This is a genomic window from Streptacidiphilus sp. BW17 (genome assembly GCF_041262485.1).
GTDB lineage: Bacteria > Actinomycetota > Actinomycetes > Streptomycetales > Streptomycetaceae > Streptacidiphilus.
In genome coordinates, this window is sequence record NZ_JBGCCR010000025.1 from 57307 (window position 1) to 113480 (window position 56174).

At 72.1% G+C, this 56174-nt stretch carries 54 protein-coding genes (2 of these 54 only partly in view); 26 read left to right on the forward strand and 28 right to left on the reverse strand.

Translation table 11 applies throughout. From position 1 onward, the window contains the following. The 5 genes from trpS to ABH940_RS26290 all read left to right on the forward strand — a co-directional run. Positions 1-226: the 3' portion of a tryptophan--tRNA ligase gene (gene trpS / locus ABH940_RS26270; protein ID WP_370065580.1), read on the forward strand. Its footprint begins 779 nt before the window's first position; only the last 226 of its 1005 coding nucleotides appear in the window; the start codon falls outside the window, past its left edge; it ends in the stop codon at positions 224-226. A 190-nt stretch (positions 227-416) separates the two neighbouring features. After that, positions 417-1061, forward strand: coding sequence for a hypothetical protein (locus ABH940_RS26275; RefSeq protein WP_370065582.1), 645 nt, complete (start codon positions 417-419; stop codon positions 1059-1061). Positions 1062-1126: 65 nt separating this feature from the next. Beyond that, positions 1127-1513: an MmcQ/YjbR family DNA-binding protein gene (locus tag ABH940_RS26280; protein ID WP_370065584.1), complete on the forward strand. Its 387-nt coding sequence runs from the start codon at positions 1127-1129 to the stop codon at positions 1511-1513. Between the two features lie 120 nt (positions 1514-1633). Further along, complete coding sequence (locus tag ABH940_RS26285; protein ID WP_370065586.1) at positions 1634-2386, forward strand: SDR family NAD(P)-dependent oxidoreductase; 753 nt, start codon at positions 1634-1636, stop codon at positions 2384-2386. A gap of 71 nt (positions 2387-2457) precedes the next feature. Continuing rightward, positions 2458-2934 (forward strand): hypothetical protein, encoded by a 477-nt coding sequence (locus ABH940_RS26290; RefSeq protein ID WP_370106313.1) that lies wholly within the window; start codon positions 2458-2460, stop codon positions 2932-2934. A gap of 30 nt (positions 2935-2964) precedes the next feature. Here ABH940_RS26290 and ABH940_RS26295 read toward each other — a convergent pair whose 3' ends face one another. Then, positions 2965-3933: a D-2-hydroxyacid dehydrogenase family protein gene (locus tag ABH940_RS26295; RefSeq protein ID WP_370065589.1), complete on the reverse strand. Its 969-nt coding sequence runs from the start codon at positions 3931-3933 to the stop codon at positions 2965-2967. A gap of 46 nt (positions 3934-3979) precedes the next feature. Next, on the reverse strand, positions 3980-4372 hold the full coding sequence (locus tag ABH940_RS26300; RefSeq protein WP_370106314.1) for a hypothetical protein: 393 nt from the start codon (positions 4370-4372) through the stop codon (positions 3980-3982). 37 nt (positions 4373-4409) lie between these two features. Here ABH940_RS26300 and ABH940_RS26305 point away from each other — a divergent pair, with 37 nt between their 5' ends. After that, positions 4410-4556, forward strand: a complete 147-nt coding sequence (locus ABH940_RS26305) for a hypothetical protein (protein WP_370065593.1) — start codon at positions 4410-4412, stop codon at positions 4554-4556. 240 nt (positions 4557-4796) lie between these two features. Here ABH940_RS26305 and ABH940_RS26310 read toward each other — a convergent pair whose 3' ends face one another. Next, positions 4797-5645 (reverse strand): TrmB family transcriptional regulator, encoded by an 849-nt coding sequence (locus ABH940_RS26310; RefSeq protein ID WP_370065595.1) that lies wholly within the window; start codon positions 5643-5645, stop codon positions 4797-4799. 177 nt (positions 5646-5822) lie between these two features. Next, a complete protein-coding gene (gene fusA, locus ABH940_RS26315; RefSeq protein ID WP_370106315.1) occupies positions 5823-7922 on the reverse strand; it encodes an elongation factor G in 2100 nt (699 codons plus the stop codon). Between the two features lie 385 nt (positions 7923-8307). Here fusA and ABH940_RS26320 point away from each other — a divergent pair, with 385 nt between their 5' ends. Next, positions 8308-9387 (forward strand): hypothetical protein, encoded by a 1080-nt coding sequence (locus ABH940_RS26320; RefSeq protein WP_370065599.1) that lies wholly within the window; start codon positions 8308-8310, stop codon positions 9385-9387. A gap of 163 nt (positions 9388-9550) precedes the next feature. After that, positions 9551-9820: a hypothetical protein gene (locus ABH940_RS26325; protein ID WP_370065601.1), complete on the forward strand. Its 270-nt coding sequence runs from the start codon at positions 9551-9553 to the stop codon at positions 9818-9820. A gap of 24 nt (positions 9821-9844) precedes the next feature. On the opposite strand, the gene ABH940_RS26330 is transcribed toward ABH940_RS26325, so the two are convergent. The 4 genes from ABH940_RS26330 to ABH940_RS26345 form a co-directional block, all read right to left on the reverse strand. Next, positions 9845-10177 carry a hypothetical protein gene (locus ABH940_RS26330; RefSeq protein WP_370106316.1) on the reverse strand — a complete coding sequence of 111 codons (333 nt, stop codon included), beginning with the start codon at positions 10175-10177 and terminating at the stop codon, positions 9845-9847. Positions 10178-10402: 225 nt separating this feature from the next. Then, positions 10403-10669: a DUF6295 family protein gene (locus ABH940_RS26335; RefSeq protein ID WP_370065605.1), complete on the reverse strand. Its 267-nt coding sequence runs from the start codon at positions 10667-10669 to the stop codon at positions 10403-10405. 31 nt (positions 10670-10700) lie between these two features. Continuing rightward, entirely contained in the window at positions 10701-11444 is a 744-nt protein-coding gene (locus ABH940_RS26340) for a dienelactone hydrolase family protein (RefSeq protein WP_370065607.1), read from the reverse strand. A gap of 59 nt (positions 11445-11503) precedes the next feature. Continuing rightward, positions 11504-11833, reverse strand: a complete 330-nt coding sequence (locus ABH940_RS26345; RefSeq protein WP_370065609.1) for a DUF1330 domain-containing protein — start codon at positions 11831-11833, stop codon at positions 11504-11506. Between the two features lie 159 nt (positions 11834-11992). On the opposite strand from ABH940_RS26345, the gene ABH940_RS26350 reads away from it, so the two are divergent. Beyond that, positions 11993-13018 carry a deoxyribonuclease IV gene (locus ABH940_RS26350; protein WP_370065611.1) on the forward strand — a complete coding sequence of 342 codons (1026 nt, stop codon included), beginning with the start codon at positions 11993-11995 and terminating at the stop codon, positions 13016-13018. Here ABH940_RS26350 and ABH940_RS26355 read toward each other — a convergent pair. Continuing rightward, complete coding sequence (locus ABH940_RS26355; protein ID WP_370106317.1) at positions 13007-13957, reverse strand: sigma-70 family RNA polymerase sigma factor; 951 nt, start codon at positions 13955-13957, stop codon at positions 13007-13009. The two genes, ABH940_RS26350 and ABH940_RS26355, sit on opposite strands and share 12 nt — an antisense overlap. A gap of 252 nt (positions 13958-14209) precedes the next feature. Between ABH940_RS26355 and ABH940_RS26360 the strand changes: the two genes are divergently transcribed. Further along, positions 14210-16567 carry a molybdopterin cofactor-binding domain-containing protein gene (locus tag ABH940_RS26360; protein WP_370106318.1) on the forward strand — a complete coding sequence of 786 codons (2358 nt, stop codon included), beginning with the start codon at positions 14210-14212 and terminating at the stop codon, positions 16565-16567. A 49-nt stretch (positions 16568-16616) separates the two neighbouring features. Continuing rightward, positions 16617-17093, forward strand: a complete 477-nt coding sequence (locus tag ABH940_RS26365; RefSeq protein WP_370065617.1) for a (2Fe-2S)-binding protein — start codon at positions 16617-16619, stop codon at positions 17091-17093. A gap of 28 nt (positions 17094-17121) precedes the next feature. Here ABH940_RS26365 and ABH940_RS26370 read toward each other — a convergent pair whose 3' ends face one another. Then, a complete protein-coding gene (locus ABH940_RS26370) occupies positions 17122-19620 on the reverse strand; it encodes a polysaccharide lyase 8 family protein (RefSeq protein ID WP_370106319.1) in 2499 nt (832 codons plus the stop codon). 137 nt (positions 19621-19757) lie between these two features. Here ABH940_RS26370 and ABH940_RS26375 point away from each other — a divergent pair, with 137 nt between their 5' ends. Together ABH940_RS26375 and ABH940_RS26380 are read left to right on the forward strand one after the other, a co-directional pair. Beyond that, complete coding sequence (locus ABH940_RS26375) at positions 19758-20549, forward strand: IclR family transcriptional regulator (protein ID WP_370106320.1); 792 nt, start codon at positions 19758-19760, stop codon at positions 20547-20549. A 142-nt stretch (positions 20550-20691) separates the two neighbouring features. Beyond that, positions 20692-21978 (forward strand): glucarate dehydratase family protein, encoded by a 1287-nt coding sequence (locus tag ABH940_RS26380; RefSeq protein ID WP_370106321.1) that lies wholly within the window; start codon positions 20692-20694, stop codon positions 21976-21978. Positions 21979-22013: 35 nt separating this feature from the next. Here ABH940_RS26380 and ABH940_RS26385 read toward each other — a convergent pair whose 3' ends face one another. Both ABH940_RS26385 and ABH940_RS26390 read right to left on the reverse strand, forming a co-directional pair. Continuing rightward, positions 22014-23216, reverse strand: a complete 1203-nt coding sequence (locus ABH940_RS26385; RefSeq protein ID WP_370106322.1) for a hypothetical protein — start codon at positions 23214-23216, stop codon at positions 22014-22016. Further along, entirely contained in the window at positions 23213-24163 is a 951-nt protein-coding gene (locus ABH940_RS26390; RefSeq protein WP_370065627.1) for a 5-dehydro-4-deoxyglucarate dehydratase, read from the reverse strand. Before ABH940_RS26390 ends, ABH940_RS26385 begins: the two co-directional genes overlap by 4 nt. Before the next feature lie 232 nt (positions 24164-24395). Between ABH940_RS26390 and ABH940_RS26395 the strand changes: the two genes are divergently transcribed. Beyond that, positions 24396-25238, forward strand: a complete 843-nt coding sequence (locus tag ABH940_RS26395) for an NAD-dependent epimerase/dehydratase family protein (protein ID WP_370065629.1) — start codon at positions 24396-24398, stop codon at positions 25236-25238. Positions 25239-25316: 78 nt separating this feature from the next. Beyond that, positions 25317-26801, forward strand: coding sequence for an aldehyde dehydrogenase (NADP(+)) (locus ABH940_RS26400; protein ID WP_370106323.1), 1485 nt, complete (start codon positions 25317-25319; stop codon positions 26799-26801). An 85-nt stretch (positions 26802-26886) separates the two neighbouring features. On the opposite strand, the gene ABH940_RS26405 is transcribed toward ABH940_RS26400, so the two are convergent. After that, positions 26887-28284 carry a sugar porter family MFS transporter gene (locus ABH940_RS26405; protein WP_370106324.1) on the reverse strand — a complete coding sequence of 466 codons (1398 nt, stop codon included), beginning with the start codon at positions 28282-28284 and terminating at the stop codon, positions 26887-26889. Positions 28285-28720: 436 nt separating this feature from the next. Here ABH940_RS26405 and ABH940_RS26410 point away from each other — a divergent pair, with 436 nt between their 5' ends. From ABH940_RS26410 to ABH940_RS26420, 3 genes are all read left to right on the forward strand, one after another. Next, positions 28721-30127 carry a polysaccharide lyase gene (locus ABH940_RS26410; protein ID WP_370106325.1) on the forward strand — a complete coding sequence of 469 codons (1407 nt, stop codon included), beginning with the start codon at positions 28721-28723 and terminating at the stop codon, positions 30125-30127. A 100-nt stretch (positions 30128-30227) separates the two neighbouring features. Next, positions 30228-30989, forward strand: a complete 762-nt coding sequence (locus ABH940_RS26415) for a uracil-DNA glycosylase (RefSeq protein ID WP_370106326.1) — start codon at positions 30228-30230, stop codon at positions 30987-30989. A 2-nt stretch (positions 30990-30991) separates the two neighbouring features. Beyond that, positions 30992-31693 carry a glycerophosphodiester phosphodiesterase gene (locus ABH940_RS26420; RefSeq protein WP_370106327.1) on the forward strand — a complete coding sequence of 234 codons (702 nt, stop codon included), beginning with the start codon at positions 30992-30994 and terminating at the stop codon, positions 31691-31693. Here the strand turns inward: ABH940_RS26420 and ABH940_RS26425 are convergent. After that, the gene (locus tag ABH940_RS26425) at positions 31683-34721 is read right to left on the reverse strand and encodes a polysaccharide lyase family 8 super-sandwich domain-containing protein (RefSeq protein ID WP_370106328.1); all 3039 of its coding nucleotides are present in this window, start codon (positions 34719-34721) and stop codon (positions 31683-31685) included. The two genes, ABH940_RS26420 and ABH940_RS26425, sit on opposite strands and share 11 nt — an antisense overlap. A gap of 123 nt (positions 34722-34844) precedes the next feature. Beyond that, on the reverse strand, positions 34845-35618 hold the full coding sequence (locus ABH940_RS26430; RefSeq protein ID WP_370065641.1) for a hypothetical protein: 774 nt from the start codon (positions 35616-35618) through the stop codon (positions 34845-34847). A 90-nt stretch (positions 35619-35708) separates the two neighbouring features. Between ABH940_RS26430 and ABH940_RS26435 the strand changes: the two genes are divergently transcribed. The 6 genes from ABH940_RS26435 (at position 35709) to ABH940_RS26460 (ending at position 40410) form a co-directional block, all read left to right on the forward strand. After that, entirely contained in the window at positions 35709-36311 is a 603-nt protein-coding gene (locus tag ABH940_RS26435; protein ID WP_370106329.1) for a hypothetical protein, read from the forward strand. A 98-nt stretch (positions 36312-36409) separates the two neighbouring features. Continuing rightward, the gene (locus ABH940_RS26440) at positions 36410-36598 is read left to right on the forward strand and encodes a hypothetical protein (RefSeq protein WP_370065645.1); all 189 of its coding nucleotides are present in this window, start codon (positions 36410-36412) and stop codon (positions 36596-36598) included. A 202-nt stretch (positions 36599-36800) separates the two neighbouring features. After that, complete coding sequence (locus ABH940_RS26445) at positions 36801-37814, forward strand: ATP-binding cassette domain-containing protein (RefSeq protein WP_370065647.1); 1014 nt, start codon at positions 36801-36803, stop codon at positions 37812-37814. Continuing rightward, positions 37814-38713, forward strand: a complete 900-nt coding sequence (locus tag ABH940_RS26450; protein ID WP_370065649.1) for an ABC transporter permease — start codon at positions 37814-37816, stop codon at positions 38711-38713. Before ABH940_RS26445 ends, ABH940_RS26450 begins: the two co-directional genes overlap by 1 nt. Positions 38714-38773: 60 nt before the next feature. After that, on the forward strand, positions 38774-39853 hold the full coding sequence (locus ABH940_RS26455) for a DUF3048 domain-containing protein (protein WP_370065651.1): 1080 nt from the start codon (positions 38774-38776) through the stop codon (positions 39851-39853). Between the two features lie 83 nt (positions 39854-39936). Further along, positions 39937-40410, forward strand: coding sequence for a helix-turn-helix domain-containing protein (locus tag ABH940_RS26460; RefSeq protein WP_370065653.1), 474 nt, complete (start codon positions 39937-39939; stop codon positions 40408-40410). A 248-nt stretch (positions 40411-40658) separates the two neighbouring features. Here the strand turns inward: ABH940_RS26460 and ABH940_RS26465 are convergent, their stop codons facing one another. The 7 genes from ABH940_RS26465 to ABH940_RS26495 all read right to left on the reverse strand — a co-directional run bounded on the left by ABH940_RS26465 (position 40659) and on the right by ABH940_RS26495 (position 46805). Beyond that, positions 40659-41261, reverse strand: a complete 603-nt coding sequence (locus ABH940_RS26465; protein ID WP_370065655.1) for a ClpP family protease — start codon at positions 41259-41261, stop codon at positions 40659-40661. A 1-nt stretch (position 41262) separates the two neighbouring features. Then, the gene (locus ABH940_RS26470) at positions 41263-41901 is read right to left on the reverse strand and encodes an ATP-dependent Clp protease proteolytic subunit (RefSeq protein ID WP_370065657.1); all 639 of its coding nucleotides are present in this window, start codon (positions 41899-41901) and stop codon (positions 41263-41265) included. A gap of 112 nt (positions 41902-42013) precedes the next feature. Next, complete coding sequence (locus ABH940_RS26475) at positions 42014-43582, reverse strand: serine hydrolase domain-containing protein (RefSeq protein ID WP_370065659.1); 1569 nt, start codon at positions 43580-43582, stop codon at positions 42014-42016. 201 nt (positions 43583-43783) lie between these two features. Next, on the reverse strand, positions 43784-44563 hold the full coding sequence (locus ABH940_RS26480; protein ID WP_370065661.1) for an ABC transporter permease subunit: 780 nt from the start codon (positions 44561-44563) through the stop codon (positions 43784-43786). Next, positions 44560-45546, reverse strand: coding sequence for an ABC transporter ATP-binding protein (locus ABH940_RS26485; RefSeq protein ID WP_370106330.1), 987 nt, complete (start codon positions 45544-45546; stop codon positions 44560-44562). Before ABH940_RS26485 ends, ABH940_RS26480 begins: the two co-directional genes overlap by 4 nt. Positions 45547-45596: 50 nt before the next feature. Continuing rightward, positions 45597-45857, reverse strand: a complete 261-nt coding sequence (locus ABH940_RS26490) for a hypothetical protein (protein WP_370106331.1) — start codon at positions 45855-45857, stop codon at positions 45597-45599. Positions 45858-45866: 9 nt separating this feature from the next. Next, positions 45867-46805 carry an SPFH domain-containing protein gene (locus ABH940_RS26495; RefSeq protein ID WP_370106332.1) on the reverse strand — a complete coding sequence of 313 codons (939 nt, stop codon included), beginning with the start codon at positions 46803-46805 and terminating at the stop codon, positions 45867-45869. A 177-nt stretch (positions 46806-46982) separates the two neighbouring features. Here ABH940_RS26495 and ABH940_RS26500 point away from each other — a divergent pair, with 177 nt between their 5' ends. Together ABH940_RS26500 and ABH940_RS26505 are read left to right on the forward strand one after the other, a co-directional pair. Next, positions 46983-48359: an acyclic terpene utilization AtuA family protein gene (locus ABH940_RS26500; RefSeq protein ID WP_370106333.1), complete on the forward strand. Its 1377-nt coding sequence runs from the start codon at positions 46983-46985 to the stop codon at positions 48357-48359. Then, positions 48356-48715, forward strand: coding sequence for a DUF4387 domain-containing protein (locus ABH940_RS26505; RefSeq protein WP_370106334.1), 360 nt, complete (start codon positions 48356-48358; stop codon positions 48713-48715). The genes ABH940_RS26500 and ABH940_RS26505 overlap by 4 nt, the downstream gene beginning before the upstream one ends. Here ABH940_RS26505 and ABH940_RS26510 read toward each other — a convergent pair. The 6 genes from ABH940_RS26510 to ABH940_RS26535 all read right to left on the reverse strand — a co-directional run. Continuing rightward, complete coding sequence (locus ABH940_RS26510; protein WP_370065673.1) at positions 48703-49299, reverse strand: hypothetical protein; 597 nt, start codon at positions 49297-49299, stop codon at positions 48703-48705. The genes ABH940_RS26505 and ABH940_RS26510 overlap by 13 nt on opposite strands. A gap of 224 nt (positions 49300-49523) precedes the next feature. Next, complete coding sequence (locus ABH940_RS26515; protein ID WP_370106335.1) at positions 49524-51797, reverse strand: GNAT family N-acetyltransferase; 2274 nt, start codon at positions 51795-51797, stop codon at positions 49524-49526. Beyond that, a complete protein-coding gene (locus ABH940_RS26520) occupies positions 51794-53077 on the reverse strand; it encodes a lysine N(6)-hydroxylase/L-ornithine N(5)-oxygenase family protein (RefSeq protein WP_370065677.1) in 1284 nt (427 codons plus the stop codon). Before ABH940_RS26520 ends, ABH940_RS26515 begins: the two co-directional genes overlap by 4 nt. Positions 53078-53090: 13 nt before the next feature. Further along, entirely contained in the window at positions 53091-54575 is a 1485-nt protein-coding gene (locus ABH940_RS26525; protein ID WP_370106336.1) for an aspartate aminotransferase family protein, read from the reverse strand. Between the two features lie 51 nt (positions 54576-54626). Continuing rightward, positions 54627-55451 (reverse strand): siderophore-interacting protein, encoded by an 825-nt coding sequence (locus ABH940_RS26530; protein ID WP_370106337.1) that lies wholly within the window; start codon positions 55449-55451, stop codon positions 54627-54629. Continuing rightward, a protein-coding gene (locus ABH940_RS26535) for an ABC transporter substrate-binding protein (protein WP_370106338.1) crosses the window boundary here: on the reverse strand, positions 55451-56174 show its 3' portion. Its footprint extends 290 nt past the window's final position; only the last 724 of its 1014 coding nucleotides appear in the window; the start codon falls outside the window, past its right edge; its stop codon occupies positions 55451-55453. Before ABH940_RS26535 ends, ABH940_RS26530 begins: the two co-directional genes overlap by 1 nt.

A 56174-nucleotide genomic window follows, 5' to 3' on the forward strand; every position in this document is an offset into this window, starting at 1 on the left:
GCACCAGGTCGCCGAGGAGATCGGCGACGGCGGCGCGGCGGCGCTGAAGCGGCGGGTCACCGACGCCGTCAACGGCCACCTCGCCCCGATCCGGGCGCGCCGTGCCGAGCTCGCCCGGGACCGTGACGCCGTGCGGGAGGTGCTGCGGCGCGGCAACGCGCGCGCCAACGCCGTGGCCGACGCCACGCTGGACGAAGTCCGCTCGGCGATGAACGCCCGGTACTGACGCCGCCTCGGCCGGCCGGCCGACGCGCCGAGACGGTTCCCCCACATGGCCGTCCGGGGTGGTTCGCCCGGCTGGGTGGCGGAGACTCTGGTGGGAGCGTTCGTCTGCGGAACCCCGGAAACCCTCCGAGCTCGGGACGGGCGTTTCCGCAGGGACGCTGCGGAATCACTGCACACACTGGAGTAGTACCGTGGCACGCGCTCTCTCGCTCACCCCGTCGTCCAACGCCCAGACCACCACCGGCCAGACCTCCAGCGGCCAGACCTCCGCCGACGTCGTCACCGCCCCTCCCGGGCACGACTGGGCCGCCTCGCTGGTCCACACCGCTGTTGCGAACCGGCCGGTGGAGGAGGTGGCACAGCTCTTCGCGATCCTCGACTCCGCGGGTGAGATGGGCTCACCGAGCCCGGCCTGCGCGATCGCCGCAGGCCGCCCGTTGGAGGACGTGTCGCGACTACTTGCGTCACTCGACGGCGCTCAACAGGCGAGAGGACACGAGATCCTGTGTGCGGCGGTGGTCCACCGGCCGATAGCGGATGTCGCGTTCCTGGTCGGCTCACTGGCGGACGGGCCCGCCGTCGCCGCCGTGGAGAGCGCGCTGCGCATCGCCGCCGTGCACCGGCCGCTGGACGACGTGGTCGCCCTGGCCCGCGCGCTCACTGTTGACAAGGCCATGATCGACAAGCCCCAGGCTGACCAGTCCCCGGTCGACAGGTCCGCGATCGAGAAGGGCAAGGGCGAGGGGAAGGCCAAGGCCGACAACGGTGCGGTGAAGCCCGTGACTGCGCCGGAGGACAGCGGCCGACGCGGTTTCCTCGGCGGCAAGCGCGGCTGACGCGCACTCCGGAGTCCGGAGCTGCGGCCCGGGCGCGGCCGGTCGGACGGACCTAGACTCGCTCCATGGCGACCTGGGACGACGTCCGCCGGATCGCGCTCGGGCTGCCCGGCACCAGCGAGCGCCCCTCGCGCGACCATGCGCACTGGTGGGTCGGGGACAAGGGGTTCGTCTGGGAGCGCCCGCTGCGCTCCACCGACCTGGCCGCGCTCGGCGCGGCGGCGCCGGAAGGGCCGGTCCTGGGCGTCCGGGTGCCCGATCTCGGCGTCAAGACGGCGCTGGTCGAGCAGGGCGGCGACGTCTACTTCACCACCCCGCACTTCGACGGCTACCCGGCGGTCCTGGTCCAGCTCGACCACATCGACGTCCAGGAGCTGACGGAACTGATCACCGAGGCCTGGCTGGACCGCGCGCCGAAGAAGCTGGTCAAGGAGTACCTGGCCGCGGACTGAGCCGCCGCGGACTGAGCCGGGGGTCGATCAGCAGTCAGATCCCGGCAGCCGGAGCATCTGTGGAACTCATCTGTGGAACTCTGGGGCCGAGAAAGATCGACTCGGCCGCGGAGGTACGCGATGCAGGACGCGACGCAGGACGCGAAGCAGCAGGTCACAGTGGTCACCGGCGGAAGCCGTGGCATCGGCGCGGCGATCTGCGAACGGCTCGCCGTCGACGGTCACGACATCGTCGTCGGTTACCGCTCCGACCGGGCCGCCGCCGAGAAGGTCGCCGACGCCGTCCGCGGCGCGGGACGCCGCGCGCTGACCGTCGCGGTCGACACCGGGGACGAGGCCGCCGTCGACGCGCTCTTCGACGCCGCCGCCCGGGAACTCGGCCCGGTGACGGGGCTGGTCAACAACGCGGGCGAAAGCGGGCCGAACGGCCGTCTGGCCGACGCCGACGTGGACGGCCTGCGCCGCGCGCTGGACACCAACGTCCTCGGCTACCTGCTCTGCGCCCGCCGGGCGATCCGGGACATGACCGCGAACGGCGGCGGCGCGATCGTCAACATCTCCTCGGCCGCGGCTACCCTCGGCAGCCCCGGCCAGTACGTCCACTACGCGGCGTCGAAGGCGGCCGTGGACGCGATGACGATCGGGCTGGCCAAGGAGGTCGCGCAGGACGGCATCCGCGTCAACTGCGTTGCTCCGGGCGTTATTTGGACCGAGTTCCACGCCGATCCGGAGCGTCCCGCCAAGCTGGCGTCCACCATCCCGATGGGGCGCTCGGGCGATCCGGCCGAGATCGCGGGCGCGGTCTCCTGGTTGATGTCGGCCGACGCCTCCTTCACCACGGGCGCGGTGCTGCGCGTCGCCGGAGGGATGTAGCTGCGGGATGTAGTGCGGGCGGGAGCGGCTTACGGTGGGGAACGGGGCCAGTCGACCGAGGCGGTGCCGGGATGGAGCAGGAGCGGGCGGAGCGGTTGGTGGCCGCGTTGCGGGCACGCGGAGTGATGGCCCACCTCGCCGACCTCGGCGTGTACGAGTACGCGGTGCGCGTGCTGCTCCCCGACGACGAAGGCGAGGCGATCTGGGACAGCAGCGACGCGCTGGGCCTGGAGGCCGAGGTGCTGCAGGACGGCGTGCTCATGGGCTTGGTCCCGCACGTCCCCGGCTCGGAGGACATGAGCGAGGACCAGCTGATCGAGGTGATCGCCACCACCGAGTACGAGCGCGAGGGCCTGTACCCGCCGAAGGACGCCGCAGGCCGGCCGGTCGCGCCGCCGAGGTCGGCGGCGTCGAACGCGGAGGCGTCGAATGGAGCCCCGTCGAACGCGGACGCGCCCAGTGCGGAGGGGTTGACCGACGGGCCGGTCTCGCACCGGGGGCCGAAGCGGCACTGGTGGTCGCGCGGGTCGGGCGGGTCGGGTTCCTGAGCGCTCGGCGCCCGTTCCGTGTCCGGGCGGTCAGCCCTTGCCGAGCGTGCGCACGGGTGCGCCGTCGAGGAAGGCGGCGATGTCCTCGACTCCCTCGGTGAAGAAGCGCGTGTAGTTCCGCTCGGTCACGTAGCCGATGTGCGGCGTCGCCAGCAGGTTGGGCAGCGTGCGGAAGGGGTGGTCCGCCGGGAGCGGCTCGATGTCGAACACGTCGACGGCCGCGCCCGCGATCCAGCCCTCGCGGAGCGCCCGGGCCAGCGCGTCCTGGTGGACGACGGCCGCGCGCGAGGTGTTGACCAGGTAGGCGGTGGGGCGCATCCGCCGCAGCTCGGGCGCGCCGACAAGGCCGCGGGTCCGCTCGCTCAGCACCAGATGGACGGAGAGGAAGTCGCTGGTCTCCAGCAGCTCCTCCTTGCTCGCGGCAAGCGCGACGCCCTCCGCGCCGGCCCGTTCCGCGGTGAGGTTCTGGCTCCAGGCGGAGACCTCCATACCGAACGCCTGCCCCACCTTGGCCACCCGCGAGCCGATCCTGCCGAGCCCGAGCAGGCCGAGCCGTCGGCCGTACAGGTCCGTGCCGACCGTCTGCTGCCACGGACCGCCCGACCGCAGGGCGTCGTTCTCCGTCGTGACCTGCCGGGCCAGGCCCAGCAGCAGCGCCCAGGTGAGCTCGGCCGGGGGTTCTGCGGAGCCGGCCGTCCCGCAGACGGTGACGCCGTGCCGCGCCGCCGCGTCGAGGTCGACCGAGGCGTTGTGCATCCCGGAGGTGACCAGCAACCGCAGCCGGGGCAGGCGCGCGAACAGCTCCGCGTCGAACGGCGTGCGCTCGCGCATGATGAAGACGATCTCGCAGTCGTCTACGGCCTTGACCAGCTCCTCGCGGTCGCTGATGTGCCGACGCACCGTCCGCACCTCGACCCGGTCCGTGACGGGGGACCAGTCGGCAGCGGTCAGTGCGACGTTCTGGTAGTCGTCGAGGACGGCACAGCGCAGCTTCTCCATGATCCTGAGCCTAGCCGCGCGGCTGCCCCGTCCCCTGGAGGGTGGCTCACTTCGTGTAGGTGACCGTGAAGTCGGCGTTGCTGCTGTTGGCGATCGGGGTGACCGTCACCGTGCCGTGGGCGCCCGCCAGCCTGCCGGTGCCGCTGGTGATCGGGAAGGTCATCGGGGCGTTGGAGTTCTGGCTGGTCGCCAGGTTCTGCGTGGAGTTGTCGGAGATCAGCATCGACCCGTCCGCCATGGCGATCTGGGCCGAGCAGGTGGCGGTGGCCGGAGCCTTGGTGATCAGGCAGTAGAGGTGGTCGGTGCCGACCGCGGTGGAGCCGTGCGAGGTGTGGTTGCCGAGGTAGTCGGTGTCCGTGGACACCACGTAGCTGCCGAGCGTGGGCGCGGTGCTCGGGTTGGTCACCACCGTCCCGTCGGGCGCGTACAGGTTGGACATCTCCGCGACGCTGTAGAGGCGCAGGGTGGTGGTGGTCGTGCCGGACCCGCTCCCGCTGGACGAGGGCGCGGGCATCGGGCTGGACGACGTGGAACCGGACGACGTCGAGCTGGACGGCATGGAACTGGACGGCATGGAACTGGACGACATCGAGGTGGACGACATCGAACTGGACGACGGGTAGGCAGAGGCGGAGCTGGAGGCGTTGGGCGTCGAGGACGCGCTTCCGGCCGCGAGTACGAAGGCGCCTGCGGCGAGCGCGGCTGCTGTTGCCGCGTAGCGGGGGTAACGCGAGTGGCTTCTCATCGGGTCCTCCCAGATGGACGGGCAGACCCCTCGCACCATTCTCCCGCGCCCGCCCCCGGCCCGCCCGCCGCGCGTCGGACGGCGCACGTCAGTCCGGGCCGGGCTGGGCAGGCGGGCGCTACGCCGCGAACGGTGTCGCGTGGTCCCAGAGGCGGGCGAACGACTCCGCCAACTCCTCGACGGCGGGCGGGAGATCGATCAACAGCACCGGGCCGCCGGCCGTCGCCGGGTCCGCGGCGGGGAGCGTCAGCAGGGCGCGGGCGCTGTCGGTGAGGATCATCCGGGTCTCCACGCTGTCGGTGACCCGTGCCTCCTCGCCTGCGGCGACGTAGGCGGCGGCCTGGCGCACGAGCGCGGGGTCGTCGAGCAGGTCGGAGTGGTAGACGCAGCGGACGATCCCGCCCGAGCCGGTCAGCGTACGGACCCGGCGGATCCAGTCCGGGTCGTCGAGGCCTTCGAACGGCGGGCGGGCGGTGGCCAGGACCGAGTGCATCGCGTAGTCCCGCCAGTGCTCCATGCGCGCCAGCGCGATCCGTCCGGTGTCCCGGTCTGCGTCGACGGCGGCGGCCTTCGTGTCCCGGCGTCCCGCGCGGCGGGCGGCGGCGCGGGCGCACTGCCAGGCCCGGCGCAGGTCGGCCACCAGGTCGGCGGCGATCGACTCCAGCCGGACCAGGTTCTCCCGCTGCGCGCCGAGCAGCACGGCGCTCGCGTCGAGGGGGTCCACTGCGTGGAAGACGGCGGGCTTGGCCGGGCTCTTGGTCACCAGGCCCTGGTCGATCAGTGACTCCAGCACGTCGTAGACGCGTTGCCGGGGCACCCGAGCCTCCTCCGACAACTCGGCCGCCGTGGCCTGCGCGACGCGGGCCAGCGCGGCGTAGACCCTTGCCGCGTACGGGGGCAGGCCAAGGGACTCGAGGGCCCGCTCGGCGGGCCCTTCGGCCAGGATGGAAGGGACCGTGAGTGACATGTCCAAGTCATATCAGAATGACCCTGCCGGTTGCCAACCGTGAGCAGTCTGTCACACCACGCACGGGTGTGGGGTGGCGATGTGGGGTGGATGCGTGAACCTTGTGAGAACTTGTGAGAATCCGTCAAGTCACCGGCCCGCCCCCGTCGGAGGGGGCGGGCCGGTGATCACGCAGCGTTACGGCGCCGGGGCGTAGCCGGTGGGCCGGCTGGTGAAGGTGCCGCGGCCCTGGGTGCGGCTGCGGAGCCGGGTCGCGTAGCCGAAGAGCTCGGCCAGCGGCACCGTCGCCGTCACCACCGCCGTGCCCGTCCGCGCCGCCCCGCCGGTCACCCGGCCGCGTCGGGCGGCCAGATCACCGAGGACGGCGCCGACCGCGTCGTCCGGGACGGTCACGGTGACCTCGACCACGGGCTCCAGCAGGATCGGCGCGGCCTGCCGTAGCGCCTCGCGCAGGGCGAGGCGTCCGGCGGTGCGGAACGCCAACTCCGAGGAGTCCTTCACATGGGTCGCCCCGTCGGTCAGGGTGACCCGCACACCCGTCACCGGGTGGCTGCCGAGGGGACCGTCCGCGAGCGCGTCGCGGCAGCCCGCCTCGACGGCGCGGACGAACTCCTGCGGGACCCGGCCGCCGACCACGGCGGAGGAGAAGGCGAACTCCTCGCCCTGCTCCGCCGGTTCGACGTCCAGCACCACCTGGGCGAACTGACCCGAGCCGCCGTCCTGTTTGGCGTGCCGGTAGGTCAGCCCGGTGACCGGACGCGTCACCGTCTCGCGGAAGGCCACCTGCGGGCGGCCCACGACCACCTCCAACTCCCGTTCCCTGCGGATCTTCGTAGCCGCCACCTCCAGGTGCAGTTCGCCCATCCCGGACAGCACCGTCTGACCCGTCTCCGGATCGGTGCGGATCGACAGTGACGGGTCCTCCTCGATCAACCGAGCCAGCGCCGTCGCCAGTCGGTCGGCGTCGGCGGAGCGGCGCGGCTCGATCGCGACCGTCACCACCGGGACGGCCACGCTCGGCGGTTCCAGCACCAGCGGCGCGTTCGGCGCGCACAGGGTCGCCCCGGCCCGTGCCGAACGGGGACCGATCACGGCGACGATGTCGCCGGCCACGGCCTGCGCCACGTCGACATGCCGGTCCGCCTGGACGCGGAGGATCCGGCCCACCCGCTCGGTACGGCCCGAGGCCGTGTCGAGCACGGTGTCACCCCGGCGCAGCGTCCCCGCGTAGAGGCGCAGGAACGTCAGCCGTCCCGTCGGCGCCGCGTGGACCTTGAAGACCAGCGCGACCAGCGGCGCGTCCGGATCGGCCGGGCGTTCCCCGGTGCTGTCGGTGGCCCCGGCATCGCTCCCGGCAGCCCGGACCGGCGGGAGGTCCGAGGGGGCAGGGAGGTACGCCACGACGGCGTCCAGCAGCGGCTCGACGCCGCGGTTGCGGTAGGCCGAGCCGCAGAGCACCACCACGGCCTCACCGCTGCGGGTGAGGTCGCGCAGCGCTGCGGTCAGCGTCCCGGGGGAGAGGGTGCCGAGGGCACAGAACTCCTCCAGGGCCACCGGGTGCAGCTCGGCCACGGCCTCGGCGAGGCGGTGACGCCTGGCCTCGGCCTCCGGCCGCAGTTGCTCGGGCACCGGGGTGACGAGCATGCCCTCCACCGTTCCGTCTGCCGTTCCGCCCGTCGGGCCGCCCGCAGTCCCGTCCGTCGGGCCGCCCGGCCAGAGCAGCGCCTGCATCCGGACCAGGTCCACCACGCCCGTGAACGCGTCCTCCTGACCGATCGGCAGTTGCACCGCCAGCGGGTTGGGGTGCAGCCGCTGCCGGATGGAGTCCACCGCGGCGTCGAGGTCGGCCCCGGCGCGGTCGAGTTTGTTGACGAAGGCGATCCGCGGCACGCCGTGCCGGTCCGCCTGCCGCCACACCGACTCGCTCTGCGGCTCGACCCCGGCGACGGCGTCGAAGACCGCAACCGCGCCGTCGAGGACCCGGAGCGAGCGTTCGACCTCGTCGGCGAAGTCGACGTGGCCGGGGGTGTCGAGCAGGTTGATCCGGTGCCCGTCCCAGTCGCAGCTGACCGCCGCGGCGAAGATGGTGATGCCGCGGTCGCGCTCCTGCGGGTCGAAGTCGGTGACGGTGGTGCCGTCGTGGACCTCGCCGCGCTTGTGGGTCGCGCCGGTCAGGAAGAGGACGCGCTCGGTGACGGTGGTCTTACCGGCATCCACATGGGCGAGGATGCCGATGTTGCGGACGCGGGAGAGGTTGCTGATCAGGGTGGTACGCACGGCCGTTGGCCTTTCAGGGAATACCTGGACAGGACGGCGCGATTGCCCGGGACGGGACGCGTCTGAACGCGGGCGTCAGAACTCGGGTGTCTGAACTCGAGTGTCAGGACGCGGGTGTCGTCACCGGGTCCGGTACCGGCCGCGCAGCCGGGACCGGTGCGACGAGGACACCAGAATCACCTCGGACCGGGCGGCCCGGCGGAGGACGGAGAGCATGTCGGCACTACGCTGACGCATGGCCCGGCCCCTCTCGTCTCCTGTGTGTTCGGTTCGTGGTGAGTGTAGGGAAGGGGCCCGCTGCGGGGCATCCGAATATCGCGGGCCGGCCCACGTAGGCAGGCACGAGGGCAGGCGCGCGGGCCGGTGAAGGACGAAGGGGAGCGTCGTGGCGGGCAGTTGGCGGAGGCTGGCGTCGGTGGTGGGCGCGCGGGTGCGGTATCGGCGGCGGAGGGCGCGGATCGCGGTCGTGGTCCTCTTCGTGCTGCTCGGGATCGGCTTCTGCTTTCCGGCGGGCGACGACACCGACCCGCTCGACAACGTGGACTTCTCGATCGCGGTGGTCCTGCTGCTGACCGCCGCGACGCTCTGGGTCTGGCGTGCGCCGAGGGCCGAACTTCCGGCGCTGCGGTGGCGGTTGCGGCAGCGCCGGGTCTGCTGGCGTGGGTCGGTGACGGCACTCTACGGTGCGTGCTTCGGGCTGCTCGGCAACGCGTGGTTCGCGTACCGCCAGGACGGGCTGCCCGACACCGCGAGCATGGCGAGCTACGACCACCTCGGCCAGCTCTCGCGTGCCTCCGGCTCCGTCGGCCTGTGGATGCTGCTGCTCTCGCCCCTTCCCGCCCTGCTGGACGTGCCGCTGTGGCGGTTGATGCCGCGTCAGCTGCGGCGCGCGGCGATGCTGGACCGGGTCACGGAGGAACTGGCCGACCCGCGGCGCAGCCTGGTCCGGGGCGAACTGCCGCAGCAGCACGTGCCGGCGCCGGGCACGCCGGGTAAGCCGCTGCGGTTGGATCCCGCCTCGAAGCAGCACCGGTTGCCGTTCCCGGCCGAGCGGCTTCCGGCGCTGGACTGGGACGGAGAGCTGCTCCGGGTCCGGGTACGGCGCGGGGTCGTCTACGGCTTCCGGGCGGAGGGCCCCGGACCCCGGCCCGCGACCCTGGCCGAGGTCGTCGAGGAGGTCGGGCTCTTCCATCGCCGCTGGATCGTGCTGCTCGACGCCGACGGCGACCGGCTGCTCGTCGTGCGGATCGGGTCCGTGAGCACCCATCTGCGCGCCAACCGGCTCGCGACGCTGGCCGGTCGGGCCAACCTGGCCTTCGCCCAGTACAACCTCGGCTGGACCAAGGACGAGGCGGGCAGCCTCGGGCGCCGCATGTTCCCGCCCGTCCCGCACGCCTGGCGCGTCCGGCGCGCGGCCCGGGCGTTGGCCGCACGGGCGGGGACGGCGGAGCGGGGCTCGGCGTAGCCGTCGGTCGCCGGCTCGTGGAAACCGCTCGTGGAAACCGCTCGTGGAAACCCAAGGTCACGAGGTTGCAACGGCGCCGGTGCGGGGGTGCGCGGTCTGGAAGAGTGCAGATTCATCACATGATCTTCATGGATCCTGCACATCCGGACATCGAGGAGATGCCTTGCTCCGTCGTTCCATAGCCGTCGTCGCCACCGCAGCCGCGCTCGCCCTCGCACCCGCTGCTGCCGCCTCGGCGAGCGGCAGCCTGCCGGCCACCAACACGGCTCACCGCTGCGTCTCCCACACCACAGGTCTCTGTGGCTGGACCCACCGCCAGCGTCCGGCGAACAAGTGGGAGACCGCCCAGTGCCGTGACTACTCGATCAGCTACAGCGCTCACTCCCAGGGCACCTGCTCCTACCACCACGGCGTCCGCTACTGGTTCAAGTAGGAGTTCGGCCGGAGCAGTTCGGAGTCAGGTGGTCGCCGGAGGCTCGGGCGGTATCGGTGGGATCGGTGGTTCGGTCTGTGGTGGTTCGCCGCGGAGGGCGGCGAGGCGGCGGTAGTAGTCGTCGACCTCGATGTCGCCGCGGGCCAGGCGTTCGGCCAGCAGTTGTTCCGCGCTGGGCGCGGCCTGGGCGCGCGGACCCCACTTCGGCGGGCCGGGCCAGCCGCCCGGTCCGGGGGCGGTACCGGGTCCGCTCTGGTGCGCCTGCTGCGCGTTCCAGCGCGAGCGGCGGGCCATGAAGCGGACCAGCAGCACGATGATGATCAGCAGCAGCACCCAGAAGATCACCATCGTGATCACCGGGAAGATCCACAGGCCCCCGTGGTGGGGGCCCCCGTAGCGTCCATACGGTCCGAACGGTCCCATGTCAGTCGCCTGCCCTGCTCGCCCCCGTCCGGCTGACGGGGTGCTGCCTGGCTGATACCCGGTGGCGGGCCGGTATCGATGAAGGCTGGATGAGAAAGCACAGGAAAACGCCGGGGGTGCGCATCGTGACGCGCACCCCCGGCGGTTCAGCCTGTCGGCTCAGGTGAGCAGTTCCTCCGGAACCGCCGCCAGCGCCTCCTGGATCGCCGCGACCAGACGCCGCGCGGACTCCGCCGTCAGCTCCAGCGCGACCCGGGACGCCGGGTCACGGGACGGGTCGGCGAAGTCGATGTTGAGCGTGTGCTCGTGCATCGCGTGGACGGGGTGGTCGTAGTAGACCGTCGCGTCCGTGACGTGGAGCCAGGAGCCGCCCGGCCCCTTGCCGCTGCCGTCGATCTCGGCCTTGACGGTGGTGTACGTGCACATGGTCCGAACTCCTGCTCAGTTGCTCAAACGCTCAGTTACCGAGGTGGGCGGCGTAGAAGGCGGCGATCCGCTCCCAGCCGTCGTTGACCGCGGCCACGTTGTACGACGGACGGTCCACGGCGAAGAACGCGTGGCCCGCGCCCTCGTAGCTGTGGAACTCGTGCGGCTTGTCGTCCTTGGTCAGCAGCTGGTCCAGCTCCTCGACCTGGTCGGGGGAGGGGAACTTGTCCTCCGCGCCGAACAGGCCCAGCAGCGGCGCGCGCAGCTGCGGCAGCTGGGAGACCAGCGAGCGGGCCGAGGTCGGGAAGTCCGCCGGCGGGTCGAGGGTGACGAACGCGCCGTAGCAGTCGACGGCGGCCTGGAGGTCGAGGTGGCAGGCGGCGAGCACGGACTGGCGACCGCCGGAGCAGTAGCCGATCACGCCGATCTTGCCGTTGGAGTGCGGCAGCGCCCGCAGGTACGCGGCGGCGCCGCCGACGTCGCCGACCAGGCGGTCGTCCGGCACACCGCCGTTGGCGCGGGCCACGGCTGCGGCGTCGTCCGGCGCCGCGCCGGGCGCCTCACGGGAGTAGAGGTTGGGGCAGAGGGCGTCGTAGCCCATCTCGGCGAAGCGCCGGACGATCTCCTTGGTGGCCCGGTCGTATCCGGGCATGTGGTGGATGACCACCACGCCGCCGCGCGAAGCGTCGCCATCGGGGCGGGCCAGGTAGCCCTCGATCTCGTCCCCGTCGTGACCGGGGAAGTGGATCGTGGAAGCGCTCAGGGATCCGTTCATGGCACAGCTATACCACGCGTGCCTGAAGTCTCCGTTCGGTGAGGGTGAGCGTTTCGCCGTCAGTGGGCGAGGGAGTCGACGCCTCGGTAGCCGGACGGGACGCCCGCGACGAAGGCGGCGTCGGCGTTCATGTGGCGGGTGCGCAGCGGCAGGATCTCCTGGTACGCGGGCGAGGCGTGCCAGGCGCGGAGGTTGTCCTCGTCCGGGAACTCGATCAGGATCACGTCGCGGATGTCGTCCCAGGTGCCCTCGAAGGCCTCGACGTTGCCGCCGTGGATGAGGAACCGGCCGCCGAAGGGGTCGAGGGTGGCGTCGATCCGCCGGAGGTAGTCGACGATGTCCGGGCCGAACTCGACGGAGTGGACAAGGGCGAGGGCGTAGGCGGTCATCTCGGGCTCCGGTTCTCTGCGGTTGGTTCTCGGTGGTTCGGCTCGTTCGTTCCGATGCTTCGAGTCTCCGCGAACGCCGTGGTCGGGGAATCCGTCACGTATCCGTCATGCGGCGGGCCCGGGAACCGGTCGTCCTGCGGAGCGTGGGATGCTGCGGGCATGCACGCCCCGCACGACGTCACCAATACCGCCGCATCCGCCTCCGCAGCTGCCTTCGCCCCCGTGGTCGACCCGGCAGCGCGGCGACGCAACCCGATCGGGGCGCACGTCCCGGTCGCGGGGCGCGGGCTGGTCGGGACCGGGCTCGCCTACGCGGAGCGGATGGGGGCGGAGGCGGTCCAGGTCTTCGTCGCCAACCCGCGCGGCTGGGCCACGCCCGAGGGCGATCCCGCCCAGGACCGGGCGTTCCGTGAGGCCTGCCGGGAGCGCGGCATCCCCGCGTACGTGCACGCGCCGTACCTCATCAACTTCGGTTCGGACACGGCCGCGACCCGTGAGCGGTCCACCGACTCGCTGCGGCACTCACTGCTGCGCGCGCACGCGATCGGCGCGCTGGGCGTGGTGGTCCACACCGGCTCGGCGGTCGGCCGCACCGCGGACGGCGGATCGCGCCGGGCCGAGGCGATGGCCCAGGTCCGCGCGGACGTGCGGCCGCTCTTGGACGAGTTGGACGAGTTGGACGAGCTGCAGGGCGGCGAGGCGGTGCCCTGGCTGCTGCTGGAGCCGACGGCCGGTCAGGGCCAGTCGCTCTGCTCGCGGATCGAGGACCTGGCCGCCTACGCCGACGCGCTGGACCGCCATCCCCGGCTCGGCGTCTGCCTGGACACCTGCCACGCTTTCGCGGCCGGGCACGACCTGGCCGCGCCCGGCGGCGTGACGGAGGCGCTGGACCTGCTGGAGGAGGTCTTCGGTCCGGGGCGGCTGAAGCTGATCCACGCCAACGACTCCAAGGACGTGGTCGGCGCGCGCAAGGACCGGCACGCCAACATCGGCGACGGCCACATCGGCGCGGAGCCGTTCCGGGAGCTGTTCCGGCACCCCGCGACGGACGGGGTGCCGCTGATCCTGGAGACGCCCGACCGCAGCGCCGCGCCCGGCTTCGGGCACGCCGCCGACGTCGAGACGCTGAAGCGGTTGCGCGCCGAGGCCTGGATCAAGGGAACTGACCGGGTGTCAGCTCTCTGACGGCTCAGGGAGATCGAGGACGCCAAGCTCCAACTTCCGCAGTTGCTCCGGCTCGCCGATCACGTTGATCCCGGTGATCCGTGCGTCCGGGCCCTCGGTGAAGCCGAAGGTCAGCACGACCGCGATTCGGCCGAGCGGCGCCATGACCAGCCCGTAGCCGCCGTCGACCAGCGCCTCCTCGGTGACTTGGGCGCGCTCCTTGGAACCGAGCGCCGCCTTGGCGACGATCCGCGCGCCGCTGAGCGAGATCGGATGCGGGGTCGGGCCGGCCGCCGCGTCGGCGCGGATGACCACGTCCGGGTCCAGCAGGGTGACCAGCGCCTCGAAGTCCCCGCCGCGACAGGCCGTCAGATACGCCGACACCACCTCCCGTCGCCGGTCCGGATCCGGCTGCGGGACGACGGTGACGCCCTTGACCCGGCGCCGCGCCCGGCTGGCCAACTGCCGGACGGAGGCCGAGGTGCGCTCCATCATCGGGCTGATGTCGTCGAAGGGGACGGCGAACATGTCGTGCAGCACGAAGGCGAACCGCTCGGCCGGGGTGAGTGTGTCCAGCACCACCAGCATGGCCAGGCCGACCTCGTCGGCCAGCAGCGCCTCCTGCTCCGGATCGGCCGGGCGCTGCTCCGGCGCGGCCTCACGGCCGACGGCGGGTTCGACCACGGCCGCGTCCAGGGCGTCCTCGCGGCGGCGCTCGCGTGAGCGCAGCAGGTTCAGGCAGATGCGCCCGACCGTGGTGGTCAGCCAGCCCGCCAGGTTCTCCACCGGCTCGGCCTCGGGGTCCTGCTCCGTCCGGTTCACGGCCCGGTCCAGCCGCAACCAGGCCTCCTGGACCGCGTCCTCGGCCTCCGCGAGCGAGCCGAGCATCCGGTAGGCGACGGCCCGCAGCCGGGGCCGCTGTTCCTCGAAGCGCCTGCTCAGTTCCTCGCGGTCGTCCACGGACGGCTCCCCTCTTCACGACACGGCGGTGGCCCGGGTCGTGCCTATCACAGCCAGGGCCGCGGGCCTGGCACGTGTTGAACTTCGCCGAGCCGGACCGAAGATCGCACGGGCCGTGGCGCGACGCCGTCAACTGTGCAAAGCTCCAGGTTCGACACCTTACTGGCGCGTAAGAGGCGCACGGCGCGTACGGCTCGGATCGGGTCGCACGGGTGGGAACAGGGTCAAGTGGACGAAGCCGGAGGGGCGTTGATGGGCGACCAGGGGACGGACGGGCGGAGTGGGGCGCCGGGTGTCGGGCGGCGGACCTTTCTGGGATACGTCCTCGCCGCGTCGACGCTGACCGTCGCCGCGCAGTTCGGCGAGAGCGTCGCGGCGCCGCAGCGCGCCTCCGCGGCCGTGCCCGAGTCGGGCCTCCCGGAGGCGGGGATCCCGTCCCTGCCGGAGCCGTCCGAGATCTACGACCTCAACGACATGCTGACCGATGCGGCCCTGCCCACGGCCAATCTGATCAGCATCCAGCTCGGCACCGACGGGACCGCCACGCTTGCCCTGCCCCGCGCCGAGGTCGGGCAGGGCATCACCACCTCCAGCGCCATGATCGTGGCTGAGGAGCTGGACATCCCGCTGAGCCAGGTCCGGATCACCCTGGCCGACGCCCGGCCGGAGCTGCTCTTCAACCAGCTGACCGGTGGGTCCAACACCACCATCTCCACCTTCACCCCGATCCGGGTCGCCGCCGCGATCGCGCGCGGGCGGTTGCTCAACGCCGCCGCGCTGGCGCTCGCCGAGCCGATCGACACGCTGACCACCGCCCTCGGCGTGGTGACCGCAGCCAGCGGCGCGAAGATGACGTACGGTCAGCTCGCCACGGCGGCAGCCTCGGTGAGCACGACGGCGGTCTCGGTCACGCTCAAGGACGCCAAGGACTTCACCCTCGTCGGTACGCCGCAGGGCCGGATCGACGCGCTGGACGCGGTCACCGGACGCAAGCAGTTCGCGATGGACCTGCAGGTCGAGGGCGCGCTTCCGAGCATGGTGTGCCGTCCGCCGACGATCAACGGCACGGTCGTCTCGGTGCAGAACCAGGGCGCCGTGCTGGCCATGCCCGGGATCACCGACGTGGCCGTGATCTCCACCGGCGTCGCCGTGCGCGGCGCGACCTTCGGGCAGTGCATCGACGCGGTGCGTGCGCTGCAGGTCACCTGGGGCCCGGGGACGGAGGACCACTCCTCGGACGCCACCGTGCTCGCCGAGCTGGCCGCCGCCGAACTGCCGCTGGTCGTACCGCCGTTGCCGCTGCTGACGCAGGCGGTCGACGAGCGGTTCACCTTCCACTTCGCCAGCAACAGCGCGCTGGAGCCCAACTGCGCGGTCGCCGACGTCCGTTCGGACCGGGCGGAGATCTGGGCCTCGCTCAAGTCGCCCATCGTGGCGCAGGAGGCGATCGCGGCCGACCTCGGTCTGCCGGTCTCGGCGGTCACCGTCCACGTGGTCCAGGGCGGCGGGTCGTTCGGGCGCAAGCTCTTCTTCGACGCGGCCCGCGAGGCGGCCGAGATCTCGAAGGCCATGGGCAAGCCGGTCCGGCTGATGTGGCACCGCACCGACGACTTCCGGCAGGGCCGCAGCCACCCGATGTCGACCTCCCGGGTCCGGGCGACCTACTCGGTCGGCGAGGTGATCAGTTACGAGCAGCGACACACCTCGGTGGCGACCGACTTCAGTCACGGGCTCGGTGAGATCATCACCGCGCTGGTCGCCAAGCTCCCGGTCGGCGACATCGGCTTCTCGGAGACCATCTTCGAGCTGACCCAGCAGACGCCCTACAACTTCGGCGTGACGACGCAGCTGCTCAGCGAGGTCGACAAGGGCTTCAACACCGGCAGCATGCGCAACATCTACTCGCCCAACGTGCGCTGCGCCCAGGAGTTGGTGGTCGACAAGCTGGCCGCCGCGATGAACCAGGACCCGTACGCGTTCCGCCGCTCCTTCCTCAAGGACCAGCGGGCGATCGCGGTGCTGGACACGGTGGCCCGGCAGGGCGACTGGGGCCGGACGATGGCCCCCGGCACCGCCCAGGGCATCGCGCTGCACGCGGAGTACCACGGCTTCGTCGCGATGCTGGTGGAGATCGACTGCACGGCGGCGACCGTCGACCGGAAGATCCCGGACGCGTACACCGGGCCGCGGGTGACCAAGGCGGTCTGCGCCGTCGACGTCGGCCTGGCCGTCAACCCGCTGGGCCTGAAGGCGCAGATGATGGGCGGCATCATGGACGGCATCGCGCTGACCCTGAGCTCCTCCCTGCACCTTACGAACGGCGTCTTCCAGGAGGGGAGTTGGGACAACTACTTCTACACCCGGCAGTGGAACGTCCCGAACGACCTGGAGATCGTGGTGATGCCGCCGACCACCGGCCAGCCGGGCGGCGCCGGCGAGTTCGGTGTGGCGGCGTCGATGGCGGCCGTGGCGTGCGCCTACGCGCGGGCGACCGGGACGTTTCCCACCACCTTCCCGATCAACCACGACCAGCCGCTGGGCTTCACGCCGCTGCCCACCGTGCCGCCGATCCCGCAGTCGCCCACCGACGGCCTCAGCCGCGCGTACTGACGGCTCGTCAGCCCTGCTTCGAACGATCTGAACAAGGAGAGTTCCGTTCATGCCCCAGCACACCTTCGTCCTCAACGGTAAGCAGGTCACCGTGGACGTCGAGGACGACGTGCGCCTGCTCTGGGTGCTGCGCGACATCCTGGGCGTGCGGGGGCCCAAGTACGGCTGCGGGCTCGGCGTCTGCCAGGCGTGCACCAGCCACCTCAACGGCAAGGCGGTGAACCTCTGCTGCATCCCCGTCTCCGACGTGGCGTCGACGGACGAGGTCACCACCATCGAGGGCCTGCCCGCCACCGTGGGCAAGGACCTGCACCCGATGCAGGAGGCCTGGCTGGAGATGGACGTCCCGCAGTGCGGCTACTGCCAGCCGGGGCAGATCATGGCGGCCGTCGCCAAGGTCCTGGAGGCGCGCGCCGCAGGCCACGAGATCGGCGACGCGGACTTCGACGAGATCCGGAACATCTGCCGCTGCGGGACCTACGTCCGCATCCGCGAGGCGATCCTCTCGGCGGCGGACAAGTTCTGACCGCCGCCGGGGGTCCGAACCCGTTCTCTCACAGGCGGAGCCGGGCGGTGCGGGTGGTGCCTGGCAGGCCCTGGGCGAGGTCCAGCGTGATCGTCGCTGCGCCGTCGGCCACCCGGACCCGGACGCCTGGGTCGTCGCCGAAGCCGCCGCGGATCCGGCCGAAGCCGGTCACGGTGACGGTGAGCGTGGACTGGGTGCAGGTGGGGTCGCTCATCGCGACCGAGAGCGCGGCTCCTCTGCGCCGCACCAGCACCGAGGCGGGACCGCTGACCGTGAGGCCGACGCCCGTGCCGGCGGTGAAGAAGTTGGCCGCCGTCAGGTCCTCCTTCCGGTCCCGGATCGCCTGCAGGTCGGCCGAGTTGGCCAGCACCTCGACCAGCGGGCCGGCCGCCCGCAGTGCGGTGGTGCGGGCGTCCGCGCCGGGCAGCAGGAGGTAGGCGTACTGCGCGTCGGTCGGGTTCACGCCGTGGTCGAGCCAGAGCGTGACGTAGGTGTTGGTGTACGGGGTGGAGGTTCCACCGGTGCTGGGGCCGTTGTCGATGTCGGCCCAGGCTCCGGTCCGCTGTTCGCGCAGCGCGCGCAGCACGGTGCCGTCCCACGTCCCGCCCGGCAGCAGGACGTAGCCGCCGACGCCGTCCAGATGCGCCCAGCCCGAGCCGGCCGGGAACGCCGCCGTCCAGCCGAGCGCGGTCGGCTGCGCGGCGCCGTCGACGGTCAGCCGGTTGGTGCCCGTCGGGTGCAGGTTGCGGTTCTCCAGCGTGGTCTCGACGGTGTGGCCGGAGCTGCCTGTGATGCCCGCGCCGAGTGCCACCACGCAGTCGTCGAGGCAGAACCAGGACTTGCGCGCCCGCAGCGGTGCGCCGTACGGCACCAGGTCCAGGCCGACCGCGCCCCACCGGTCGTCCAGCACCGCGCCGCCCGCCCAGGTGGTCGGCGGAAGTGTGCCGTTGCCCGCGCTGTTCGGGAGCGGCAGCGTGTCGGCGGTGACGCCGGGCAGCCGGGTGCAGTCGACGGTGGGCCAGTAGTTGTCCGTGAAGTGGCCGTTGTCGCTCGTGTAGAGGTAGGTCGCGCCGTCGCCGGTGTGCCAGCCGCGCTGGTTCTCGCCGTTGATCGCCTCCAGCCGGGCGATCCGGCTGCTGGAGAGCGCGACCGCCCAACCCCAGCCCTCGCGCCGGTGGACCGCGCGCTCGATCGACGGCTGCTGGACGTGGTTCGGCCCCTGCCGCGCCGGGTGGACCAAAGGGTCGTCCAGCACCGACTTGACCAGCGCCATCCGGGCGGGCGAGGCGGTGGCCCTGATCGGCGCGAAGCCCTCGCGGGTGATCCAGCCCTTGGCCAGCGCCTTCCACCGCTTCTGCTGCTCGCGCGAGCCGAGAGGGATCAGCCGCAGCACCGCCTCGGTGATGTCGTGCCCCGCGTCGTGGTCGGTCTCGCCCTGCCGGGAGAGGAACCGGCCGCGCACCACGTCCATGACCAACCCGTCGTACATGTACGGCGCGTAGGTCAGGTCGACGGAGTCGAGGATCACCGCGAAGCCGGGGTCGCTGATCGGCCAGGACGAGCCGGTCAGCAGCAGCGAGAGCTGGCTCAGGTCGTTCAGCAGCACGTACGCGTAGTGGCCGTTGTAGGCGACGCTGCCGTGCTGGATGTAGCCGCCGTCGTGGTAGTAGCCGTCGGAGGCGGTGACGTAGGGGTAGATGTCGGAGAGCTTGTCGCGGCCGAGAGCGATCAGCGTGCCGTCCTTGGCCAGGATGCCGCGCAGGATGGTGATCTGGCACAGGTCGGAGCGGTTGGCCCCGGTGCTGACCACGGTGCCCTGCTGCTGGTGGGTGGGGTCCGGCACGAAGTGGGCCACGGTGGCGACGTAGGAGGTGAGATCGGCGCTCGGGACCTGGGTGCCGAGTACGGCGCAGGTGTTGACCAGGTTCTGCGGTGCGGCGATCTCCCAGTGGTACCAGTTGCCGACCTCGGCCGAGGACGGGTTGTAGTACGCCGTGCCGATCAGCCGCAGCGCCTGGACCAGTCGGGCCGCCACGGCCGGGTCCTGGTGGTAGCGCGAACCGGGCGTTCCCCAGGCGACGGCGGCGGCCAGCAGCCGGGCGTAGGTGGCGCTGGCGTTCTCGACGTGGGTGAACGGCAGGTCGGTGTAGACGGACGCCGGGCTCGGGGAGTCGTCGTAGAGCGCGATGTCCGCCGCTGCCGTGGCGTCGACGGTCGCGATCGCGGCGGCGTAGTCGGGGTCGCTCGGATCGACCGCGCTGCCGCCGGTGAGGATGTCGGACCAGACGCCGCGCAGTTGGTCGAAGGGGTCCGACGTCGGAGTGGGTGCCGGAGTGGGCGCGGGAGTGGGCGCCGGGGACGGCGTCGCAGGGGGAGCCGCGGCGTCGGCCGGTCCGGCGGCTGCAGCCGCGCCGAGGAGGGCGGCGCCGGTCACCGCGGCGCCGGTGCTGAGGAGGTGTCGGCGCGTCAGCTGCGCGCGACGGATCGTCGTCGGGTCTGTCCCGTCGGTCTCGTCCATGGATGACATGACAGGGCTTCTTCCGAAGCCAGTCAAGGAGTTGGACATAGTTCATATGCATGAACATCTCCTCCGGTCTATGCTGAACGCAGTCCATGTGTGTGAACTTCTCCAGAAGACCTGTACGAATCCGAGGGGGCCGTTCGATGGCGCAGTCCAGCACCGCCGCAACCACCGCTGCGAGCGGCGGTGCGAACGTCAAGTCCGCGGTGCGCACGGTCGAGTTGCTGGAGTTCTTCGCCGGCCGCCCCGGGCTGCACAGTCTGGCCGAGGTCCAGGAGGCGCTGGGCTACCCCAAGTCCAGCCTCTACATGCTGCTGCGCACCCTGGTCGAGCTCGGCTGGGTGGAGACCGACGTCACCGGCACCCGCTACGGGATCGGCATGCGCGCGCTGCTGGTCGGCACCTCGTACATCGACGGCGACGAGGTGGTCGCCGCGACCAGGCCGGTGCTGGACCGGCTCGCCGACGACACCACCGAGACCATCCACCTGGCCCGGCTGGACGGCACCGACGTCGTCTATCTGGCCACCCGTGCCTCGCAGCACTACCTGCGCCCGTTCACCCGCGTCGGTCGGCGGCTGCCCGCGTACGCGACGTCCCTGGGCAAGGCGTTGCTCGCGACCTACGACGACGCCGAACTGGAGCGGATGCTGCCCGAGCGGCTGGAGCCGGTGACCGAGCGGACCCACACCACCCGCGCCGCGCTGATCGAGGACCTGCGGACGGTCCGCGAGCGCGGCTACGCGATGGACCGGGAGGAGAACACCCTGGGGCTGTGCTGCTTCGCGGTCGACATCCCCTACCGCACCCCGGCCCGCGACGCGGTCAGCTGCTCGGTCCCGGTCGCCCGGCTGACGCCGGGGCGGGAGCAGATGATCCGGGACGCGCTGATCGGCGCGCGGGAGCGGCTGGCGCTGGCGACGCGGCACCTCTGAGTTCCCCGACGGGTCAGGCACTGCTGGACGGCTTCGGCACTGCTCGACGGCTCAGGCATTGCCCAGGCGGAGGCACAGTTCTAGGCTGTTCATATCCATGTGATGCGTTCATATGTCTGAATACAGCCGTAAGGGGCAGTCGTTGCGTACTCCCAAGGTCACCGACGTCGTCGTCACGCCCGTGGCGGTGCTCGACCCGCCGTTGCTCAACGCCTCCGGCGTGCATCAGCCGTACCAGCTGCGGGCCGTCATCGAACTGCACACCGACGCCGGGATCACCGGCCTCGGCGAGGCCTACGGAGACGACCCGACGCTCGCCAACCTCCGCGCCGCCGCGCCCGCGCTGGTCGGGCTCTCGGTGTTCGACCTCAACGGCATCGGTACGCGCGTGGCGAAGGCGCTGGGCGGCTCGGTCGACTCGGTCGGCATGACGGACCTGATCGGCGCCGCGTCGCGCGAGAAGTCCGTGGCGCAGACGGTCGGGCCCTTCGAGGTCGCCTGCTACGACGCGCAGGGCAAGGCCACCGGTCTGCGGGTCTGCGACCTGCTCGGCGGCCCGGTGCGGGAGTCCGTCCCGTTCAGCGCCTACCTCTTCTACCGCTGGGCGAAGCACCCCGAGGGCGCGGCCCCCGACGGCTACCCGGACGACGACTGGGGCGCGGCGCTCGACCCCGACGGGATCGTGGCCCAGGCCCGTCGGCTGGTGGACACCTACGGCTTCCGCTCGCTCAAGCTCAAGGGCGGCGTCTTCGAGCCCGAGGCGGAGGTCGAGGCGATCGAGGCGCTGCGGGCGGCCTTCCCCGAGCACCCGCTGCGGCTGGACCCGAACGCCAACTGGTCGGTGGCGACGTCCAAGCGGATCGCGCCCCGGCTGGAGGGCCTGCTGGAGTACCTGGAGGACCCCACCGGCGGCAACCCCGGCATGGCGGAGGTGGCCAGGGCGACCTCGCTGCCGCTGGCCACGAACATGTGCGTCACCTCCTTCGCGGAGGTGCCGGAGGCCGCCGCGCTCAACTCGGTCGACATCGTGCTGACAGACCATCACTACTGGGGCGGCTTCCGGGCCAGCCTGAAGCTGGCGGGCATCTGCGAGACCTTCGGCTGGGACCTCTCCATGCACTCCAACACGCATCTCGGCATCTCCCTGGCCGCGATGACGCACCTGGCCGCCGCCGTCCCCGGCCTCACCTACGAGTGCGACACGCACTCGCCGTGGCAGCGCGAGGACGTGGTCCGGCCCGGCGCGCTCATCTGGTCGGAGGGGTCGCTGGCCGTGCCGCAGGGGCCGGGACTGGGCGTCGAGTTGGACCGCGACGCGTTGGAGCGGCTGCACAAGCAGTACCTCGACTGCGGCGTCCGGAGCCGCGACGACCGGGTCGGCATGGTGCTCGCCGACCCGGCCTGGGAGCGCCGCACGCCGCGCTTCTGACGATCCGTGCGCGCGGCGGTGGTCAGGCGCGGTGGTCAGGCGGTGAGCCCGGCCACCGCCGCGCGGATCGCCGCAAGGTCTGCGGCCGATGCCAATCCGGCGTGGTAGAAGCGCAGTTCGGTGGCCCCGGCGGCGACGAGGTCGGCGCACCACGCGGGCAGGTCGTCGAGGTCCGCGCCCATGCCGCGCACCGCCGTGACGGTCGCGGCCACCCGCCGTCCGGGCCCCGCCTGCGTCCGGACGGCGTCGAGTGCGGACGACGCGCGCACCGGGCAGGGCAGGATCGCGCCGTCGGCGGTGGCGTGGAGCGTGGCCGGCTCGGCGCCCGGGTTCGCGCCGACGGCGAGCGGGTCGGGTTGGGTGTGCAGCAGCACGGGCAGTCCCGGCCGCTCGGCCCGGACGGCGTCCAGCACCCCGGCGCGGAACGCGGTGGCCGTGGCGATGCGCATCCGCCGTACCGGGTCGGTGAGTTCGGGCGGGAGCGTGGCGTCGTCCGGGCGGCCGCCGGCGCGCCCGGAGAAGACCTCGTCCAGGGACTCGCGGACGGCTCGGCGCAGGCGCCAGGGGTCCGCGCCGTGGGCGGCGTAGCCGTCCGCGCAGGGCCGGCAGAAGCAGAGCGAGAGGAGCAGGCGGGCGGCGGGCGGCAGGGCGACGCCGGAGGTCTTGTCGTGGGCGTGCAGGTGGTCGAAGCCGTACCAGCCGCAGGACTCCAGCTCCAGCCCGGCGAGGTGGGGGAGCGCGGCGGTCTCGGCCGCCAGCGTCGCGCCGTAGCGGCGGACGGCCGGGGAGGACACGCACAGCGCCCACGGGTAGCGGTCGCCGTAGGCGTTGACCACCGCGCTGTCGGGATGGAGCGTCCCCAGGCGCTGGTTGTGCGCCAGCACGGTCCAGGCGTAGACCTCCAGGCCCGCTTCGGCGAGGGATGCCGCGGCCTGCTCGAAGGCTCCTTCGGCGATCCAGGAAGCCGGGGCGGGCTCGAGCTCTCCGCCGTCCGCCCAACGGGCCGGATCCAGGCGGTAGTAGACCGCCGAGTGGTCCGCGGTCACCACCCGGTGCCCGGGGTGACGCGGCGTCAGCGCCCGGACGCTGTGGTACGCGGCGGCCAGGGCGACCCGGCGGATGCCGAGTTCGGCGACCCGGTCCGCACAGCCCGGGTCCTCGACGACGTCCCACGGGTAGAGGTAGGCGCCGACGGGCACGGCCCCGATGTCGGTCCAAGGGTCGGCCGCCGCGCTCACCCGAGCGCCTGGCGGGTGCGGGCGAGCAGGTCCAGCAGCGTGCGCAGGTGCTCCGGCTCGGGCTCGGTCAGCGGCGCCCGGACGCCGCCGACGGCGTGCCCGGCCGCACGGGTCGCGGCCTTGACCAACGAGACCGCGTAGCCCGGCCGTTGGCGGCGCAGCTCGACGTAGGGGCGGAGCAGGACGTCGGTGAGCGTGGTCAGTGTGGCCGCGTCGCCCTTCTCCAGCGCCCGGTGGAAGGCGAGGGCGAGGTCCGGGGCGAAGCAGAACAGCGCGGAGGAGTAGAGCGGGACGCCGATCGCCCGATAGGCCTGCTGCGTCATCTCGGCGGTGGGCATGCCGTTGAAGAAGAGGAAGTCCTCGCCCACGCCGGAGGTGCGCACCGCGCTGACGATACGGAGCATCAGGTCCAGGTCGCCGCGTCCGTCCTTGAAGCCGACGATGTTCGGCACCGTCGCCAACTCCGCGACCGTGTCCGGGGCGAAGGCCACCTGGTCACGCTGGTAGAGGACGAGGTCGAGCGGGGTCGCGGCGGCGAGGGCCGTGTAGTGGCGCAGCAGCCCGTCCTGGCCGCCGTCGGCGCTGTACGGAGGAAGCACCAACAGGCCGTCCACACCCGCGCGTTCGGCGGCGCGGGCGTAGTCGAGGGCGAGCGCGGTGCCGTAGCCGGTGCCGCCGACGACCGGGACCCGGCCGCCCGCCGCACGGACGGCGACCCGCAGCACCTGCTCGTACTCGGCGGGCGCGAGGGCGGGGAACTCACCCGTTCCGCAGGCGGCGAAGACGGCGCCGGGGCCGTCCTCCAGCCGCGCCTCCACATGCCCCTGGTAGCCGACCGGGTCGAAGGCGCCGGAGTCGTCGAAGGCGGTGACCGGGAAGAAGAGCAGTCCGTCGAGGCGGGCGGCCAGGGGCTGGGTGGAGTCGGGCCGGGAGGCGGGAGAGGACAAGGTCGTGGATCCCTTCGGTGGCACGGGAACACAGCAGATCCATGTACATGGTCAGCGTATATGGATCTGAACGCGGGAAGCGTAAGCGCGCCATTCGACCCGGGTCAAGGGAGCGGCGTCCATATATATGAACAAGGATTGGCATTGTGAACAAGCTGATCTTCTGTGAGCATGGGCAGGGCCGAGAGGCAGGACCGAGACGATGCAGCACCGGCAGCGCGAGGGGGAGACCTTGTCCCGCATTCTCATCACCGGCGCCGCAGGCGGCGTGGGCACCTTGATCCGGCCCCGGCTGGCCCGCGCCGACCGCGTCCTGCGGCTGCTCGACATCGCCCCGCTCACCCCCGGAGCAGCAGGCACGGCCGGGGCGGCGGGAGCCGGCGACGAGGAGCTGATCCAGGCGTCGGTCACCGACCTGCCCGCGATGGAGCAGGCCTGCGCCGGTGTCGACGCGGTGATCCACCTCGGCGGCATCTCGCTGGAGGCGCCCTGGGAGCACATCCTGGACGCCAACATCAACGGCACCTACACCGTCTTCGAGGCCGCCCGGCGGGCCGGAGTGCCGCGCGTCGTGTTCGCCTCCTCCAACCACGCCGTCGGCTTCCGCACCCCGGACGAGTACCCGCTGACCGCCGACACGCCGCCGCTGCCGGACACCTACTACGGCGTCTCGAAGGTCGCGGGCGAGGCGCTCGGCGCGCTCTACCACCACCGCTACGGGCTCGACGTGATCTGCATCCGGATCATGACCTGCTTCCCCGAACCGCCCGACCCGCGTGCGCTGTCCACCTGGCTCTCCCCGGACGACTGCGCCCGGCTGCTGGAGGCCTGCCTCTCCGTGCCGGAGCCGGGCTTCCGGATCGTCTACGGCGTCTCGCCCAACACACGCGGCGGTTGGGTCTCCCTCGACGAGGCGCGGGCCCTCGGCTACCGCCCCGCCGACGACGCCGAGGTCTATGCGGCCGAGGTCCTCGCCGAACACGGCGAGCCGCCTGCGGACGACCCGGTCTACCGTTATGTGGGTGGCCAGTTCACCTTCCCCGATCTCGACGCCGACCGGCGCGACCGGCCCTGATCCGACCGGCCCGGACTCGATCGGCCCAGACTCGACCGGCACTGACCAGGCTCGACCGGCACTGAGGAGACACCTGCGATGACGCACAGCACGTCCCGGACCGACCAGGAACCGCACGTCCAGGGGTACGACCCGCGGACCGGAGAGCCGGTCGGCGCGCCCGTGCCGGCGACCTCGGCCGCCGAGGTCGACCGGATCTGCGCCGACCTGGACGCGACCGCGTCCGTCTGGGCGGGGACCTCGCGCGAGGGCCGGGCCCGCGCGCTGGAGGCGGTCGCCGTCGCGCTGGACGCGCACAGCGACGAACTCGCCGGGCTGGCGGACGCGGAGACCGCGCTCGGCATGCCGCGACTGACCGGCGAGGTCGCCCGGACTACCGGGCAACTGCGGCTCTTCGCCGAGGTGTTGCGCGAGGGCGCGTATCTGGGCCGGGTCGTCGAGCCCGCCGCCGAGGGCCGACCCGACCTGCGCCGGGTGAAGCAGCCGACCGGCCTGGTCGCCGTCTTCGCCGCGTCCAACTTCCCCTTCGCCTTCTCCGTGGCCGGTGGTGACACGGCGTCAGCACTGGCCGCCGGATGTCCGGTGGTGGTCAAGGCGCACGAGGCCCACCCCGGGACCTCGCGGCGCACCGCCGAGCTGGTCAAGGCCGCCCTCGCGGAGGTTGGTGCGCCGCCGGTCTTCGACATCGTGCACGGCTTCGCGGCCGGGGCCGCCGTGATCGGGCACCCGGCCGTCACCGCCGTCGGGTTCACCGGTTCCACGCGCGGCGGACTGGCCCTGGCCCGGCTCTGCGCCGAGCGACCGGTGCCGGTTCCGTTCCACGGTGAGCTCGGCTCCGTCAACCCGGTCGTCGTCCTGCCGGGCGCGGCCCGGTCCCGCGCTGCGGAGGTGGCCTCCGGCTACGCGGCCTCGCTGACCCAGGGGGTGGGTCAGTTCTGCACCAACCCCGGGCTGATGTTCGTTCCTGATGACGCATCACTTATGGGTGCGCTGGCAGAGTCGGTCGCGGGGACCGACGGCGGACCGATGCTCTCCGCCCGGATCCACGACGCGTGGGCGGCCGCGGTCGCCGAGCTGCGCGGCCGGGACGACGTGCGGGTACTGGCCGAAGGCCGTCCCGGGAAGGGGCCGTGGGCGGCGACGCCCACGGTCTTCGCCGTCGACGGCGCGGCGTACGACCGCGCGCCGGAGGTCTTCGGTCAGGAGCGCTTCGGGCCGGTCGGCGTGGTCGTGGTCGACGGTGACGCCGACCGTACCCGGACCCGACTCGGAGGCGTCGAGGGCAGCCTGACCGTCAGCGTCCAGCTGGACCGCGATCGGCCGGAGGACATCGAGGCGGCCCGCGCGCTGCTGCCGGTGGCGGCACGGCGCGCCGGGCGGCTGGTGGTCAACGGCTGGCCCACGGGCGTCGCGGTGACCCGCGCCCAGCACCACGGCGGCCCGTTCCCGGCCAGCACCAGCCCGGCCCACACCTCCGTCGGCGGCGCGGCCATCGACCGCTGGCTGGTGCCGGTGGCGTACCAGGACGTGCCGTCCGAGCTGTTGCCGCCCGAGCTGCGCTGATCCCGACCAGGGGACGGACCGTCACGGTCCGTCCCCTGCACGGTGCCTTCGCGTTGCCTGCGCGGTGCCGTCGCGGTGGCTGGCGTCAGCCGCGCAGGCCCAGTTCGATCTGCTCCAGGCTGCGGCCCTTGGTCTCCGGGACCAGGCGCCTGGTCAGCAGCAACAGCACCAGGTTGACGGCCGCGAACACGTACATCGAGGTGCCGACGCCGAGATGGTTCTTGTCCGACATGATCGGGAAGATCGCGCTGATCAGGCCCGTCGCCGCCCAGAGCACGACCGAGCCGACAGCCATGCCCGCCCCGCGCGCCTTGAGCGGGAAGACCTCGGCCATCATCACCCAGACCACCGCGCCCCACCCCAGCTCGTACCCGGCGAGGTAGAGCACGAGCAGCACGACCGTCAGCGTGCCGAGGGTGCCCTTGTCGTGCACGTTGAGCACCACCCAGCCGGTGAGCACCAGGGTGACCACCATGACCACGTTGCCGATCAGCAGCAGCGGCTTGCGCCCCCAGCGGTCCACCACGAAGACGACCCAGGCGGTGAACGCCAGCTTGGTCACGCCCAGCACGATGGCGGAGAGCAGCGCGGTGTTGGCGGTGAAGCCCAGGGCGACCAGCATGGTCGGGAAGTAGGCGTTGATCGCGTTGACGCCGCTGAACTGCTGACCGATCGCCAGCAGCAGCGCCACCAGCAGCATCGGACGCACCCAGGGCCGCCACAGGTCGCGCACCCGGTAGGTCTGCTCGCTGTCGAGGCGGATCACCTGGCGGATCGAGACGAGCTCGGCCTCGATCTCGTCGGCCCGGTGGGTGCCCGCCAGCACAGCGCGAGCCTCGTCCTCGCGGCCCAGGTTGAGCAGCCAACGCGGCGTCTCCGGCAGGAAAGTGAGGCCGACGACCAGCACCAGCGCCGGGACCAGCGCGCCGGCGAACATCCACCGCCACAGCGCGTGCGGCTGCAGCCAGTAGTCCACCAGGAACGCGATCAGGATGCCGCTGACGATGAAGATCTGGTTGAGCGATCCCATCGCGCCGCGGATCCGGGCCGGTGCGAGCTCGCTGAGGTAGGTCGGCACGGTCGCGGAGGAGAGGCCGATGCCGACGCCGAGCACGGTCCGGAAGCCGACCAGCGCGCCGAATCCCGGGGCCAGCGCGCAGGCGAGCGTGCCGACGATGACGACGCCGCCCGCCGCCATGATGGTCCGGCGACGGCCGACCCTGCTGGTCAGCCGGGCGGCCAGGCCCGCGCCGACCATCGCGCCGACGGAGAGGCTGGCGGTGAGCATGCCCTTGTCGAAGCCGGACAGGTTCCAGGAATTGGAGATGACGACCAGGATCCCGGCGATCACGCCGAGGTCGTAGCCGAAGAGGATGCCGCCCAGTGCGCCGAAGACGTAGAGGGTGGCCGGGCTGACTCTGCGGGTGACCGTCCCGCGGCCGGGGGACGGCGGGGAGGATGCGGACGCGGTGGCCTGGGTCATGCGGGATCGCCTCGTCTCGGAGCGGGGGCGGTGGATGGTCGTGGCGCGCTTCGCAGGACCGGTCCGGGCCGTTGGCCGTGGCGAGGGGTGGGCGGGGTGACGGCGTTGGTGCCGCTCGGGGATTGAAGCCCCGTCAGGTCCGGCGGGTCAAGGGTCCACGTCCATATCCGGGATCAACGGCTCGTCGGAATCATCTGTTTCAAGACGATTAGTCGGCTCTATCCGTTCAGGAATCTGAACTAGGATCGAAATGACGAACAACTTTGCCATTCCTTGACGTTCTGGCGATTGCCTCGTCCGGCGTCGGTGCCCACGATGAATCCCACGCTTCGTCAGGACTGGTCCAGGTCATTGCCGTCATTGCCGTCATTGCCGTCATTGCCGTCACTGCCTCGGCCTCGGCCCCGAGCCTCAGAGCCTTATGACAAGGAGTCAGATGTCCGCCCATCGTGCCCGTCGACTCGTACCCCTCACCCTGGCCGGCGCTGTCGCCGTGGCGTTGAGCGGGACCGCCGCGCTCGCGTTAGGCGGCACCTCGTCCGCCTCGTCCGCCGCCTCCGTTCCCGGAGACCTCGCCTGCGGCGCCGCGACCACCGCCACCACCACGGCGAGCGGCAGCGCCCCGGGCGACGCCACCGACTGCGACACCGCGACGGCCTGGCAGAGCGGGCCGGCGACGCTGCAGGAGCTCAAGGTCGACCTCGGCTCGACCCAGGCCGTCGACCACGTCACCGTCGTCTGGGGGAGCGGCTACGGCAGCTCCTTCAAGATCCGCACCTCCCCGGACGGCACGACCTGGCACACCCAGACCGCCGTCACAGCCGGGACCGGCGGCACCGAGACCGTCGCCCTGCCCAGCGGAGTCAGCACCCGCTGGATCGAGATCTACGGCGAGCACTACGCGGGCAACGCCGGGTTCACCGTGGACGAGTTCGAGGTCTTCGGCAGCGCGGGCACGCCGACCGCGACGCCGAGCCCGTCCGCCAGCGCGAGCGCCTCCGCGTCGGCCAGCGCCTCCGCCTCCGCCAGTGCGACTCCGTCGCCCACCCCGTCGGCGACCTCGACCGGCAGCGGCAGTCCGGCCGCGTGGACGGGGCAGTTCACCGGCTACGGCTCCAGCGCGTGGAAGTCGGCCTGGGGTTGGACCTCCACCGGCGCGTGGGGGCAGGCGCAGTTGCAGGAGATCTCGGACTCGACCGCGCCCGGTGACGGCAGCGCGCTCCAGGTCACCTACGGCGCGGGCTCCTCGGCCAACTCCTGCTCCGACTGCCCGAACCCCGGCGGCGGACAGTTCTACACCCAGCTGAGCTCGATCGGTGGCGGCAGCGCACTGGCCGGCGGCAGCACGCTCGACCTCAAGTACAGCGTGAAGTTCCCGTCCGGGTACGACTGGGGCAAGGCGGGCAAGCTGCCCGGCCTCTACGGTGGCCAGATCGGCCAGGAGTCCGGTGGGAACCACGGCAACGGCTGGTCGACCCGCTACATGTGGCGCGGCACCAGCGCCGCCCCGAACAACGGTGAGGTCTACCTCTACACGCCCACCAACTCCGGCCCGACCGGCTACGGCGTGGACCTCGGCGTCGGCGACTGGAAGTGGCTCGCCGACGGCAACTGGCACACCGTGGAGCAGCTGGTCGATCGCAGCACCGGCGACGTGACGGTCTGGCTCGACGGCAAGCAGGCGGCGTCCTTCTCCGGCGCGGCGTCCGGGATCGGCTCGATCCCGTTCAGCGGGGTCTTCTTCTCCACCTTCTACGGCGGCCACGACACCAGCTGGGGACCCAAGGTGACCACACACGCGTACTTCGCGGACTTCTCACTGTCGAGCGGCGCGCAGCACTGAGGCTGTTGAAGCACCGAGATCAGGCGGACGGGCGCGCGGCCGTGCGACGATGGCCGTGACGCCCGTCCGCCCGTACTGACCCCGCAGTCCTGGAGCCGCCGTGCCGACCCCTGAGCAGCGGGCCCCGGCCGCCCGCGGCCTCGACGCGCTCGACGCGCTGGTCGGCGACTGCCGGGCCTGCCCGCGCCTGGTCGCCTGGCGCGAGGAGGTCGGGCGTACCAAGCGGCGTTCCTTCGCCAAGTGGGACTACTGGTCCCGCCCGGTCCCGGGCTTCGGGCCGCACGACGCCTCGATGCTGCTCGTCGGCCTGGCCCCGGCCGCGCACGGCGGCAACCGGACCGGACGGATGTTCACCGGCGACCGCTCCGGCGACGTGCTGGTCGCGGCGCTGCACGATCTCGGGCTCGCCAACCAGGCGACCTCCGAGCGGCGCGACGACGGGCTGCGGCTGCACGACGTCCGGTTCACCGCGCCGGTCCACTGCGCGCCGCCGGACAACAAGCCCACGCCGACCGAGCGGGACACCTGCCGCCCGTGGCTGGTCCGCGAACTGGAGCTGATGCGGCCGACGCTGCGGTCGCTGGTGGTGCTCGGCGCGTTCGGCTGGCAGGCCGTCATGCCCGCGCTGGCGCAGGCAGGTTGGCAGGTGCCGCGTCCGCTGCCGCGCTTCGGGCACGGCGTCCGGGTGGATCTCGACGCGAGCGATCCGGGGCGTCCGGGTATGGCGGTGTTCGGCTGCTACCACGTCAGCCAGCAGAACACGTTCACCGGACGGTTGACCCCGGCCATGCTCCGTGAGGTCCTCGCCCGGGCGCACGCGGTGGCGACCGAGGGCAAGACCATGCCGGGCGAAACGGGTTGATCATGCTTGTTGTCGGGCACCGGGGTGCGCCGCGCGTGGCCAGGGAGAACACCCTGGCCTCGATCCGGGCCGCGTTGGAGCTCGGCGCCGACTGGATCGAGGTCGACGTCCGCGTGGCCCGCTGCGGCACGCCGGTGCTGCTCCACGACGCCACGCTGGAGCGGCTCTGGGGTGACCGGCGGCCCGTCGGCGCCCTCGACGCCGAGGAGTTGGCGCGGCTGGGCGGAGGCGGGGTTGAAGGTGGCGGCAGGGGTGTTCCCACGTTGCGCGCGGGCGTCGAGCTGGCTGGTTCGACGGGCGCCACCGTGATGGTGGACGTTCCCGGCCCGTCCGAGGGCGCGGCGTCGCTGGCGCTGCTGCGCGGGATCGGCGCGCTCGACGCCGTGGTCTTCGCGGGCGACCGGGCGGCGCTGGGCCTGATTCGCGACGCCGCGCCGGATGCCCGGATCGCCCTCAGCTGGGAGTCGCCGCTGCTGCCCCGCCGGCGGATCCTGGACCGGATCCGCCCCGAGTTCCTCAACGTCGAGCAGCACCGGGTCACCCCCGCACTGGTCCGGGCCGCGCACCGGCGCGGGCTGCGGGTCAGCGTCTGGACCGTCGACCGCCCGGCCCGGATGGCGCGCCTGGCCGCGCGGGGCGTGGACGTGCTGATCACCAACGATCCCGCCGCGGCCAGGACGGTCATCCCGTCCGTCAGTGGGTGACCACCTCCAGCACCGGCGGATTGCCCGCGTTCTCACGTGAGTTGACCACGACGGCCAGACCGGCCGCGCCCTGCGGCTCCCAGACGGCGAGGGACGCCGTCCCGTCGCCGCCCGCTCCGGTCAGCGAGGCCGCGACCGCGCTGGTGACGTCGAGGCCGACCCAGTCCGCGGTGCTGGAGAGGGCGCCGGTGCCGAGCGCGGTGCCGACCGACGGGGCGTTGTTCCAGGTGGTGCCGGTCTCGCTCCAACTGTCCGTGGCGGTGGTGAAGGCCTGGAGCGTGGTCTGGTTGCCGCCCGCGTCCTGGACGCTGCCGCTGAGCCAGAGCACCGCCCGGTCGACCGTCCCGCTGATGGCGGCCGTGTCGAATCTCAGCAGCGCGACCCGGTCGTAGCCGGTGTTGGTCGCATTGGCGTTCTTGACCTGGAGCGTCGTCGACGTCCCGTAGTTAGTGGCGGCGTAGGAGCCGTCGCGCACGTAGGTGTCGGCGCTCGCGGGGAGCAGTTGGCCGGTGGCGGGGGTGAGTGCGGCCCCGGAGGCGGCCAGGGTGACGCTGTGCGTGCCGCCGCGGCTGCCGCCGGTCTCCACCAGCAGCCGGACCGCTCCGCCGCTGGTGCCGAGCACGGTCACGGTCGGGTCGGCCGAGACGAGCGAGGTGTAGCCGGAGGCGGCGACGGTGACGTGCACCGTCGCCGCGGCCCGGGTCGGGTCGGAGACGGCGATGGTGAGCTGCCCGCCGCCGGTCTGCGTCGACACCGACGCGGGCGCGTCGACCGTGATCGGCCCGGCGGTGCCCGCCGCGAAGAAGTTGGCCATCGTCACGCCGAGCGCGCTGTCCGTGACGGCCTGCGCGGTCGGGGAGTTGCTGAGGACCGACGCCGGCGGCGCGGCGGCGTAGGCGGCGGTCTGCGCCTCGGTGAAGGTCGGCAGCAGGACGTAGGAGTAGGTCGCCCCGGCGGGGTTGGCGCCGTGGTCGAGGGCGAGGGAGAGGTAGGGGCGGGTGTCGCTCGCCAGCGTGGTGGGCGCGGAGGCGTTGACGTCCGTCCAGTTGCCGGTGCGGCTGGTGTCGGCGAGCACGACGTTGTCGGCCCCGGCCGGCCAGAGGAAGCAGTAGCCGCCGACGCCGCTGATGCTCGCCCAGTGCACCCCGTTCACCGTGCTGGTCCAACCGGCACCGGTGGCTTGGGCGTTGCCGTTGACCGAGAGGGTGGCGCCGCCGCCGCTGTGCAGGTTGCGGTTCTCCACCGTGGTCACCACCTGGTTGCCGCTGGTCGAGGTGATGCCCGCACCCAGGCAGACCACCGAATCGTCCAGGCAGAACCAGGACTTGACGGCGGTCAGGTTGGTCGACGCCGCCTGCAGCTGCATGCCGACCGCGCCGTAGCTGCCCGCGACGACCGAGCCGCCGACCCAGCTGGTGCTCGGCTTGGTGTTCTCCCCGGCCGAGTTGGCGAGCGGGCCCTGGTCGGCCGTGGTGCCGGGGAGCTGGTACATGTCGGCGGTGTCCCAGTAGGCGTCGTTGAACTGCGCCACGTCGCCGTCGAGATGGAGCTGGCCCATACCGTCGCCGGTGAACCAGCCGTGCAGGTTCTCGCCGTTGATCACCTCGTAGCGGGTGATCTCGCGCGAGCAGAGCGACAGCGAGTACGCCCACCCCGGACGACGGTGCACGGCCCGTGCCATGTCCGGGAACTGACGGTGCGTCTGCGGCTCGGGCGCGGCCGGGACCGAGGAGTCGCCGAGCACGCTCTGCGCCAGGGCGATGCCCGCGACCCCGGCGGTGGACGTGGTCACGGTCTGGCCGGTGGTGTAGTCGACGATCGACTGGGTGGTGGAGGCGATGGTGCTGACCGTGTTGCGCTGCAGCCAGCCCTTGGCGGTCGCGCGCCAGGTCGCGGCCTGGGTGGCGTCGGTGGTGGCCTGGGCGTAGCGCAGCAGCATCAGCGAGGCGGAGAAGCCGTCGCCGGCGTCCGACTCGTTGAAGCGCGAGACGGCCCGGCCGCGCACCGAGTCCAGCATCAGGCCGTTGTGGACCATCGGTGCGAAGCCGTCGGCGACGCCGGTGAAGAGGTCGGCCAGGTTCGGGTCGGTGACCGCCCACTGGGAGCCCTGGAGCAGCAGCACCAGAGCGACGACGTCGGCGAAGTAGATCTCGCCGTAGGTGCCGGTGTAGGCGACGCCGGTGTGCTGCTGGTACGAGCCGTCCGCGTAGAGGCCGTCGCCGTACATCACCAGCGGCAGCGCGGGGGAGAGGTCGGCGACTCCGGTGCTGATGGCGGTCGCGTCGGAGCCGAGCGCGCCGCGCACGATCACCGCGCGGCACTCGTCGAGGCGGTTGGCTCCGGTCGAGGTGGTCGAACTGCTCGGCACGATCAGCTGCTTGGTCGGGTCGGGCACGAAGGCGTCGATGGCGGCGCAGCAGGCGGCGACCTGAGTGGACGTCAGCTGGCTGTACATCAGGATCGCGGTGTCCTCCAGCGCCTGGCTGGAGCCGATCTGCCAGTCCCACCAGTTGTTGTACGGGGTGGTGCCCGGCGCGTAGACGGAGCTCGTCATGAAGTCGAGCGCCGACGCCACCGTGGCCGCCAGCGAGGAGCTGCCGGTGTAGGCGGTGCCGGGGACGGTCCAGGCCAGGGCCAGGGTCTTGAGCCGGGAGAAGCTGGTGGTCATGTTGGCCGAGACCGAGCCGAGCGGCAGGTCGGACCAGAGCGAGGTCCGGCCCGAGCCGGTCTGGATCGAGCTAAGGAACGCGGCGGCCTCGGCGTTGAGCCCGGCGATCGCCGGGGCGTAGACCGAGGGGGACGTGTCGGTCACGCCGCCGGTGAGATAGCCGGTCCAGGCGGAGCGCAGCGCCGCGTAGGGGTCGGTGGTGGCGGCGACCGGAGAGGCCGCGCCGAAGGGCAGCGCGAGCGCGCCCAGCCCGAGGCCGCCCAGTTGCAGCAGGCGACGTCGGGTCAGCGCCGGGAGCGGGGGCAGGGAGGCGGAGAGGGAGGGAGAGGAGGGATGGCGATCGGCGGGGGAGTGGCGCACGCGGGCCTCCGAGGCATCGGGATGCCACGGATAGTGCTCACTCGTATGATCGGACGTCAATAAGTTGGGATCGATTCACCGAATTTCGTTCAAACGATCAGGTGATCAGTCGCCTGCTGGTGCTCAGGCCCGGCGCAGCTCGATCCAGACGCTCTCCGCCTCGCCGAGCAGGCGTCCCGTGCTGCCGTAGAGCGCCGTGCAGGTGGTGAACTTGCGGCCGTCCTGGCTGATCAGACGCGAGGTGATCACGCAGGCCTCGCCCGGCGCGGGCGCCCCGTCCACCCGCGCGGTGATCCGGCCGAGCACCACCTCCCGGGTCTCCAGATCCACCGTCCACGCGCCGGGGCAGTCCAGCGCGGCCCAGACGAACTCCGGGCGGACGGTCGATGCGCCCGGGTCGGCGAGCGTCGCGCTCGGGGTCCAGGTGCAGGCGTGCAGTGCGCCCGGCTCGTCACTGACCGGGCCGGAGAAGAGGTGCAGCCCCTCGCGGTCGCCGCGTCCGGTGCCGCAGACGAAACAGGTCGGGAAGGGGTGGTGCTTGTGGCCGCGGAAGCCCGCCTCGGCCGCCTCGGCGACGTCGAAGGGCACCGGCGGCGGCGTCCCCAGACCGGCCAGCCGGGCCGGAGCGGCCTCGGCGACCAGCAGCTCCCCGTCGAGCAGCCGCACCGCCCCCGCGACGCCGTCCGGAGTCGGCACGACGGCCATCGGCCGGTCCAGCGGCGGCGGCTGACGGAGCGTCACCACAACAGCCGGGGCGTCACCGCTGGAGGCGTCACTGCTGGAGCTGCCACTGCCGGCGACGTGCTGGGCCAGGGCGCCGGAGATCCAGCCGCCGTTCGCGGACGTGGGCGGACCGTTGAACAGGGGCGGGACGACCAACTCGACGGGGTTCGACATGCGCCGATCCTCGCATGTGGGAGCACGTGGTAGAACGACGGTCATGATCGCGCCTGCCGACGTCGTGCACGACGTGCCGTACTACGCCCAGTGGGAGTCTCCCGACCTGATCGAGGCGATCATCGGGGGCGGCTGTCCGCGGCCGATGACCCGGCCTGGGCGGCGTCCGGCGCGACGACGCCGGAGGAGTACGCCTGGTGGGCCCGGCGACTGTGCGGGATGGCCTGCCTGCGGATGGCGCTGCACCACGTCACCGGCGCGGAACCCCCGCGCGCCCTGGAGCTGGCCCGTGACTACCTGCGGGCCGGCGCCTACGTGAAGCGGGACGACGGCGGGCTGGACGGGCTGATCTACGCGCCGTTCGCCGCGCACACCAGCGCGCGTCACCCGCTGCACGCGCAGGTGCGCGCGGAGTTGACGCTCGGCGAGGTCGCCGCGTCGGTGCGGGACGGGAGCCTGGTGATGCTCTCGGTCCACCCCTCCGTCCGCACGCCCGAGCGGCAGCCGCCGCAGCGCGGCGGACACCTGGTCCTCGCCGTCGGGGCGGGCGAGAGCGCTCAGGGCGGCGTCCTGTTCCTGCACAACCCCTCCGGCTTCGCCGGGCGGTCGCAGCGCTTCGTCCGACTGACCTGCACCGAGTTGGAGCCCTTCTTCGCCGGACGCGGCGTGGTGCTGACCGGTCGCGCTGCGTGAGCGCGAGCGACTGAGCGTTTGACTGGTTGACCTCGGCGACTTCCGCGCGGCGTACTGGTGGGAGAGCGCGGGTCGTCGTCGGCGGAAGGTGGGACACCATGTGGGTCCCCAGAGTCATCGGACTGGTGCTGATCGCGATCGGCGGGGTCTGGATCGCGCAGGGGGTCGGCGCGTTGCACGGGTCGGTGATGACCGGGCGTCCCGGCTACACCGTGCTCGGGGTCCTGCTGGTGGCGGGCGGCGTGGCGCTGCTCGTCCTCGGCCTGCGCGGGCGTCCCCGCGACTGAGTCGATCAGGAAGCGCTCCGCCCGGTTGTCGGTGGCAACCCGTTCGGCGCATCCTGGGGGAGTCAGGGCTCAGAGCCTCCCGGGCCTGCACGTCGCAGTGGCGAGGTGAGGCATGGTTGCACCCGGGCCGTCCGGCGGCGCTCACGGCGCCCCACCGGACGACGCGTCGATACCGATCCCCTCGGCCTCCGCGCATGCGCAGGTGAACACGTCTGCGACTGCGGATGCAGCGGAGGAGACGGTCATCCGCGCCGCAGCGCTGACCAAGGTCTACCCCAAGGCCACCGTGCCGGCCGTGGACGGCATCGACCTGGCCGTCCGTCGGGGCGAACTCTTCGGGCTGCTGGGCCCGAACGGCGCCGGCAAGACCACCACCGTGGGCATGCTGACCACCCGCGTCATCCCCACCTCCGGCCGGGCCGAGGTCGCCGGGATCGACGTGGTCACCCGGTCCACGCTGGCCAAGCAGGTCATCTCGGTGGTCACCCAGCAGAACACGCTGGACCGCGCGCTCACGGTGCGCGAGAACCTCTACTTCCACGGCCTCCTCTTCGGCCTGCCCTCGCGTCAGGCCCGCGCCGCCGCGGACGCGCTGCTGGAGCGGTTCCACCTCACCGCGCAGGCGGACGCCTCGGTGCACATCCTCTCCGGCGGCATGGCACAGCGGCTGATGGTCGCCCGCGCGATCCTGCATCGCCCCGCCGTGCTCTTCCTCGACGAGCCGACGGCCGGTCTCGACCCGCAGAGCCGTCTGGCGCTCTGGGAGGTGCTGGCCGGGCTGATCGCCGACGGGCAGACGATCCTGCTGACCACCCACAACATGGAGGAGGCGGACCGGCTCTGCGACCGCGTCGCCATCATCGACCACGGCCGGATCCTCGCCCTGGACACGCCGACCGCGCTCAAGCGGGGCATCGAGGCGGACACCCAGGTCACCGTCCAACTCGTCGATCACGGCGGCGACACCGGTGCGGAGGACGCCTCCCACGACGGGCAGGCGCTGGCCGAGCTGCTGTCCCGGCGGGTGCCCGGCGTGGTGCGCACGCGCGTCGCCGACGGACGCGTCGAGCTCCACGTCGACGGCGGCGACCGGCTGCTGCCCCGCGTCCTTGCGGCCGCCGAGTCCGAGGGGTTCCAGGTCGCCGACCTGTCCGTGGCCGAGACGACGCTGGAGACCGTCTTCATCCGGCTGACCGGGAAGGAGTTGCGGGACTGATGTCGGCTCACCTCGCACGTCCGGTGCAGGCCCCGGCGGACGCGACTGCGCCCGTGGCACTGCGGCCCACCCGTTCCGCCGCCGCGTCCAGCCGGACCGCGCTCGGCGCGCTGATCCGCCGTGACCTGACGGTGCTGCGCAAGAACTTCGGCGAGTTCGTCGGACGCACCATCATGCAGCCGCTGCTGCTCGTCTTCGTCTTCCTCTACGTCTTCCCGACCATCGGCCAGGGCGTCGGCGGAGGCGGCGGACGAGCAGGCGAGTCGGACTTCGCCACGGTGCTGGTGCCGGGCGTGGTGGCGATCTCCATCATGTTCCAGGGCATCCAGTCCGTCGCCATCCAGCTGTCCCAGGAGTTCGGCTTCACCCGCGAGATAGAGGACCGGGTGCAGGCGCCCTGCCCGATCTGGCTGGTGGCACTGGCCCGAGTGCTGTCGGGTGCGACGCAGGCGCTGATCTCCGCGCTGATCGTCTTCCCGATCGCGGCCGTGGTCCACGCACCGGGCGTGCAGGCGCACTTGAGCGTGCACTGGTGGGTGGTGGTGACGCTGATCCCGCTGGCGTGCGTGGCGATGACCTCCCTCGGGCTCGTGCTCGGCACCACCTTCGAGCCGCGCAACATCGGGTTGATGTTCGGCTTCGTGGTGCTGCCGCTGGTCTTCCTCGGGGGCACCTACTACCAGTGGACCCGGCTGGGAGCGGTCCACGTCGGCGGGTTCCACTGGCTCCAAGTGCTGGTGCTCGTCAACCCGTTGATCTACATTGCCGAGGGCATGCGGGCCGGGTTCACCGACGCGTCGCACATGTCCCTGGTGGTGATCTACCCCGTACTGACCGGCTTCTGCGCCCTGTTCCTGGCACTCGGCCTGCGCAACTTCCGGCGCCGCGTGCTGTCGTGAGGCTCTTCGGTTGTTTCCGGCGTCCCTGTCCCGACCTTCTCCCGCAGGTGGTGAGCGCGTATGACGGACCAGGCGAATCCCGACCCGCACCAGGGCGGCTCCTCCGGAGCCCCGTCCCCGTTCCACTCCCGCAATTCGCGGCGTCGCGGCTCCCCGACCCGCAGAGCCTGGATCGCAGCCGTCGCGGCCCTGGCAGCCGTTGGCGTCGGGGCAGGACTCGCGGCCTGCGGCGGAGGCAAACCCGCGCCGACGAAGACCACCCAGCCGCCGCCCCCGCCCACCACGAGCGCGCCACCGGCGCCCAGCAACCCGCTGACCGGGCAGGGCCCGGAGGGCCACGTGCTGGCGGTCAAGATCGACAACGTCGGGCAGGCCCAGTACCAGCAGACCGGACTCAACTCGGCCGACCTGGTCTACGCGATCCAGGTCGAGGGCGGCCTCAGCCGCTACCTCGTCGTCTTCGACAGCAACCACGTCCCGTCCAAGGTCGGCCCGGTGCGCAGCGCCCGGCAGACCGACATCCCGCTGCTGGCCGCGTTCGGGCACGTCGGACTGGCCTACTCGGGCGCGATATCGGGGCTCAAACCGGACCTGGCGGCGGCCAACCTGCAGGAGATCAACCCGATCAACAACGCCAACCTGTTCAGCAACGGCGGGAGTGCGCCGACCTACATCCAGCCGTCGCAGGTCTTCGCCGCCTTCCCCAAGCTGGCCCAGGCCCAGGACATCGGCCTCCACTTCGGCGCGGAACCGGCGGGCGGGTCGGCGGCGGGTTCGGTCACGGCGACCATGCCGGCCGCGTCCTTCACCTTCACGGCCTCGGGCAACCAGTGGCTGGTCTCCGCCGACGGCCACCCGGTGAACACCCTCGACGCGGGCCGGGCCAACACGGTCAACGTGATCGTCCAGCACGTCAAGGTGGTCCAGGGCAAGTACACCGACTACAACGCCGGTCACGCCGACAACGAGGTCTTCTCCGAGACCACCGGCCAGGGCAGCGCCGACTTCTACCGCGACGGCAAGGTCTGGCACGGCCAGTGGTCGAAGCCGTCGGACACCTCCGCGACGCAGTACACGGTCGGCGGCAAGCCGATGGAGCTGGCCCCGGGGCGCACCTGGATCGTGCTGGAGGGCGGCTGAGCTCCGGACGAGTCCGGTTCGACTTCACCCAGGGCAGAACGCCGTTCCCTTCCCCCGGCGACCAGGATCCCTAGGCTGGAGGGATGAGCAGTCACGCGCCGGACGAGGCCCGCGTCATCCCGCTGCGCCGGCAGACACCCGTGCAACAGACGCCCGTGCCACCGACACCCGTGCAGCAGCCACCTGTTCAACAGCCACCTGTTCAGCAGACGCCCGTGCAGTCGGCTCCCGTGCCGAGGGAGCCGCTCTGGCGCGACCTCGTCGGCGGTGCGCTGCGGCGCGAGCGGCTCGCGCAGGAGCGGACGCTGAAGGAGGTCGCGGAGTCGGCCCGGATCTCGATGCCGTACCTGTCGGAGCTGGAGCGCGGACGCAAGGAGGCCTCCTCCGAGGTGCTCGCGGCGGCCGCCCGGGCCCTCGGGCTCGGCCTCGGTGATCTGCTCTCACTGGCCCAGGACGACCTGGCCCGGTCCCGATACTCGCGCAGCAGCGTGGACCGGGGACGCACGACGTCAACGTCGTCCGCGTCGCGCCACGACGGCCTCTGCCTCGCCGCCTGACCGAGCGCCCAGCCACGGCCGGTACTCCCCTCGTGGTACCGGCCGTGTGGAGGAGGGCTCCCGGCCGCTGGGCCGGAAGCCCGCCTCCCGTCCCCGTCAGGACACCTGGACGGCAGGGCTCTCAACCTCGCCGTGGTAGGCGTAGTTCCCGTTGATGGTGGCCCAGACGTCCGGGGTGCTGGTTAAACGATCGACCGTCAGTACCCCAGCGGCCAGGCTTTTGCGCGAGCATGCAAAGGCTTTCCTGCTCACGTGAACGGGACCCGTCGGCTCAGCACCTGGTCGGCGATGCCGTAGGCGACGGCCTCCTCGGCGGTGAGGATCTTGTCGCGGTTCATGTCCGCGCGCAGTGTGGCCGGGTCGTGGTGCGTGTGCCGGGCGAGGACCTCCTCCACCTGCGCGCGGATGCGGGCCATCTCCTTGGCCGCCACGCTGAGGTCGGAGACCGTCCCCTGCTGCCCGCCGCTGGCGGGTTGGCCGAGCAGCACCCGCGAGTGCTGGAGCACGAGCCGCCGCCCGGGATCCCCGCCGGCCAGCAGCACCGCCGCCGTCGACGCCGCCTGACCGACGCAGAACGTGGAGATGGGCGCCTGCACGAACGTCATCGTGTCGTAGATCGCCATCAGCGAAGTGAACGATCCCCCAGGCGAGTTGAGGTAGATCGAGATCTCCTGGTCCGGGTTGGCCGACTCCAGGTGCAGGAGCTGCGCGATGACGACGTTGGCGACCCCGTCGTCGATCTCGGTGCCGAGGAAGATGATCCGCTCGTTCAGCAGCCGGCTGAAGACGTCGTAGGAGCGCTCGCCCTGCGCGGTCCGCTCGACGACGTAGGGAACCGTGTACGACCCCATGTCACAACCCCATCCGCGGACGCGAGGTGGCCGGGCGGATGTCGGTGAGCGACTCCACCACCCGGTCCACCATTCCGTACTCCTTGGCCTGTTCGGCGGTGAACCAGCGGTCCCGGTCGCCGTCCCGCGAGATCGTCTCCTCGCTCTGACCGGTGTGCTCGGCGGTGATCCGCTCGATGGCCTTCTTGGTGAACTCCAGGTTCTCCGCCTGGATCTCGATGTCCGCGGCGGTGCCGCCGATGCCCGCGGAGGGCTGGTGCATCATGATCCGCGCGTTCGGCAGCGCGAGCCGCTTGCCGCGCGCCCCGACGCTCAGCAGGAACTGGCCCATGCTGGCGGCCATCCCCATCGCCAGCGTCGAGACGTCGTTGGGGATGAGCCGCATGGTGTCGAAGATGGCGAGACCCGCGGTGACCGAACCCCCGGGGCTGTTGATGTAGAGGCTGATGTCGGTGCGCGGGTCCTCCGCCGAGAGCAGCAGCAACTGCGCGCACACCCGGTTGGCCGACACCTCGTCGACCTGGGTGCCGAGCAGCACGATCCGCTGGGCGAGCAGCTGCGCGGCGAGGTGGTCGTCGAAGCGGCTGGGCGGCGTGTCGCCGTCCTCCGCGCGGGGCGCGAGCGGGGTGAGTGGAGTCATCGGGTCTCCTCGTCGAGGCTGGGATTTGCCGTCCACTCCACTCTTGACCTGGAACGACCCCCGGATACCGTTTCTCTGCCCGTGGCAGATTCGCCACGGGCAGAGCGGCGAATCACCGTTCGGTGCGGACCAGCTTGGCGTTGATCGGCTCCGCCGGGATCTGGCGGTTGGCGTGGACCACGCCCACCTGACCGGTGCTCGGGCGGACGAGCAGCGAGGTCGCCGAGGCGTCGCCGCCGCCCGCGTGGCCGACGGCGTCACGGGTGAGGTGCAGCAGCCAGCCCAGGCCGATCTGGGCGCCGGAGTCGTCGCGGGTGGCCTGCGGCGTCAGCGCCTGCTCCGCGAGCTCGGCGGGCAGCAGCGAGCGCCAGCCCGTGGCGAAGCGGACCAGGTCCGGCGCCGTCGACCAGAGCCCGCCCGCCGCCTGGAGGGTGGCGAGCGGCGTCGGGACGGGCTCGAACTGCCCGTCCTCGCCCAGCCGGTAGCCGGTGACCGGGTCATTCTCGGGCACCGTCAAGGGGAACGAGGACGCGTCCATCCCGAGCGGGCCGAGGACCAGCCCAGCCGCCGCCTCGGCGTAGCGGAGTCCGGTCAGCTGGGCGACCAGCTCGCCGAGGACCGCGAACCCGCCGTGGCTGTAGGTGAATTCACCGCGCGGCCCGGAGCAGCCCACGACCGGGCCCAGCAGCGCGCCCACGTCCGTGACCGGTTCGCCGAACGCTCGCTCCGGATTGTCCACACCGCCGGTGTGACTGAGCAGGTGACGAACCGTCACCTCACTGTCGGCGAGGCGAAGCGTCCGCAGGTGGTCGTCGACGCGGTCGTCAAGGCCGACAGCGCCCTCACCGACCAGCCGCAGCACGGCCGTTGCCGTGATCAGCTTGGTGATCGCGTAGGCGGGGAACCGGTGGTCGGGGCGCAGCGGGACGCCCCGCTCCAGATCGGCCCAGCCACGCGCGTGGGCCCAGAGGGCGGCCGGGCCGTCCGCGCCGTCCGAGTCGCTCCGGCCGCCCGAGCCCGCTGCGACGAGTCCCACCAGGCCGAGGTCGCCGTGCGACTCCGCGACCAGGCCCGGTACGGCCTGCGGTACCGGCCCGTCGGTGGACGTCGGCGGCTCGGCGACGCGGGGGTCGCGCACGCGTTGCCCCGCCGGGTAGACGCGAAGCCCGATCAGGCGGTGCGGCGGGAGCCGGTCGGCGACGGCCTCGACGCGCAGGTCGCCGAGACCGGCGCGAAGCGCCTGCGGCGCGGATCCCAGCACGGTCAGCGGCTCGCGCAGCCGCGCCGCCTGTCCGGCCAGGGTGGTGGCGATCTGGTCGGCCGGGACCATGCTCAGGAAGTGGTCGGCGAAGTGCTCGCCCAACTCGGCGCGGTCGGGCGCCGTCCAGCCGGGCCGGTCGGCCTCGCGGAACCGCTCCACCACCCAACGGACCTGCGTCAGCGCCTGGTTGTCGACCCCGACGCCCGCACCGGCGGCGTCGAGCGCGGCGATGTGCTCCTTGAGGGCGGTCCAGCTGGGCAGCCCGTGCTCGCGGGCGACAGCGAGTTGGGCGTCGTGCAGCGTCGGGAACTCGCCTGCGGCGAGCCGGCGCTTGGCCTCCAGCTTGAGGAAGCGGAGGTTCGGGCGGTCGGGCAGTGCCCGCGACGAAGCAGAAGCGTCGGACGACTTCTCGGACGACATGGCAGTCCTTCCTCGGCGCCCGCGGGTTCGCGACATCGGGCTGGAAAGACATGCCTGTGCATGCGTGTGCTGCATCCGGTGGGCTTTGAGCCCTGCCCGCGAACCCAGGTGCGGCCGGTAACCGCCAAGCCGACCATACCCTCTCCGTCCGGCGCGGGCGAGACCCGCCCGCGCCGGACGGAAGCAGGCGGCGGAACAGGCTCAGGACGCCCGACGCCCGGTCACCAGCCGCTCGCGGTCGAACAGCGCCGAGACCGCACGCCAGCCGAGACTGTCGACGACCAGCAGCACAGCCGCCAGGATCAGTGCCAGCCGCAGCGTCGGCGTCAGCACGCCGAAGGAGAACAGCGAGGTGACGGCCAGCGGCGGCAGGCTGGCCAGCGTGCTGAGCTGCTGCGCGACGCGCACGTCGTTGGACCTGGCCGAGATGGCGATCCCGGCCCAGATCGACCACCCCGCCACCAGTGGCGTGAACAGCACCTGGGCGAGCAGCAGCGGTCCCTGGAAGACGGCCGTGGCCACGTTCGGATGCGCGAACAGCTCGGTGAGCAGCAGGAAGAGGCCGAAGACCCCGTAGGAGATCGCCAGCGTCGGCAGCAGCGCCGCGAGCGCCTTGCCGATCAGGAACTCCTCGGTGCGCAGCGGCGTGGTCAACACCGGCTCCATGGTGCCCTGTTCGCGTTCGCCGACCACCGAGTAGGCGGAGATGGCCGCCGGGGTCACCGCCGGGACGATCAGCATGTAGAGCAGCGACAGGCCGACCCGCTGGGTCAGCATCGAGCTCGCCACGTCGGAGGGCAGGGCGAAGGTGTCGATCACCGGGAGGATCATGAAGATCACCGGCATCACGGTCATGGTGACCACGATGAAGCGGTTGCGCCGGTAGTCCTGGATCTCCTTGCGCACCACCGCGCGGATCCGGGGCCGGCTCAGCGGTCCGGTCCGGCCTGCGCCCGGACGGCGCGTGAGGATCAGGCTCATGACGCAGTCTCCCCGTCGGTGTCGATCAGTTGGAGGTAGACGTCCTCCAGCGAGTGCTGAGACTGGCTCAGCGACAGCACGTCCGCGTCCGCGGCCACCAGGGCGCGGGTCGCCGCGGGCGCGGCCAGGTCGGGGTCGGTGACGCCGAGGACATAGCTGCCGCAGCCGTCGTCGGAGCTGTCGCCGGCGCTGTTGTCGGCACGCCAACTCTCCACGCCCGGAAGGCCGGTGAAGACGGCTGCCGGATCGGCCAGCGGCCGGGCGGTGCGGACGCCGAGCGTCTTGCTGAACAGCTGGTCGCGCAGTTCGTCGGGGCGGCCGATGGTGCGCAGCGTGGTGTTGAGGATCGCGACCCGGTCGCAGAGCCGTTCCGCCTCGGCCAGCCGGTGGGTGGTCAGGAAGATGGTCACCCCGCGCCGGCGCAGCCCGTCGATCAGCTCGTGCACCTCGCGGGCCGAGACCGGGTCCAGGCCGGAGGTGGGCTCGTCGAGGAAGAGTACGGACGGGTCGTTGAGCAGCGCGCGGGCCAGGCCGACCCGCTGGCGCAGGCCCTTGGAGAGGCTGCGGCAGGGGTCGTTCGCCCGGTCCGTGAGGTTGACCGCGCGCAGGGCCCGGTCGATCCGCTCCTTGGCGTCCGGCAGCTCGTGCAGCCCGGCGAAGAACCGCAGGTTCTCCGCGACGGTCAGCCGCAGGTAGAGACCGGGGGACTCCGGCATGATCGAGATCCGCTTGCGGATCTCGATCCCGTTGGCCGGAGTCAGCGGGAGTCCGGCGACCGTCGCGCTGCCCTCGCTCGGCGCGATCAGCGTGCCGAGTGTGCGGACCGTGGTGGTCTTGCCGGCTCCGTTGGGGCCGAGGAATCCGAACACCTCACCCTGGTCGACCTGGAACGAGAGGTCGGAGAAGGCGGTGCGCGGCCCGAAGCGCTTGGCCAGGCCCGTGACGGCCAGCGCGGGTGAGGTGGTTTTCAGCGTCGTACTCACATTTAAAGTGATATCACTTTAAGTGGGCCCGGACAATGGACCCGCCGGCCTCATTCCTCCCCGCTCCCGGCCACGGTGTCCTCGGCCGGGGTGCCCTCCTCCGCCGCCTCGGTCGGCTGACGCTTGGGCGGACGGCCGCGCCGAGGCATGCTGCCGACGTTGCCCGGCAGCCGGCCCGCCTGGGACAGCGCGTTGCGCAGCAGCAGTTCGATCTGCGCCGTGGTGCTGCGCAGCTCGTCGCCCGCCCAGCGCGCCAGGGCGTCGTGGACGGCGGGATCGAGCCGCAGCAGGATGCTCTTGCGTTCGCTCACGGCGTCCGCTTACTGGTAGAGGGTGCCGGTGTTGACCACGGGCTGGGTCGCGTGGTCGCTGCAGAGCACCACCAGCAGGTTGCTGACCATCACGGCCTTCCGCTCCTCGTCGAGGTCGACGACGTCCTCCTCGGCCAGCTGGTCCAGCGCGCTGCGCACCATGCCGACCGCTCCCTCGACCAGTCGCTGACGCGCCGCCACGATCGCGTCCGCCTGCTGGCGGCGCAGCATCGCCTGGGCGATCTCGGGCGCGTAGGAGAGGCGGGTGATCCGGGACTCCAGCACCACCACGCCCGCGCGCTGTACCCGGTCGGCGATCTCGGCAGAGAGCCGCGAGGTGATCTCCTCGGCGTTCTCGCGCAGCGACAGCCGCGCCTCCCCGCGCGCGTCGTACGGGAAGCTGCCGGCGATGTGCCGGACGGCGGTGTCGGTCTGGATGGAGACGAAGTCGACAACGTCGTCGACGCCGAAGACCGCCTCGGCGGTGTCGGCGATCTGCCAGACCACGACCGCGGCCATCTCGATCGGGTTGCCGTCGGCGTCGTTGACCTTGAGCGTCTCGGTCTCGTGGTTGCGGATCCGGGTCGAGACGCGATGGCGCTTGGTGAACGGGTTGAGCCAGCGCAGCCCGTTGGTGCGGACCGTGCCCAGGTAGCGTCCGAACAGCGTCACCACCCGCGCCTGGCCGGGTGCCACCGCCGTGAGCCCGGCCAGCGCCAGCACGCCGAGGACCAGCAGCACCACGCTGGGGGCGTGGGTGCCGCTGCCGTTGAGCAGGGCGATTCCGGCCGCGATCAGCGCCACGCAGACGACCAGCCCGATGCCGCCCGGCAGGCTGGCCGCCTCCCGCTCCACGACGCCCACGGGTGTGCCGGTCCGGGGGTTCTCCGGAGTCCGCCCGCCCGTTGCCGCGCCGCCTCCTGTAGCGTCCCTGTCGGCTGCGTCCATGTCGGCCACCTTGCCTCTCGCCTCCCCGCGCGGGTGCGGTCTGCACTCCTGTCGCGTAGATAGAGATATCACTTTTCTTCCCGCGAGGCGGGCACCCCAACCACCCCCGGGTCGGGGCGGCCGCGATACTTGATCGCGAGCGGCTGAGAACGAACCGGTGACGGGTAGGGAGGCCTGATGGAGGAGATCCGGGTGCTGTCGACGACGGCGATCCTGGGCTACGGCTTTCCGGACGCCTCGTTCGAGGCGGGGCTGGCCCGCGCGCCGCACGTCATCGCCGCCGACGCCGGGTCCACCGACCCCGGCCCTTACTACCTCGGCGCGGGCGTCTCCTTCACCGACCGCGTCGCCGTGCGGCGCGACCTGGAACGGATGATCCTCGCCGGACGCCGCTCGGGCGTCCCGGTCGTGGTCGGTTCGGCGGGCGGTGCGGGCGCTGCGCCGCATCTGGAATGGCTGCGCGGGATCGTCGACGAGATCGCCGCCGCGCACGGGCTGCGGCTGCGTGTCGCGCTGATCCCGGCCGACGTCGACAAGGCGACCGTGCGCGAGGCGCTGCGCGAGTGCCGGATCAGCTCCGTGCCGTTCGGCCCGCAGCTGACGGCGGAGGACGTCGACGCCAGTACGCACGTGGTGGCGCAGATGGGCACCGAGCCGTTCGTCGCCGCCCTGGCGGGCGGGGCGGACGTGGTGCTCGCGGGCCGCGCGTACGACCCGGCGGTCTTCGCCGCCCTGCCGCTGCTGCACGGCTTCGACGCCGGACTCGCCCTGCACCTGGGCAAGATCCTCGAATGCGCCGCGATCGCCGCCCTGCCCGGCAGCGGCAGCGACTGCATGTTCGGCACGCTGCGCCGCGACCACTTCGTCGTCGAGCCGCTGACACCGGAGCGCCGCTGCACGCCGACCTCCGTGGCCGCGCACACCCTCTACGAGAAGAGCGATCCCTACCATCTGCCGGGTCCGGGCGGGGAGTTGGACCTGAGCGCGTGCGTCTTCACGCCCGAGGGCGAGCGCGGCGTCAAGGTCTCCGGGTCGCGGCACGTCCCGCGTCCGTACGCCGTCAAGCTGGAAGGCGCGCGGCTGCGCGGCCACCGGACGGTCTCGTTGGCGGGTGCACGGGACCCGCGCTTCATCGACTCCCTGGACGCGATCGTCGCGGGGGTGCGGGCGCGGGTCGCCGACAACTTCCCCGACATCCCGGCCGAGCGCTACGAGTTGATCGTCCGCGCCTACGGCAGGGATGCCTGCATGGGACCGTGGGAGCCGACGCCGGCCGCGGGCCACGAGGTCGGGATCGTGATCGAGGCCGTCGCGGACACGCAGCAACTCGCGGACACGCTCTGCTCGTTCGCCCGCTCCACGATGCTGCACTTCGGCTATCCCGGACGGCTCTCGACGGCGGGGAACCTGGCGTTCCCGTACTCGCCCTCGGACTTCCACGCGGGCGCGGTGTACGAGTGGAGCGTCTACCACCTGATGGCGGTGGCCGATCCGTCGGCGCTCTTCCCGGTCACCTTCGTCGAGTCGGGGGACGACATGGAGAAGACCTCATGAGCGACCGACCGAGCGCGCCGCTGGCCGAACTCGCGGAGGTGGTCCGCAGCAAGAACGCGGGCCCGTTCGAGCTGACGCTCGACGTCATCTTCGCGAGCCGCGCCCAGTACGAGCTGGTCAAGCGGGAACGGGCGGTGAACCGGGAGTTGGTGGCCCGGCTCTACGGGGTCCCGGTCGAGGACGTCGGCGAGGCGATCTATTACGACCCGGCCCGCGCGGTGAAGATCAACCTGCGCCGACCGGTCCCGTCCGGCGGCGTGGGCGACAGCGACGTCTACGGCGCGCAGCAGCACGGGCCGTTGCTGGGCCTGCGGTTGCCGGTCGCCGGATCCGGCGGCGGCGATCAGCGGGCGTAGGAGCCGAGGCCCACGAGGCAGTAGACGTAGGAGTTGATGGTCGCGCCGTTCCAGGTCTCCTGGGAGGAGAACGAGTACTGCGTGTCCGACACGTTGTCGCACTGGCTCAGGTCGGTGGTCTCGTAGAAGACCTGGATCACCTTGTAGTGCGCGTCCGAGGCCGAGCAGTCGACCTGGTTGACGTCGTTGACCGTCTGCGCCGTCGTCGAGTCCGGCAGGGTGCCGTTGAGGCAGGTGCCCGAGTCGAAGGGGCTCGGCGAGGGCGGCGTGGTGTCGGCCGGCGGCGAGTACGGGTCCGTGGGCGGGGCGTAGGTGTCGGTGGGGTCGGCGTAGGTGTCGGTCGGGTCGACGTTCGGGTCGGTGGGCGACGCGTACGGATCGGTCGGCGGGGCGTAGGTGTCCGTCGGGCCCGCGTACGGGTCCGTCTCTGACGAGCTCTGGCAGCCCGTTGCCAGGGCCAGGACGAGGGCGGCCGCCCCGAGCGCGCCGAGCGCGGCGCGGGTCGAGCGGGTGTGCCTTCGAGGGCCGGGCGCGGCTCCGTGCGGCGGCTGCTGAGGCGGTGTGAGGTCGCGTTCGGTTGCCATGGGGCTCCTCCTGCCATCCGTGCGTGGTGCTCGGGCCGGCGTCGGTGTCGGTGTGGTGTCGACGGGTCAGCGGGCGAGCAGGGTCTCGATGCGCGCCGCGAGGTCGAGGACGACGGCGGCGCGCGGGGCCAAGCGCGGGTCGGATCCGGCACCGCTCGGGACCATCGTCGACGTCAGGTCCTGGGAGCCACGACGGGCAGGTGTGGTATGGGGCCGCCCGGCTCCTACCGGTTTCGGACCAGCGGATTGGCCAGCGTGCCGGCGAACTGCAGCGCGCCGGACGGATCGGTCAGGTCCACCATCTGCCGGTTGTCGCGCAGTTGCAGCCGGTTCAGGCAGGAGAGCGGGAAGCGTGCGGCGAACAGGTCGTGGCGGGCGAAGCGTTCGGCCAGCTGCGGGTGGGCTGCCTGGTAGCCGCGGATGACCTGCGCGACCGTGCCCCAGAAGACGTGCTGGTCGAGCGCCCCGCAGGCGTGCAACTCGGCGGAGAGGAACCGCAGGAAGCAGTCGAAGACGTCCGTCTGCACCGACAGCGCCCAGTGCTCCTCCGGGACCTCGGCGCGGATCCGAGCCACCTCCGGAGGCAGCGGGACGGCCTTGTCGAGGACGGCGATCTCCTCGGCTATGTCCTTGAAGAAGACGCGGAGCGGCGTGCCGTGCTCGTCCAGGACCAGGAGGACGTTCTCGCCGTGCGGCATGAACGTCAGCCCGTAGGCGAACAGGCAGTGCACCACCGGTACCAGATAGGCCGTCAGATAGCGGCGCAGCCACTCCACGGCCGTCAGGCCGGAGTCGGCGACCAGCGCAGCGGCGAAGGACGCGCCGTCGCGGTCGGTGTGGAGCAACGCGGCCATGGTGACGGCGCGTTCGCCCTCGCGCAGCAGCGCCAAGGGGCTCTCGCGCCAGAGCGCGGCGAGCATCTTCTGCTGCGGTGTGCCCTTCGGGTAGCGGGGATGGCGGTAGCCGACCGCCGCGTGCTCGCGGAGGATCGAGAAGTCGCAGGCGGTCAGCGTCGGATCAGTGGCGACCAGGTCGGCCAGCCAGTCGTTGATTGCGGGCGTGTGCTCCATGTAGTCGGCCGAAAGGCCGCGTACGAAGCCCATGTTGAGCACGGACAGCGCCGTCTTGACGTAGGGCTTGCCGGGGACGGTGGTGTTGAAGAAGGTGCGGATCGACTGCTGCGGAAGATGGCTCTCACGGCCCTCGCCGAGCAGCACGATCCGGCCCGCCGCGATCTCGTCGGCGTAGGTGACGGCGATCCGGTTCTGCCACTGCCACGGGTGGACGGGGATCAGCAAGTGGTCGTCCAGGCCGTCGGGCACCTGAAGCGTCAGGTCGACCAGGTCGGCGGGGTCGACACCGTGCCCTGCCGCGACGACGGCGTGGTCGGGGTGGACGGCGACCCAGAGCAGGCGGACCGGAGCGCCGACCTCGGGCGCGTACCGCGGGTACTCGGCCGCGTCGAAGCCCAACCGGCCGTTGTTGGCGACGAAGCACGGATGGCCCTCGGTCATGCCCGCCTCGACGGTCTGAAGATCGGCCGCCGCCAGCTCGGCGGCCGGGACGGGCGGGAGTGAGAGCTTGTAGGCGGCCGAGGCGAGGGTGCTGGTGACCTCCTCCAGGTAGAGCGGCAGCACGGTGTCGGTCAGCCCCAGGCTCCGGCGCAGCTCCCGCACCAGCTCGGCCGCGTCCAGGGGCAGGCTGGTTCCGTCGGCGGTCCGGACGCGGGTCAGTGACTCGGGGTCGATCCGCCAGTGGTCCAGCGCCAGCAGCTCGGCGCGGAAGCGGTAGGCCACCGAGTCGTCGTCGCCGCCGACGCCGTACCAGCCCCCTCCCTCGGGGAGCGGGACCGGACTGATCAGGCGCTCGTGCGCGAACTCGGCCAGCGCCTTGCGGACCAGATGCCGGTTGGCCGCCGCCCACAGCTCCGGCGTGAGGTGGGCGAGCGGGTCGCGGTCGCCGGTCGCGGCGTGGAACTGCTCGCGGGTGCAGGTGCTGAGCAGCGCGCGCTTGCCCGAGCGCGGCAGCGTGACCGGGCGGACCGGGCGGAAGCCGACGGCGGCGTTGAGCGCGTGGACGGCGCGGTTGCGCAGGTCCGGCTCGACCACGACGCGACGCACCGCCGGGTCGGCGAAGAGCTCGCGCAGCACGGCGGTCATGGCGGCGCGGGTGAAGCCGGGGACGGGTGTGTCGGTCGGAGCCGTGAGGAGATGCATGCCGACGTCGCCGGCCAAGGCTCGGTGGACGTCGGCGAGTTCGCCCGACGCGATGTCGTAACGCTCCGTCAGGACGGCGGGCTCGCCCCGGAACAGGCCGATCCGGGCGTCCAGCGAGCGGTACTCGCGGGCCACGTCGGCGACGGTGGCCTGTTGCATCAGCCAGAAGACGGCCTTGGGGTCGGTGACCCAGCCGTGCAGCAGCGCGGCGTCGGCGTCAGGGTCGACGGGACGGAAGGTGAAGTCGTCGGGGTGGGCCTCGAAGCGGGCGTTGCGGTTCATGCGGCGGAGAACTCCTGGAAGGCGATGCGGCGCTCGATCGGGTAGACCTCGCGTCCGGTCAGCGAGCAGATGATGCTGGAGTTGCGGTACGCGCCCATGCCGAGGTCGGGGTCAGCCAGGCCGTGTGTGTGCAGGGCGGCGTTCTGGACGAAGATCTCGCCACGGTCGCCCGTGTCCACGGACCAGTCGCGGCGCACCGCGAGGCGGCCCTGGCTGTCGCGGGCGATCCGGTCGGCGATGCCGGACAGGAACGGCGGCTCCTGGTAGCGGTAGCCGGTCGCCAGCACCAGGCCCTCGGAGGTGAGACCGTGCACGACGTCCTGTTCGCGCTGGTGCAGCGTCAGCTCGTACTGCTGCTTCTCCTTGTTCCAACGGGCTGCCGTCAGCTCGGTGTTGGTCAGCAGCCGGGTCGGCACCGGGCCGTCCAGGCTCTTGGCGTAGAGGAGTTCGTGGAGGGCGTTGACGGTGTCGGAGCTGATGCCCTTGTAGAGGCCCTTCTGCGCGGCGGCGAGGGTGTCCCGGACCGGGTAGGGGAGGGCGTGGAAGTAGTCGACGTACTCCGGCGAGGTCAGCTCCAGCGTGAGCTTGGTGTACTCCAGCGGGAAGAAGCGCGGCGAGCGGGTGGCCCAGGTCAACCGGTAGTCGTGGCGGTCGATGTCGGCCAGCAGGTCCTGGTAGATCTCCGCCGCGCTCTGGCCGCTGCCGACGACGGTGATGCTGCGGCACCGGCGCAGTTCGTCGGCGTGGTCGAGGTAGCGGGAGCTGTGCACGGCCGGGCCGTCCAGCCCGTCCAGCGCCGCAGGCAGGTGCGGCGGGGTGCCGGTGCCGAGCACCAGCCGACGGGCGTGGTGGACCTCGCCGTCGGCGCACTCGACGCGGTAGCGCTCACCGTCGGGCTCGTAGGTGATCGCGGTGACGTCGCGCCCGAACCGGATGGTGTCGAGCCGGGAGGCCGCCCAGCGGCAGTAGTCCACGTACTCGCGGCGCAGCGGGAAGAAGTTCTCGCGGATGTAGAACGCGTAGAGCCGCCCGGTCTGCTTGAGGTAGTTCAGGAAGGAGAACGGCGAACCGGGGTCGGCCAGGGTGACCAGGTCGGCCAGGAAGGGGGTCTGCAGGCTTGCCTGCTCGAGCAGCATGCCGGGGTGCCAGTCGAACTCCGGCCTGCGCTCCAGGAAGACGCCGTCGAGATCGGGCACCGGATCGGTCAGGCAGGCCAGGCCCAGGTTGAACGGGCCGAGGCCGACGGCGACGAAGTCGTGGGTACGCGTGGTGTGGCTCAAGGGTGACTCCGGTTCAGGCGGCTCGGGCGAGGTCGAGGTAGGCCTCGGCGTGTGCGGCGATCAGGTCCAGGACGGCGGCGAGGTCAGCCGTGGTGGTCTCCGGGTTGAGCAGGGTGAACTTGAGGTGGTGCCGGCCGTCCACGACCGTTCCGGCGACCATGGCCGCGCCGCTGGCGGCCAGCGCGTCGCGGGCGTGCAGGTTGGCGGCGTCGAGCAGGTCCTCCCGATGTGCCGAGCGGGGACGCGGAGCCCAGCGGAAGACGAGCGTGCTGAGCTGCGGCCGGACCACGACCTCGAAGCGGTCGTCGGCCGCCAGCAGCTCCCAACCGTCGGCGGCCAGGTCCACCACGGCGTCGAAGAGCGCGCCGACGGCGTCCGCGCCGAGGGTGCGCAGGCTGAGCCAGAGCTTGAGGGCGTCGAAGCGCCGGGTGGTCTGCAGGCTCTTGTCGACCTGATTGGGGATGCGCTGTTCGGTCATGCGCTTCGGGTTGAGGTAGTCGGCGTGGTAGGTGGCGTGCCGCAGCGCGGACCGGTCGCGGACCAGCAGGGCGCTGCAACTCACCGGCTGGAAGAACGACTTGTGGAAGTCGACGGTCACCGAGTCCGCTCGCTCGATGCCGTCGAGCAGCGCGCGGCGGGTCGGTGAGACCAGCAGCCCGCAGCCGTAGGCCGCGTCCACGTGCAGCCACACGTCGTGGCGGTCACAGAGGTCGGCGATCGCCGGGAGCGGGTCGATGCTGCCGAAGTCGGTGGTCCCGGCGGTGGCGACGACCGCCACGGGCACCTCCCCGGCGCGGCGGCAGCGCTCCAACGCGCGTTCCAGCGCGGCCGGTTGCATCCGGCGGTCGGTGTCGCAGGGGACGGCCACCACCGCGTCCGGTCCGAGCCCGAGGAGTGTCGCGGCCTTGGTGACGCTGAAGTGCGCATCGGACGAGGCGAGGATGCGCAGCCGGGGAAGCATGGACAGGTCGCCGCCGCACGCCTCCTGACGGGCGATCAGCAGCGCCTGGAGGTTGGACTGCGTGCCGCCGCTGGTGAAGACGCCGTCCGCGTGCGGGCCGAGGCCGATCCGCCCAGCGGTCCAGTCGATCAGCCGCTGCTCGATCAGCGTGCCGCCCGCGCTCTGGTCCCAGGTGTCCAGCGAGGAGTTGACCGCCGCCAGCACGGTCTCGCCGAGCAGCGCGGGCAGCAGGACCGGGCAGTTGAGGTGGGCCAGATAGCGCGGGTGGTGGAACCAGACCGCGTCCCGGAGGTAGAGCCGGTCCAGCTCGTCGAGCGCGGCGTCCGGGTCGGGGAGGGGGACGTCCAGGTCGATCCCGGCGAACTCGGCAGCGAGGGCATCGGGGGTGACACCGGTGAACGGACCGGCGCTTGCCGCCCGCACCGCGCGGGCGGCGACCCGTCGGGCGCCGTGGTGGACGAGGTCGACGTACGCGTCGGCGGAGGCGGCGTGGAGGAGCTGGGTCCGTGCGGTCCGTGGGTGCTGCGGGGTGGCCATGGGCTTCCTTCGGGCAGGGCAGGTTGTTCAGGGGACTGACTGATGGTCGGTTCAGCGACCAGCGGGCTGGGGTGGTATCGCGACGGCCTCGGCGACCAGTTGCTCCTCGGTCGCTCCGAGCCGCCAGTAGCCGGTGAAGGTGACCGCGGCTCGGGGGAAGCCGCGCCCGTGGACCAGATGGCGGCGGAGCGCCCGGACGCCGCCCGCCTCGCCCGCGATCCAGGCGTACGGCGTGCTGCCCGGCAGCGGGCAGTGGGCGAGCGCGTCGGGAAGCCCGCCGGGTGTGAGCCAGTGCACCTGGGCGTCCGTGCTGCCGCTGGGCAGAGCGCGGCGGTCCGCACGGTCCGGGACCTCGACGAAAGCACGGACGGGCAGGCCCGGGTCCAGTGTTTCGAGGATGGCGGCGATGGCCGGGAGTGCCGTCAGGTCCCCGGCCAGCAGGACCGCGTCGGTTCCGGGCGGCGGGCGGAAGTCGACGCCGGCGTTGTCGGGGTCGGTGGGGCCGAGCGCGAGCGCGCGGTCCCCGGGCCGTGCCGCGGCGGCCCAGCGTCCGGCGGGCCCGGTGCCGCCGTGGACGGCGAAGTCGACGTCCAGCACACCGGGACGCCGGGCGCCGACGGTGTAGCTGCGCATGATGCCGCGCCGCGCCGGGTCCAGCGTGCGCCAGGCGGCGAACCACTCACTGCCCGCCCCGGTGGGCACGAGCGGGTCGAGCTCGCCCGGTTGCGGGAGGAAGAGCTTGAACCGCTGGTCCCGGCCGCCCGAGCGGAAGTCGTCGATCCGCGGTCCCGTGAAGGTGATCCGTATCGTCGACGCGCCGAGCGGTACGGCGCGCGCCACCCGCAGCCGGAAGAAGTCCCAGCCGGAGGCGGCCATCAGGCCACCCGCTTTGCGCGGTCGAGCGCGGCGGCGAGTTGCTCGATCAGCGGAGCGCAGCCCGCGTAGGAGAACCGCACCTCGCTGAGCCAGGGGATCACCTGACCGGCTTTGACGGCGGGGAGTTGCTGCCAGGTCGGCTTGGCGGTGAGGTCCGTGGGCTGGAGGGCGGAGCTGCGGCTGTCGAGTAGGATCAGGTCGGCCGCGTAGGTGTCGGCGTTCTCCCAGCTCAGCGGCTCGAAGAAGCCGCCCTGGACCTTGGCCGGGGTGACCAGCTCGACGCCGAGGCTGCGGTAGTAGCTGAGGTCGGGATAGACGCCCGGAACCGAGACGTAGAGCAGGTCCGCGCCGGCGGAGGCGGCCATCACCCGCAACCCGCGCTTGGCCTTGGCGGCCTGACGGACCGTCTCCACCGCCTGCTCGAACCGCCTCTTGGCGGCGACCACCGCGCTCCCGGTCGGGTCCGCTCCCAGCAGCCCGGCCAACTGCTCGTGGCGGCGCAGAGGTTCGGGCAGTTGGACCTTGGCGATGGTGATCCCGGCGGTGGGCGCCAGCGCGGCGATCGTGTCCTTGCTCGCGTCCGGGACGTACCAGAGCTGGCTCGGCACCCACATGTCGGTGACCAGCAGCTGCGGGCGCAGCGCGGCGTACTTCTCCAGGTCGAACTCGCCCCAGGCGTTGCCGAGGACCGTCAGCTTGGCGAGGTCGAGGTTCCCGGCCATC

Bases quoted from the DNA above. Each gene is read 5' to 3' on its own strand.
- ABH940_RS26280 (WP_370065584.1), top strand. From the start codon at position 1,127: ATGGCGACCTGGGACGACGTCCGCCGGATCGCGCTCGGGCTGCCCGGC.
- ABH940_RS26285 (WP_370065586.1), top strand. From the start codon at position 1,634: ATGCAGGACGCGACGCAGGACGCGAAGCAGCAGGTCACAGTGGTCACC.
- ABH940_RS26290 (WP_370106313.1), top strand. From the start codon at position 2,458: ATGGAGCAGGAGCGGGCGGAGCGGTTGGTGGCCGCGTTGCGGGCACGC.
- ABH940_RS26295 (WP_370065589.1), bottom strand. From the start codon at position 3,933: ATGGAGAAGCTGCGCTGTGCCGTCCTCGACGACTACCAGAACGTCGCA.
- ABH940_RS26300 (WP_370106314.1), bottom strand. From the start codon at position 4,372: ATGTCCAACCTGTACGCGCCCGACGGGACGGTGGTGACCAACCCGAGC.
- ABH940_RS26310 (WP_370065595.1), bottom strand. From the start codon at position 5,645: ATGTCACTCACGGTCCCTTCCATCCTGGCCGAAGGGCCCGCCGAGCGG.
- ABH940_RS26335 (WP_370065605.1), bottom strand. From the start codon at position 10,669: ATGTGCACGTACACCACCGTCAAGGCCGAGATCGACGGCAGCGGCAAG.
- ABH940_RS26340 (WP_370065607.1), bottom strand. From the start codon at position 11,444: ATGAACGGATCCCTGAGCGCTTCCACGATCCACTTCCCCGGTCACGAC.
- ABH940_RS26345 (WP_370065609.1), bottom strand. From the start codon at position 11,833: ATGACCGCCTACGCCCTCGCCCTTGTCCACTCCGTCGAGTTCGGCCCG.
- ABH940_RS26350 (WP_370065611.1), top strand. From the start codon at position 11,993: ATGCACGCCCCGCACGACGTCACCAATACCGCCGCATCCGCCTCCGCA.
- ABH940_RS26360 (WP_370106318.1), top strand. From the start codon at position 14,210: ATGGGCGACCAGGGGACGGACGGGCGGAGTGGGGCGCCGGGTGTCGGG.
- ABH940_RS26365 (WP_370065617.1), top strand. From the start codon at position 16,617: ATGCCCCAGCACACCTTCGTCCTCAACGGTAAGCAGGTCACCGTGGAC.
- ABH940_RS26370 (WP_370106319.1), bottom strand. From the start codon at position 19,620: ATGTCATCCATGGACGAGACCGACGGGACAGACCCGACGACGATCCGT.
- ABH940_RS26375 (WP_370106320.1), top strand. From the start codon at position 19,758: ATGGCGCAGTCCAGCACCGCCGCAACCACCGCTGCGAGCGGCGGTGCG.
- ABH940_RS26400 (WP_370106323.1), top strand. From the start codon at position 25,317: ATGACGCACAGCACGTCCCGGACCGACCAGGAACCGCACGTCCAGGGG.
- ABH940_RS26405 (WP_370106324.1), bottom strand. From the start codon at position 28,284: ATGACCCAGGCCACCGCGTCCGCATCCTCCCCGCCGTCCCCCGGCCGC.
- ABH940_RS26410 (WP_370106325.1), top strand. From the start codon at position 28,721: ATGTCCGCCCATCGTGCCCGTCGACTCGTACCCCTCACCCTGGCCGGC.
- ABH940_RS26420 (WP_370106327.1), top strand. From the start codon at position 30,992: ATGCTTGTTGTCGGGCACCGGGGTGCGCCGCGCGTGGCCAGGGAGAAC.
- ABH940_RS26430 (WP_370065641.1), bottom strand. From the start codon at position 35,618: ATGTCGAACCCCGTCGAGTTGGTCGTCCCGCCCCTGTTCAACGGTCCG.
- ABH940_RS26440 (WP_370065645.1), top strand. From the start codon at position 36,410: ATGTGGGTCCCCAGAGTCATCGGACTGGTGCTGATCGCGATCGGCGGG.
- ABH940_RS26450 (WP_370065649.1), top strand. From the start codon at position 37,814: ATGTCGGCTCACCTCGCACGTCCGGTGCAGGCCCCGGCGGACGCGACT.
- ABH940_RS26455 (WP_370065651.1), top strand. From the start codon at position 38,774: ATGACGGACCAGGCGAATCCCGACCCGCACCAGGGCGGCTCCTCCGGA.
- ABH940_RS26460 (WP_370065653.1), top strand. From the start codon at position 39,937: ATGAGCAGTCACGCGCCGGACGAGGCCCGCGTCATCCCGCTGCGCCGG.
- ABH940_RS26465 (WP_370065655.1), bottom strand. From the start codon at position 41,261: ATGGGGTCGTACACGGTTCCCTACGTCGTCGAGCGGACCGCGCAGGGC.
- ABH940_RS26470 (WP_370065657.1), bottom strand. From the start codon at position 41,901: ATGACTCCACTCACCCCGCTCGCGCCCCGCGCGGAGGACGGCGACACG.
- ABH940_RS26475 (WP_370065659.1), bottom strand. From the start codon at position 43,582: ATGTCGTCCGAGAAGTCGTCCGACGCTTCTGCTTCGTCGCGGGCACTG.
- ABH940_RS26480 (WP_370065661.1), bottom strand. From the start codon at position 44,563: ATGAGCCTGATCCTCACGCGCCGTCCGGGCGCAGGCCGGACCGGACCG.
- ABH940_RS26495 (WP_370106332.1), bottom strand. From the start codon at position 46,805: ATGGACGCAGCCGACAGGGACGCTACAGGAGGCGGCGCGGCAACGGGC.
- ABH940_RS26500 (WP_370106333.1), top strand. From the start codon at position 46,983: ATGGAGGAGATCCGGGTGCTGTCGACGACGGCGATCCTGGGCTACGGC.
- ABH940_RS26505 (WP_370106334.1), top strand. From the start codon at position 48,356: ATGAGCGACCGACCGAGCGCGCCGCTGGCCGAACTCGCGGAGGTGGTC.
- ABH940_RS26510 (WP_370065673.1), bottom strand. From the start codon at position 49,299: ATGGCAACCGAACGCGACCTCACACCGCCTCAGCAGCCGCCGCACGGA.
- ABH940_RS26515 (WP_370106335.1), bottom strand. From the start codon at position 51,797: ATGAACCGCAACGCCCGCTTCGAGGCCCACCCCGACGACTTCACCTTC.
- ABH940_RS26525 (WP_370106336.1), bottom strand. From the start codon at position 54,575: ATGGCCACCCCGCAGCACCCACGGACCGCACGGACCCAGCTCCTCCAC.
- ABH940_RS26530 (WP_370106337.1), bottom strand. From the start codon at position 55,451: ATGGCCGCCTCCGGCTGGGACTTCTTCCGGCTGCGGGTGGCGCGCGCC.